Source organism: Siphonobacter sp. BAB-5385 (assembly GCF_002261125.1).
Classification (GTDB): Bacteria; Bacteroidota; Bacteroidia; order Cytophagales; family Spirosomataceae; genus Siphonobacter.
This window is the reverse complement of record NZ_NMPS01000232.1, coordinates 115,344-173,014: the sequence shown is the minus strand read 5'-3', so window position 1 is coordinate 173,014 and position 57,671 is coordinate 115,344. Positions and strand designations below refer to the sequence as shown.

The following is a 57,671-nucleotide window of genomic DNA, read 5'->3' as shown; positions in this document are numbered from 1 at the left end:
CGGCATACCGAACGCTGGGTAGCCCAGGCTGCCGGGCAAAAAGCCCAACTGTTGATATTTCCCGAATACGGGTCGATGGAACTGGTGAGTCTGTTTTCGGAAGACATTCGCCAGAACATCCGCCAGCAGGTCCGGGAAATGGACGCTTTACGGGCCGATTTCTGTACGGTTTTCGCTGAACTGGCCCGCCAATACGGCGTCAGTATCGTGGCTCCGAGTTTTCCGGTACTCCTGAAAAAAGAACTGGTCAATCGAGCCTACGTTTTCTCGCCCAAAGGCCTCGTGGGATATCAGGACAAATTTTTCATGACCCGTTTCGAAAATGAGCACTGGGGTATTTCGAGTGGTGAAAAAGAACTGACCATGTTTGAAGCGGACTGGGGCCGCTTTGGTATTCAGATTTGCTACGACGTTGAATTTTCGCTGAGTTCGCAGTTGCTCTGTAACCTGGGAGCTTCACTAGTGGTAGCCCCAAGCTGTACCGAAACCATTCGCGGAGCTACGCGGGTACACGTGGGTGCCCGGGCAAGAGCTTTGGAAAATCAGTGTTATACCGTCGTTTCGCAGACCGTGGGAAATGCCCTTTGGTCACCCGCGGTGGATATTAACTACGGATTTTCTGCTTTTTACTCGACCCCTGATACGGGTTTACCCGAAGAAGGAATCATTGCTTCGCATACGCCGCAGGCCGAAACTTGGCTGATACAGACGCTCGATTTTTCAAAAATTGAGGAAGTACGAAACAACGGAAGCGTTTTCAACTTCAAAGACCATCGGCGATTGTACGGTGGCTTTATGGAAGATCAGGTGAAACTACACCGAGCGATCCTTTAATTTTTAGTCCGTAACGGTGGTTACGGACTTTTTTATGGGTAAACGTTACGATCCGAAAAGCTCGTAAACATCTTTATTTATTCCGTTTCAGGTAACCGTAACCTACGCTTCACTGTCATTGTTAGGGAAAATAGCGTCCTTGGACGGACTGAACGGGTTCCTCAACTGAAGAATAAGGTTTACTTTGCCACTGCTAAACCTAGACTTCTTCAAGTTATGCCCTCTTTTTCCAGACCCTGGTCTCGCCAAACATCCATCCTTTCGGCTTGGATGGCCCTTAGTTTATTCTTTTGTTCAGCGATTTCTACTTCTGCTCAAAATCCTGCGATTCAAGTAGATCTTAAGCAGGAAATTGCCCCCATGAGGCCCGTATGGGCCTGGTTTGGGTACGATGAGCCCAACTATACCTACATGAAAGACGGGCAAAAGTTATTAACGGAATTAGCCCAGTTAAGCCCGGTACCGGTTTATGTCCGAACGCATAGTCTGTTAGTAACGGGGGATGGTAAAGCGGCTCTAAAATGGGGCTCCACAAATGCGTATACCGAAGATGCCAATGGACAACCCATTTATAACTGGGCTATCGTGGATAGCATTTTCGATAGTTACGTGAAGCGAGGCATGAAGCCCCTGGCTCAGATTGGCTTTATGCCGCAAGCCTTGTCCACGCATCCGGAACCGTATCGGCATTACTGGAAGCCAGGCGACCCCTACACGGATATTATTACGGGTTGGGCCTATCCACCCAAGGATTACAATAAATGGCGGGAATTGGTCTATCAGTGGGTCAAACACTCGGTCGAACGCTACGGACAGAAGGAAGTGGAAAGCTGGTATTGGGAAGTCTGGAACGAACCCAACGGGCATTACTGGAAAGGTACGCAGGAAGAATTTCTGAAGCTTTACGACTACGCCGCCGATGGTTTGAAACGGGCCTTACCCACGGCCAAAATCGGGGGTATCAATATTGCGGGGACGCGGGGCAAGGGAGCTACTGAATGGACCAACAACTTCATCAAGCACTGCATTTCAGGTACTAACTACGCTACCGGAAAGAAGGGTTCACCCGTGGATGCTATTTTATTTCACGCGAAGGGGCAGCCTAAACTAGTGGATGGCTCGGTCCGTATGGACATGTCCGCCCAGTTGAATGACATCAAGACGGGTTTCGCGATTACGGCGGCGTATCCCGAGACCAAAGATTTACCAATCATCATCGGGGAATCGGACCCGGAAGGTTGTGCGGCCTGCGGCATGGCAACGAATCCCGAAAATGCGTACCGGAACGGCACAATGTACTCCAGTTATACCGCCGCGACTTTCGCCCGAAAGTACCTGCTGGCGGATTTGGCTAAAATCAACTTTCTGGGTGCCGTATCCTGGTCCTTTGAATTTGAAGATCAGCCCTGGTTCTACGGGTTCCGGGATTTAGCTACGAATGGCGTTGACAAGCCGGTTCTGAATGTATTCCGCATGTTTGGTATGATGTCGGGAAAACGGGTCATGGCTCAAAGCAATCGCATGTATGCGTTGGCAGATGTTCTGAAATCAAGCGTCCACGGACCAACCTCCGATATTGGAGCCCTGGCGACCAGTGATCAGAAAACCGCAGCCGTGATGGTCTGGAACTACCACGATGACGACAAACCAGGCCCTATGGAAACCGTCAACCTGGAGATCGCTCACGTTCCGGCCCACAAAGCAACGTTGCGTATCTACGTGATTGACAAGGAAAATAGCAATTCCTACGAGGCCTGGAAAAAGATGGGTTCGCCGCAAAAGCCCAGTTCCCAGCAGATTGCGGCTCTGGAAAAAGCAGGAAAATTAAAATGCCTGGTTACGCGGAAAGTAAAAACCGTCGATGCGAAAGTCTCTTTGCCCATTACGCTGGAACGGCAGGCCGTAGCTCTGGTCAAGCTGGATTGGTAGGCAGGATTATACTACTCAAAAGCCATGCGGGAAGAATGGAAATGCTCTTTTCCCTTCTTCCCGCATGATTACTCACTCCGATCAGCCTACTAACCGGATTCCCGTCACCTTTTCAATCGCGTCCCAAATTACGGTAACGGCGGCGTTCCAGGCTTTTTCGATGGTCACCTGAGCAACGCCCTGTAGCGTTTTCAGAAAGTTCAGTACCATATCCTGTAAACTGTCCAGAAAAAACTCCCGGGTTTCTTCCGTGATTTCACCCGTCGCAATACCCGCCGTAATCAGGGCCGACTGCTGGGCAATGGCTTTTAGCTGCCGATCCCGAAAACCCCGAATGGTCGTCACATCTTTACCCAGTACCGCGGATACCGCCGTGCTGATGTCTTTCATGAGTTGCGTAATGTCCAGCTCCATGGGTGCGTAAGGTTAGCGTTCCAGAAAGTTTTCGTATGTAAGAGCCTGATCCAGGTAAATCTTCACCTGTCCTTCAAATGCTTGGCTTTCAGTCAGGGTTAGCCCCTGCTTTTGGTCAGTATCCCGCATTTTCACGAGCGTTTCGTAAATTTTTCGCAGGGCCGTAGCACTCGGTATTTCGCCCTCTTCAAGTACCGGAATGCCTCGTTTCTGTAGGGCTTCGTTTACTTTCGTTTTGATCTTGTTACGGGGAACGGGTCGGGCATCGGCCTGAAGGGCCAGAGCGTCGAAATTACCAATCAGGCGATTATACTCGGGCAGGCGTTCGGGAAAACTGGCCGCTTTAGTTCCCCAAGCGTAAAAGGCAAAGAATTCCATCACCGCCTTATTCTGCTCCACTAAACCCGCGACTAAGGCTTGATTATGTTGCGGAGCCAGTCGCACAGTGCACCCCGTCAAAAATCCCAAACTAATTCCGAGAATCAGCACTATTTGTACGATTGACTTCCGCCGCACGCTAGTAAGAAGTAAGGCCATAGGGGTTTGTATTGACCAGAGTTTAGATAGAATAGCATTTTCTCCGCCAGCTTGGCTTCGAAGGTTGTTTTATACGTTGCAGGACAGCTCATTCATTTCCTGATTACTAAAATAACGCATTCTGCTCCTGATCTCCATCCATGCCCCTGACATTTCCCTGCCTAAGTTGCCCGCATTACCAAATATCTTTTAACTTTCGCCGCTCTAAATCGTTTTGGATGTAATATGACTCATCAGTACGACTTCCTTGTGATCGGTTCGGGTATTGCCGGGCTAAGTTATGCGACCAAACTGGCTCGTTATTTTGAAAGCCGTCAGGAAGCGGTTTCCATTGCCATCATTACCAAAGTTCAGGCCGACGAGACCAATACCAAATACGCCCAGGGCGGCATTGCGGCAGTGTGGTCCAAAGAAGATTCCTTCGACAAACACATCGAAGATACCGTGGACGCCGGCGATGGCCTCAACAAACGCGATATTGTAGAAATTGTAGTCAAAGAAGCCCCCGCCCGTATTCAGGAACTGATTGATTACGGAACGCGGTTCGATCGCCACGGCGAAGACTATGACCTGGCCCGCGAAGGCGGCCACTCCGATCACCGGATTCTTCACTTCAAGGATATTACCGGAGCTGAAATCGAGCGGGCCTTACTGGAAGAAGTACAACGCCACAGCAGTATCCAGATTTTTACGCATTATTACGCCGTCGAACTCATCACCCAGCACCATCTGGGCGAAACCGTTTTGCGGTACCGCGAAGACATCAAGTGCTTCGGAGCGTACGTATTGAATACGCAAACGGGCGAAGTCGATAAGTTTCTGGCGAAAACGACCATGCTGGCGACGGGTGGCATCGGGAACATCTACCAGAGTACCACGAATCCAACCATCGCAACCGGCGACGGCATTGCCATGGCGTACCGGGCCAAGGGGATTTGTGATAACATGGAATTCATCCAGTTTCACCCCACCAGCCTGTACCAGCCCGGTAAGAAGCCTTCGTTCCTCATTTCGGAAGCGGTACGCGGCTTTGGCGGTATTCTGAAAAACGCGGACGGCTCGACGTTCATGGAACAGTACGACCCCCGCCTTTCCTTAGCCCCCCGCGACATTACGGCCCGGGCCATCGACTCCGAAATGAAACGGAACGGTACCGATCACGTCTATCTGGATGTGCGGGACGCTGATTACGAAAAATTTCTGGAACACTTCCCCAACATTACACAACATTGCCTGGATTTAGGCATTGATATTCGGACCGATATGATTCCGGTTGTACCCGCACAACATTATCTTTGTGGGGGGGTTCGGGTGAATGAATGGGGACAAACCAATATTCATTTCCTTTACGCCGCCGGCGAATGCTCGTGTACGGGGCTACACGGGGCTAACCGTCTGGCTTCTAATTCCTTGCTGGAAGCCGTGGTATTCAGCCACCGGGCTTTTTTGCATACAATTGAAGAGTTGTCACAGGCTCTTATTCCGGACGATGTGCCCGACTGGGATGACTCCGGCACGACGCATCCGGAAGAACAGGTACTGGTCACGGAAATGACGCGGGAGCTTAACAGCATCATGTCCAATTACGTGGGCATTGTGCGTACCAACCGACGCCTACGTCGGGCTTACGAACGGGTAGAGTTACTGTATCGCGAACACGAACAATTATATCGGGAATCAAAAGTTTCAGTACCGATTTGTGAATTACGGAACATGATTAACGTTTCGTATCTTGTGATAAAAATGGCCATGTCCCGCCGCGAAAATATCGGGCTCCATTACAATCTGGATAATCTGAAGTAAAAGCGTCTCTCTGATTTGGGCTGCATTGGCTCATCAACAACCCTGACATGAAGAATTTTCGTTTTCTGGTAAGTGTGCTGGCGAGCCTCCTGAGCCTGTCGGCCCTTGCTCAAACCAACCTGGATGTCAATGCCTTTGAAGGCAAGCTTCCCGGTGCTACGCAGATTCTGGATGTTCGTACCCCTTCGGAATACGAACGCGGCTATTTACCCAATGCCCAGAACATCGACTGGAAACAGCAGGCTTCTTTTGCCGAGCAGGTAGCGAAGCTTGACAAAAACAAGCCCGTGCTGGTGTATTGCTATTCGGGCGGTAGAAGTGGACAAGCGGCCGAGTACTTGGCGAAAGAAGGCTTCACAGAGGTTTACAACCTTGATGGCGGTTACCTGAAATGGACCACCGCCAACAAAACCGTCGTTGCTCCGAAAGAACGCCCGGCCATGGTAGCAGCTCCTACCGGAAAAGCCGTACTCGATCAGACACTGAAAGACAACAAAGTAGTACTCGTTGATTTCTACGCCGTCTGGTGCGGTCCCTGCAAACAGCAGGATCCGATTCTGCAAAAACTTAAGAAAGACTGGACCGGGAAAGTAGCCGTTTTAAAAATTGACGCCGATCGCGACCCGGACGTGGTGAAGCAATTTCGGGTGGATGCCATTCCTACGCTTATTCTCTTTAAAGACGGTAAACCCGTCAACCGCCTCGTAGGCTTCCAGGACGAAGCCCAGCTTCGTAAAAAGGTCGAAGGCGTATTATAATTTTTCTGGCCGATCGGAACCCCGCGTTTTGGTCGGCCTTCTTGTGAAGCTTCGTTTCTGCCCCCATACGGCTGGTTGTCTAATTACTTAACTTTGCGGCTATCAAGCCAACTTTTACATGGATCATAAACACCTGGACAAGGTGAGTGCTGCGGGGCTCCTGATTGCCCTGGGTATCATTTACGGAGATATTGGAACCTCTCCGCTGTACGTAATGCAGGCTGTCGTGGGTGAAAACCCCATTTCGGAACGCCTCGCTCTGGGAGCCGTTTCCTGCGTATTCTGGACGCTGACCCTGCTTACCACCATTAAGTACGTCATTCTTATTTTACGGGCCGATAACCGGGGTGAAGGCGGGGTTTTTGCCTTGTATACGCTGGTGCGGAAGCACGCCCGCTGGTTAACCATTCCCGCCATCATTGGTGGTGCGGCTTTGCTGGCCGATGGTATCATTACCCCCCCTATGTCAGTGGCTTCGGCCGTTGAAGGGCTGGAGATGCGGTATCCACACCTGGAGCAGTATATCATTTACATTATCCTGGTGATCATCACCATTTTATTCCTGATTCAGGCACTGGGTACGCAGCTGGTAGGTCGCTCGTTCGGACCATTCATGTTCATCTGGTTTAGTATGCTGGGCTTTTTCGGGGTACTCTGGATCTCTCATGACTGGACCATTTTACGGGCCATCAGTCCCTATTATGCCTACGACATGCTGGCTCACGAGTCGGGCGGTTTCTGGTTGCTGGGTTCAGTATTTCTTTGCTCGACGGGTGCGGAAGCTCTGTACTCCGATATGGGGCACTGCGGTCGGGGCAATATCCGGGTATCCTGGATTTTCGTCAAGCTTTGTTTAATGCTTCAGTACTTTGGTCAGGGAGCCTGGCTCATGGAGCATACGGGCGAGTTTCTGCGGGGTCGCAAGCCCATTTACGAAATGATGCCCGAGTGGTTCTTACTGCCCGGTATTACGATTGCAACCATGGCAGCCATCATCGCCAGTCAGGCTTTGATTACGGGATCGTTTACGCTGATTTCGGAAGCCATTCGTCTAAACTTCTGGCCTAAAGTAAAGCTTCGGTATCCTTCTAACGAGAAAGGACAATTGTACGTACCCAGCGTAAACTGGCTGCTGTGGGCGGGCTGTATGGGTGTCGTGCTTTATTTCCGTGAATCGACAAACATGGAAGCAGCTTATGGTCTGGCGATTACGCTAACGATGCTGATGACCACTATGCTGATGGCGTATTACCTGTATACGCACCGCTTTCATTTCTACGGCGTCATTCTGTTCCTGGTCGTATACCTGAGTATTGAGTTCTCCTTCCTGCTGGCCAACCTGCTGAAATTTACGCACGGTGGCTGGGTATCCCTGCTGATCGGTACCACCATTGCCGGGGTAATGATTATCTGGTTACGGGCTTTCAACATCAAAGCTCGTCTGACGGAATACGTGAAACTTTCGGATTACACGGAACCACTGAAAGAGCTCAGCCGGGATATGTCGATTCCCAAATACGCTACCCACCTGATTTTTATGTCGAATGCTTCGCGGGTCAGTGAAATCGAATCGAAAGTCATTTATTCTATTTTTCAGAAGCGTCCCAAGCGAGCTGATATTTACTGGTTCGTCCACGTAGATACGGTGGATGATCCGTATACCATGGAATACAAAGTCAACGTAATTGCTCCCGATGATGTTATTAAGGTGACGTTCCGACTGGGTTTCCGCGTAGAACAACGCATTAACCTATATTTCCGGAAAGTAATTCAGGACATGGTGAAACGGAAAGAAGTGGATATTACCAGCCGGTACGAATCCCTGAACAAGCAGAATGTAATCGGTGATTTCCGCTTCGTCGTACTGGAAAAATTCCTGTCTTTCGAAAATGATCTACCGTTCTGGGAGCGTATTACCATGCAGGCGTACTTCTACATCAAAGCGTTCACTACTTCCGAAGACCGCTGGTTCGGACTGGATAGTTCGGCCGTGAAGATTGAGAAAGTGCCTCTGATCATTCGTCCAGCTCAAAACTTTGACCTCAAGCGGGTTACGGATTAAGTTACGTACTGAATTTCTATTATTCATCTTTTCATTTTTCAACCATTCCTGTGTTTAGGCTCGAAGCTGTCAGCCGCCGCTACGTCTTCAGGCAACAGCCTACAACCTCACGTATTATGAAAATTCTTATTACTGGCGGAGCCGGGTTTGTAGGCTCAGCCCTCGCCCTTAATCTCAAGAAAAATTATCCTTCGTACGAAATTTTTGCCCTGGACAACCTGAAACGACGGGGGTCTGAGTTAAACATCAACCGCCTGAAAGCCGCTGGTATCGAGTTTGTCCACGGAGATATTCGTTCCAAAGAAGATTTTGACGTGATTCCGGCTGTCGATGCTGTAATTGAAGCCTCTGCTGAACCGTCCGTACTGGCTGGTCTCAATGGCTCGCCCGATTACCTGATCAATACCAACCTGGTTGGTACCATCAATTGCCTCAACTTTGCTCTGAAGCACAAGGCTAACTTTATTTTCCTGTCGACCAGCCGTATCTATCCGATCAAGCCGCTGGAAAAACTGACGTATCAGGAAGAAGATACCCGGTTTGCCCTGACGGAAGAACAGCCGCTTCCGGGAGCCTCTGCTGCGGGTATTGCGGAACATTTCCCCCTCGACGGAGCCCGCTCGCTGTACGGTGCCACCAAGCTGGCTTCAGAGCTGATGATTCACGAATACAATGAATTTTATGGTCTGAAAACCGTCATCAACCGTTGCGGTGTACTGACGGGCCCCTGGCAGATGGGCAAAGCCGATCAGGGCGTAATGGTCTTGTGGGTAGCCCGCCACTTCTACGAACAACAACTGGCGTACATTGGCTTCAATGGTACGGGTAAACAAACCCGTGATATGCTGCACGTAGCCGATCTGTACCGTCTGGTAGACTGGCAATTACACAACATCGATAAAGTAAACGGCGAAGTTCTGAACGTGGGCGGTGGCGTTGAAGTCAGTACATCACTGGTCGAACTGACGAAGATCTGTCAGGAAGTTACGGGCAAAACGATTCCGATCAAAGCCGTTACCGAAGGTCGTACGGCGGATATTCCGCTCTACATCACCGACAATAGCAAAGTAACCGAACTGACGGGCTGGAAACCCGAAATTTCCATTCGCCAGATCGTGGAAGAAGTACACGAATGGCTACAGGAAAATGCGGAACAACTAAGCTACGTACTCAAATAAACTTCGGCATACCGACGCCTGAGGGGTTAAAACGTTCGTGGGTCTGTATGCCCTGAATGTTTTAGCCCCTCAGGCGTTCATAAACTCTGGTACGCGTCAAACTATCTTTTCGTTTTTGCTGTTCTCTTGCCATGAAAAAATTGGTATACCTGCTGCCCCTGGTGCTTTTCTTTGCCTGCCAGTCGCCGCAACGTCCGGATGATTTTAAAGCTCCGTATTATGATTTAAAAGGATACATTGATGCCCAGATTATTGATTTAAATCGTACGAAACCGCTGGTTCGGAAAGACGCGATTGTCAACGAAGAAAACGAAACCTTAATTACACAAAAGATTGACTGGAGTAAAGAACTGGAATTGTTTGTACAAGCCGATATTAATAAACCAGCCTTTACCCAAAGTTATTTCGTGGATACTCTTTCGACGCGTACCATTTCGTATCGTTTACGAAAAGGCGAAAATTTACCCGTTCAGTATATGGAAGTAATTACGGATGCACAGGGTAAACTGGAAAAGATTAAAGCCACACTTCTGGATAAAAATTATCTTTTTGAATCGGAGCGAATTCTTACCCTGGAAAGTAAAAACGGACGTCTTTCAGCGTATCAGATTGAAGGCTTTCAGCAGTTATTTATGGGCGAACCCAAGCCTTTTAAAGTAACGGCTATTGTACAATAATATCTTTTTCTTAGACATAATTAACGGCAAGTTTCGTAACATTGAGGCATAGTTCTTATTTGCCTATGCTACCTCTTACGGAATTACCATCCCAGTTAGCTGAAGTCATTACTCAGTTTCCGCCATTTTCTGAATCGGCTCAACAGGCATTAATTCACCTATTCAAGCCGCTTACTTATCCTAAAGGTTCTCTTTTAGTAACGCCTGGTCAATCCAGTGATTACCTGTATTTTATTGAAAAAGGGTTATTGCGGGGTTATTATTTCGAGGAGGAAAAAGAGATTACGGCCTGGATTTTAGCAGAAGGTGATGTAGGTACAATTAGCCATAGTTTTTACCAGCAAATTCCTTCTAATCAATACCTGGAAACGCTCGAAGAAAGTACGCTTTTTCGTCTCCATTATCACGATTTTATTCGATTACAAAAAGAGCATTACGAATACGTTCAGGTGGTTCTTCATTTTACGCAGCAATATTTTCTGGCCTACGATGCCCGCATCCAATTACTTTGTACACGTTCGCCACTTCGCCGGTACCAGTTGTTTGAACAACAATGCCCCAACTTACGCGGGCGTTTACCACAAAGCGTACTGGCCAGCTACCTCAATATGAGTTACTATCAAATCAGCCGCATTCGTACGCAACTTTCGCGGGATAAATAAAAAAACGTGTACGTACATTCGTTGCGAAAACGCAAGCCTTTTTTTGCGTTTTCGCAATGCTTAATTCGAGGGTAATTCAGAATTTTGTCGACGGAATAGCTCGTGTGCTGCTTGCCACAAAAGCTTCTTCGTTTAGCCTTCAACTACTTATCTAGTACCCGCCTGCTGGCTCTGCTGTCCAATCCACTCGCTATGAATGCTACGGCTGGGGCCTCCCCAGCTTCATCTACGGGTCATCGCTCCTTTCGCTGGTAACTGCTGCTTCTTTCCCCGATTGATCGTATAAATGAAGTAATTCGTAACATCTCTGTACTTCAGTCGTTTGTTTTGTAGATTGGCATTCGCTCTCTAAACCTTTCGACAACCCAACGGTTGCTATGCAGTTACGCTTTACCCTGATTTTACTCTTTTTTTTCGGTATAGCTCAGGCTCAATCCAGCCGTGTCACCCTCAGTGGCTACGTACGGGAACAAGGTTCGGGTGAGCTGCTCCCGGGCGTATCGATTCGCGTAACGGAGCGGCAGGCGGGCACCACTACCAACGCTTACGGGTTTTACTCCCTAACGCTTCCTGCTTCGGATAGTCTGCACATTATCATTTCATCCGTGGGTTTTGAAACGGAAGCCCGAACCCTGGTCTTTCGAAAAAATACCGAACTGAATCTGACTTTACGGGCAGAGAACCGCCAGTTACAGGAAGTGGTCGTTTCCGCCGAGCAGGTAATCAAAGAATCGCAGACGGTTCAGATGTCTACCGTATCGGTTCCCATTCAGCAGATGAAGGCAGTACCGGCTCTATTGGGAGAAAAGGACATGCTGAAAGTACTGCAGTTGCTTCCGGGCGTACAAAAAGGCTCCGAAGGTAACTCCGGGCTGTACATTCGCGGGGGTGGTCCCGACCAGAATCTGATTATGCTCGACGATGCTCCGGTCTACAATTCGTTTCACCTGTTTGGCTTTTTTTCCCTTTTCAACGGTGATGCTCTTAAATCCGTCGAGCTGATTAAAGGCGGGTTTCCGGCCCGGTACGGGGGTCGGCTTTCTTCCGTTATTGAGATGCAAATGAAAGAAGGACATAAAGAAGCGTTTCACGGCGAAGGAGGAATTGGACTTATTTCCAGCCGTCTGGTACTGGAAGGCCCCATCAAAAAGAACCAGTCTTCTTTTATTATTTCCGGTCGGCGGACGTATGCGGACTTGCTGCTCAGGCCTCTCCTACCCCGCGAAAATCAGGCCGGTTACTACTTCTACGATCTTAATGCGAAAGTGAATTATGATTTTGGCCGACGGGACAAGCTGTACCTGAGTGGATATTTCGGTCAGGACCGGTTTTCTTTCGCTTCCCGAATTGATGCGAATAGCCAGGGGGGCGGTTTAAACTGGGGAAATGCAACGGCTAGCCTTCGCTGGAATCACCTTTTTTCCAACCAGCTTTTCGCCAATACCTCCCTGATTTACAGCTACTACCAATTTCAGATAGACGCCCGTAGTTCTCAAACCTTCAATCAGGTTACGAGTCAGTACGTTTTGCAAAATGCTTCTTCCATCCGGGATTTTTCCCTGAAAAGTAGCTTTGACTGGTCGCCTTCACCCAGGCACGCAGTCAAAGCGGGTGTAGTACTGACCTCACATCGATTTCTCCCACAAACGGTTACTCTCGAAAGTAGTATTGTATCCCAGAACGTGGCCCGTAGTCAGCCGCTGGACAGCTACGAAGGCGGCCTGTATCTGGAAGACACCTATCATCCTATAACTCCCCTGCGAATCAATGCGGGTGTTCGGTTAAGCTCGTTTACCACCGATGGCCGTACGTATGTCCGGCCCGAACCTCGGCTGGCTGTCGCCTATACCTTTCCCCACGATTGGGCCGTAAAGGCTTCGTATGCGACTATGAACCAGTACATTCACTTATTGTCAAACTCGGGGGTGGGCTTGCCGACGGACCTTTGGGTACCTACGACGCGGAATATTGCTCCGCAGCAATCGCGGCAGGTCGCTCTGGGACTGGTAAAGGATTACCATTCCTTTTCGATAACGCTGGAAGGATTTTACAAAAAAATGGACGGTATTCTTTCGTACAGGGAAGGCTCCAGCTTTCTGGTGAGTACGGGTCTGGAAAGTCTGACGGAAGCCGATAGACAGCCCCGTTCCTGGGAAGAGCAAATTACAGCGGGTCAGGGCTGGAGCTACGGAACTGAATTTTTGCTGCAAAAGAAAACGGGTCGGCTTACGGGCTGGGTAGGCTATACGCTTTCCTGGATTCAGAATCAATTTGATGAGCTCAACAGCGGCCAGAAGTTCTGGGCCCGCTACGACCGCCGACACGATGTTTCACTGGTTGGGATTTATCAGCTCAACTCCCGCGTGACGTTTTCGGGAACCTGGATTTACGGAACGGGACAGGCCCTTTCGCTCCCCCAAAGTACCTTTGAAATCAGGGGTCCAATCCAATCGGGTAATGTTTCCCTCTTCCCGGCTCAGATTTTTGATTACAATCAGCGGAATAGTTTTCGGGCAGCCCCGTACCACCGGCTGGATTTGAGCGTACAGCTTCGCAAACAAAAACGCCGTCACGAGCGTACCTGGGAATTTAGTCTGTACAATACCTACAGTCGGCGAAATCCCTTTTTCTATTACATCGATGATTCGGAAAGTACCGCTACTCAGCCGAAACGTATTCTGAAGCAGGTTTCCCTCTTCCCGATTATTCCCAGTGTTTCGTATGGATTTAAGTTTTAAGCCATGAAGATACTCGTTGCTGTATTGCTGTTCCTGAGTCTGATCGGCTGCCTGGCCTGCGAGCAGGAGGTAGACTCGGTTTTGATTCCGTACGAGCGAAAACTAGTCCTGGAATGCTATCTGAATCCCAACGATCAGGTGATTCAGGTTACGCTGCGTTCCAATCAGCCCATGCTGGGTACCGATAGTGGTGCATTTATTCGCAACGCGGTTGTACAGCTTTCCAACGGCCAACGAACCGTTACCCTACCGCCGCGATCCGATGTGTATCGCATTACGACCCGCCAAATGCCCTTAGTAGCTGGGGCCACCTACACCTTGACGGCTTCCGCTCCTGATTTTCCACGCCTCGAAGCCTCTTGCACGCTTCCGGCAGCGGCGAATGGCTTTAGCTGGCGTGACGAAGGGTTGAGTTATATCCAACGCCCCCTGAGCGTTACCGTATACCGATCCTATACGCTGCTCTGGAACGGAGCTGTTGCGGTAGAGCCGCAGTACTTTGCTATCGGGCGACAGTGGGCTTTTTCAGATAGCACAGCCGTAAGCGGACGGGATACGGTAATTAATGGCCTGGAAACGCGGTGGGATTACTTCAAAACTGGCGAAGAACTTCGGCTTAATTCCCCAACCGTACGAGCTTATCTGGGACGAGTTTCTTCCCGGGATTCAGTCTTACGCTCGCCTCGTTCGACGGATCTCCTCATCCTGCAATGCGATCGTAATGCGTATGAGTTTTTAAAAGCCAGTGCCTTACAACTCCAAAATGGAAATAATCCTTTTGCCGAACCGACCCTTATTCCCAGCTCGGTTAAAAATGGCTTAGGTGTTTTTGGAGCCATTTATCTGCGAAGACGAACGATTCCCTAAGTCCACAAAAAAGACCGATACTGACAGTATCGGTCTTTTTTTATATCGAAAATCAGTAAACACCTACGCTTCTACCGTTTCTTTACTCAGTAACTCAACGAACTGATCGAACAGATAACGGGAATCGTGAGGTCCTGGAGCCGCTTCCGGGTGATATTGTACGGAGAAGGCCGGTTTATCCGTCCGACGAATGCCTTCGATGGTTTTGTCATTCAGGTTAACGTGCGTTACTTCTACGTTCGGGTGGCTTTTGATTTCTTCCGCGTTTACGGCAAAACCGTGGTTCTGGGAAGTAATCTCACATAAACCCGTAATCAGGTTTTGAACCGGGTGATTCAATCCACGGTGACCGTGGTGCATCTTATACGTGGAAATACCACTTGCTTCAGCCAGTAACTGGTGGCCTAAACAAATACCAAACAAAGGCTTACCCGTATCAATCAGTTCTTTCACCGTTTCAACGGCATACTCCATCGCTGCCGGATCGCCCGGGCCATTCGAGATAAAGAAACCGTCCGGATTCCAGGCCAATACCTCTTCTACGGGCGTTTTTGCGGGAAAAACTTTGCTATAGCAATCACGCGTAGCGAAGTTATTGAGGATGCTTTTCTTGGTACCGTAATCCATTACCGCTACCCGATATTTCGCATCTTCATTCCCTACGAAATAAGGCTCTTTCGTACTTACTACTGAAGAAAGTTCCAGACCTTCCATAGAAGGCAGCTTTTTCAGTTCAACCATCAATTCTTCCGGATCAAGGATTTCAGAAGAGATAATGCAGTTCATCGCTCCACGCTCGCGGATGATGCGTACTAACTGACGCGTATCCACATCACTAATTCCCACGATTCCAGCCTTTTCAAAATACTCCTGCAAAGATGAATCGGCTACATTACGGGAATGAATGGGTGAGAAAGAATTACAGATCATCCCTGAAATCTTCACGCTATTCGATTCCTCTTCCGTATCCAGTAGGACGCCGTAATTTCCGATGTGTGCATTGGTATTGACAACCACCTGACCAAAATACGAGGGGTCCGTGTAGATCTCCTGGTAGCCGGTCATGCCCGTATTAAAGCAAATTTCGCCACCGTGCGTGCCAATTTTGCCTAATGCGGTACCACGAAACGTCGTGCCGTCTTCTAATAAAAGGAGGGCTTCCTGGGTTTGATTGCTCATGCCTGGTTCGTAAAGAAGCCCTTGCTAGCCGGAAAGACAGACAAGGGCATTATGTGCTATTAGTTCTTTTACTGTACAAATTGGACAAAGATACTTCTTCTAGCCGAAAAGCTTTAAAGCTAAGCTCTTTAAAAAAGAAACTTTTAAGAAAAATAGTTCAGATCCGTTTGATTTTGACACTAATTACTACTATTCAAATATGGAATTGAAGAAAACCGCTACTGCCTATTTAATCAAAATACTATTTCACCTACCCGTCGCATTTACATATAAATAGTTTTTATTTTTATTCGAAACGCCGATTCCATTCCGAGTATCTGTTAAGATAAGTACGATAGATCTTCCGGTTTTCTCTCATTCAAACTAGTAGCGTTGCTAGTAATGTGAGTAAAAGGTAAGCTGTCTTTCATTCCTCACGTATGATCTGATCTTTCCACTCCTATCGACTCAATTTCCTTTCTCCTATGAAGAAGCAATCCTTTCTTACTCTTGGCCTACTTGCCCTTAGCATAGGTATCTCTCAGGCTCAATCCGATCCGCAGAAAGTCATTTCCAGCTTGCAGGACAAAACGGATTACTACGGAGCCATTTCTAAAAAAATCTGGGATTATGCTGAAGTAGGTTACCAGGAAACGAAAAGCTCCGCCCTGTTGCAGGCTGAATTAAAGAAAGCAGGGTTTAATATTGAGTCAGGTGTGGCGGGTATTCCTACGGCTTTCATCGCTACCTACGGAAGTGGGAAGCCCGTCATTAGCATTCTGGCCGAATACGATGCTTTACCCGGTCTGGCTCAGGCAGCTACTCCCGAACGTAAAGTAATCGAAGGACAGCGAGCGGGTCATGCCTGCGGTCATCATTTGTTTGGAACGGGCTCATCGGCAGCCGCCATTGCCGTAAAAGACTGGCTGAAGCAATCCGGCAAAACGGGCACCATCAAGCTCATTGGAACGCCGGCGGAAGAAGGCGGTTCGGGTAAGGTATACATGGTTCGGGATGGCATTTTCAAGGATACGGACGTCGCCTTACACTGGCATCCGGGCGATGCCAATGCGGCCAATCCTTCGTCTTCCTTAGCCAACATCTCGGGTAAATTCAGATTTAAGGGCATCTCCGCCCACGCTGCTGCTGCTCCCGAACGCGGTCGTTCAGCCCTTGACGGTGTGGAAGCCATGAATAACATGGTCAACATGATGCGGGAACACATTCCCCAGGATACCCGTATTCATTACATCATTACCAAAGGGGGCGAAGCTCCTAACGTAGTACCCGATTTTGCGGAAGTGTACTACTACGCTCGTCACAAAGACCGTAGTATTTTACAAAACGTCTGGAAACGTATTACTAAAGCCGCCGAAGGAGCCGCGTTGGGTACGGAAACCACGATGGAACTGGAAGTGATTGGTGGCGTGTATAATCTACTTTCGGTAGAATCACTGGCTAGCCTGATGCACAAAAACCTTGAGCAGGTAGGAGGCTTCTCGTACACTGACGAAGAGAAGAAGTTTGCCGAAAAGCTTACCGAAAGCTTTGGAGCTTCCTTCGGTTCCCTACCTAAACCGGGAAGTGCTCAACAAATAGCTCCTTATTCGGCCGCCAGTTTACTAGGGTCAGCCTCGACGGACGTAGGGGATGTAAGCTGGGTCGTTCCAACGGTGGGGATGACAGCGGCCACCTGGGTACCCGGCACCGCTCCGCATAGCTGGCAGGCCGTAGCAGCGGGTGGTACCAGCATTGGTGTAAAGGGAATGATGGTCGCTGCCCAAACACTTGCCTTAACTGCAATCGATCTTTACAATGATCCCGCTTTAGTAAAAAAAGCGAAAGAGGAATGGGAAGAATTGCGGGGTAAAAACTTCAAATATGAAGCCTTGTTGGGTGATCGAAAACCCGCTCTGGATTACCGGAAGTGAGTACAAAAAAAGGGTACTCACGGAATGTGAGTACCCTTTTTAGAAGTGAGAAAAGACTATTCTTCGTCTTTCTTTTCTTCTTCAGCAGCGGGAGCTTCAGGAGCCTGTTCTTCCGTTGCAGGAGCTTCCGTAGCGGCAGCAGCTACCGGCGTCGTTTCTACTACTTCAGCAGCAGGAACATCATCCGTAGTTTTTTACCACCACGACGGCTACGACGAGTCGTTTTCTTCTCTTCTACTTCTTTCGCACTGTAAACTTCGTTGAAGTCAACCAGCTCGATCAAAGCTACTTCCGCGTTATCACCCAAACGGTTGCCCAATTTGATGATCCGCGTGTATCCACCTGGACGATCAGCAACTTTCTCAGCTACTGAACTGAACAATTCCTTAACGGCTTCTTTGCTCTGCAGGTAGCTAAATACGGTACGACGATTGTGAGTCGTATCTTCTTTCGCACGGTTGATCAGAGGCTCAGCGTATTTACGAAGTTCTTTCGCTTTCGCTAAAGTCGTTTCAATCCGCTTGTGCAGGATCAAAGAAATGGTCAGGTTAGCTAACAGTGAGCTACGATGCGAAGCCTGACGGCCTAAGTGGTTAAATTTTTTCCCGTGTCTCATGGGAGTCGTAAGTTGCGGTCAGGACACCAGTTTGCAGCGATCTACTGCCCCACCTATTACGAATTGATTGAAAAAACGATCGAGTGCTGCCAGTTCGATGGTTATAAAAAGTGCTTAGAAACTACAGCTAATGCATTCGTTTCTAAGCACTTTCAAATATACTATTCTTCTTCCAGACGATACTTAGCTACGTCCATTCCGAAGTGAAGATTTTTATCTGCTACTAGTTGTTCCAGCTCAGTAAGCGATTTCTTACCGAAGTTACGGAACTTCATCATGTCAGAAATTTCCAGTTTCACCAGATCACCCAATGAGCGAACATCTGCTGATTTCAAGCAGTTGTAGGCACGTACAGAAAGATCCAGATCCTGAAGAGGTGTTTTGAGTAATTTCCGCATGTGCAGGAATTCCTCATCCACTACGTTTTCTTCTTCAGGTTTAACCGTTTCGAAAGTCATCGTCTGATCGCTGAACAACATGAAGTGTTGGATCAGGATATAAGCGGCTCCTTTCAAAGCGTCTTCCGGGTGGATTGAGCCATCGGTCATTACTTCAATGATCAATTTCTCGTAATCCGTACGTTGTTCCACACGGAAGTTTTCAATGCTGTATTTTACGTTTTTGATAGGCGTATAAATCGCATCGATAGCAATATGACCGAAGGGCAATTCCGTCGTACGAGGTTCGTCAGCGGGAATGTAACCACGGCCTTTTTCTAGAATCAACTCAATATCCAATTCTTTGGATTCGTCGATGTGGAGAAGTTCTAATTCAGGATTAAGAATCGTGAAATAAGGGGTGAACTTTTGGATATCACCGGCCGTGAGAACCTTTTGGTTTTTAACCTTCACGTTAATCTTATTATCCAGTACTTCCGAGGCTGCTTTGAAGCGAACCTGTTTCAGATTCAGAATAATATCAGTTACATCTTCCATTACACCTTCAATGGAAGAGAACTCATGCAATACTCCTGAGAATTTTACGCTTGTGATGGCGTAACCTTCCAGAGAGGAGAGCAGGATCCGACGGAGGGCATTGCCAATCGTGACACCGTAGCCCTTTTCCAAGGGCTTAAACTCAAATACACCGTGAAAGTCGTTGGCCTTTTCCATTACGACTTTGTCGGGCATTTGGAACGCGAGTATTGACATACGGATTGGGTTTTTAGCGTAATACTTGGATGGTAAACCTTGACGACGCAAAGGATTGAAGGATGGACCAACCCATCCTCCAATCCTTACTGGGAGAATCAAGGCTCTGGAAAAATCCAGAGTAAATAAGATTTGGCTTATTACTTCGAATACAATTCGACGATTGCCTGCTCATTGAAGCTTTCCGGAATCTGATCGCGTTCAGGATAGCTAACGAATTTACCTTGTAAGTTAGATTGTTCCCATTCCAACCAATTGAAACGCTTCGTGTTCCGGCCAGCCAGACTGTTTTGTACAGCTTCCAGAGATTTTGACTTTTCACGAACCGAAATCAATTGACCAGGACGTAAAGAATAGGAAGGTACGTTCACTACTTCACCATCAACAACGATGTGTTTGTGAACGACCAACTGACGAGCTGCCCGACGCGTCGGAGCAATACCTAAACGGTACACCGTGTTGTCCAGACGAGCTTCGCACAATTTCAGCAGGTTTTCACCCGTAATACCTTCACGAACGGCAGCTTTGTGGAAAAGGTTTTCAAATTGTCTTTCCAGAATACCGTACGTATATTTTACCTTTTGCTTTTCTTGCAATTGGAGAGAATATTCAGACTTCTTACCCCGCTTGCCCTTGCCATGCTGGCCGGGACCATAGTTTTTGCGAGAAACAGCCTTACCTCCACCGAGAACGGCTGCGTCGCCAAAACGACGGGAGATTTTTGCCTTAGGACCTGTATAACGTGCCATGAAAAATGAAATTGGAGAGGTTTGAAGCGGTATATACCGTTATAACCTGTTTCCTATATCTTTTGAGTTGTCGATTAGGACAAGGTGATTGGTTGATTAATGCTTCGGCCCGATACTGGTAATCACCAACCAGGGGTGCCTATCTCACTAAAAGTTAGAATTGTGTCGGTACTAGACGCGACGACGTTTGGGAGGACGGCAGCCATTGTGGGGCAGCGGAGTGATGTCCTTGATCAACGTTACTTCAATACCTGAACCTTGAATCGTACGAATCGCTGATTCGCGGCCTGAACCGGGTCCTTTAACGAACACTTCAGCTTTACGCATTCCCGCTTCGTGAGCTACCTGAGCACAGTTAGCAGCGGCAACCTGAGCAGCATAAGGCGTGTTCTTTTTAGACCCCTTAAAGCCCATTTTACCAGCCGAAGCCCAAGAGATTACTTGACCTTGGTTATTGGTAATTGAAATAATGATGTTGTTAAACGTAGCTCGGATGTGAACCTGTCCAACTGGTTCTACCACTACGACCCGCTTTTTGGCTTTGTCTTTCCGTTTTGCCTGAGCCATTTCTGATGGAGTTTGAAACGTTCAAAGTTTAAAGTTTAAGGTTGACTTCATACCTCAAACCTTAAACTCTAAACTAATTATTTCGTTGCTTTCTTCTTGTTAGCAACCGTCTTACGCTTACCTTTCCGGGTACGAGAGTTATTCTTCGTTTTCTGACCACGGAGCGGTAGTCCTTTCCGGTGACGCAGACCTCGGTAGCAACCAATATCCATCAAGCGTTTGATGTTCAATTGGATTTCTGACCGAAGTGGTCCTTCCGTTTTGTATTCACTGCTAATGACGTTACGGATAGCCGTTGATTCTTCGTCATTCCATTCGCCAGCTTTTTTGTCTACGCTTACGCCAGCTTTAGCTAAAATGGTGCGGGACAAACTACGGCCGATGCCGAAGATGTACGTGAGAGCGATTTCGCCCCGCTTTTTGTCGGGAATGTCTACCCCTGCAATACGAGCCATATTGGTCGGATAAGTTTTGTACGCTCAAAATCGAGCGGGATTAACCTTGACGTTGTTTAAACTTAGGGTTTTTCTTGTTGATCACGAAGAGCTTTCCTTTGCGACGAATTACTTTGCAATCAGCACTACGCTTTTTGATCGAAGCTTTGACTTTCATCTTATTTCGAGTTTTCAGTTTTCAGCGGTTCAGCCGCTTCGGTTTTCAGTTACCAGTCACAGTAATTGAAAACTGTAAACTGCCAACTATCAACTTTACTTGTATCGGTAGGTAATACGAGCCTTTGATAAGTCATAAGGCGACATTTCCAAGCGAACCTTATCTCCGGGCAGAATTTTGATGTAGTGCATCCGCATTTTGCCGGAAATGTGAGCGATCACTTCATGCTTGTTTTCGAGTTGTACCCGAAACATTGCATTCGATAATGCCTCCAGAATGATACCGTCCGTGGTTATAGAGCTTTGTTTGGCCATTTGTTTAGTTTAGAATAGGACTTTTAGAATTGAGAAGTACTCGCCCTATCCTTCCTATTATGCGATGGCCATACTACGTTCGGCCAGTACTTGCTCAATGTATTCGAAAGTGGTTAAGATTTCGGCCTTTCCTTTACGAATGGCTACCGTGTGCTCGAAGTGAGCCGCCGGTTGCCGGTCCGTTGTACGAATAGTCCAGCCATCTTTTTCCTGTACCACACTCCGTTTACCCAGAGTAATCATCGGTTCTATGGCAATGGTCATCCCTTCTTTAAGTTGGGGGCCTTGTCCTCTTCTGCCGAAGTTAGGTACCTCTGGGCCTTCGTGAAGAAATTTACCTACGCCATGTCCGACTAATTCGCGAACGACACCGTAACCAAATTGCTCCACATGACTTTGTACAGCATACCCAATGTCACCAATCCGATTGCCGGCTACTGCCTTATCAATACCGAGATACAGAGAATCATACGTACGTTTCAGCAATTGTTTTACTTCGGGTTTGATTTCACCTACCGGATAGGTAAACGCACTATCCGAATGATAACCATTTAAAAAAACCCCGCAATCTACTGAAATGATATCTCCTTCTTTCAGGCGATAGGCACTTGGGAATCCGTGAACTACAACTTCGTTGACGGAAATACAAAGAGCGGCAGGAAAGTCATTATAACCTTTAAACGAAGGATGTCCTTTATGATCCCGAATAAACTCTTCTGCTACACGATCCAGTTCCTTGGTTGTTACGCCTGGATTAATCAGTTTGGCAACCTCGGCGTGAGCCTTACCCAAAACCTGAGCACTGATTTTGATTAATTCAATCTCTTCGTCAGTTTTTAGATAAACCATCTTTCTGTGTATTAAATCGCAGAAACGCTTTCAGTCGTTCTGCCTTGCACGCGTCCTGATTTCATTAAACCTTCGTAGCGACGCATCAGCAGGTAGCTTTCAATTTGCTGCAGTGTATCCAGTACTACCCCTACCAGAATCAGTAAAGAGGTTCCACCGAAAAACTGTGCAAAGCCTTGAGAAATACCAAACAGACGAGCAATCGCTGGCATTACTGCCACCAGAGCTAACATAATCGCTCCGGGTAAGGTAATACGGTCAAGAATCTGACCGATATATTCTGACGTTTCAAAACCAGGTTTAACACCGGGAATAAAACCGCCACTGCGTTTCATATCGTCAGCAATCTGTTGCGGATTTACTGAAATTGCCGTATAGAAATACGTAAATACAATAATCAGGAAACCAAACAACACGTTGTACTGCCAGTGATCATAGCTATTAAACGCTTGAGCAATCGACTGAGCCGTATCACTCTTTTCAGCAAAATAACCCGCTACTAGACCAGGTACAAACATCAACGCCTGAGCGAAAATGATAGGCATAACGCCAGCGGCATTCAGCTTCAAGGGGATATACTGGCGTTGTCCGCCTACCACCTTGTTTCCAACTACCTGTTTAGCGTACTGGACAGGAATACGGCGAGTAGCTTGTGTAATCAGAACGGCACCCATTACAACAAAATACAGGGCAACAAGTTCAATTACGAATAATAAAGCTCCACCAGTACCTCTTGAACCAGCTTCCTGCAGCAAAGCAACCGGGAAACGAGCTACGATACCAATCATAATCAGCAGAGAGATACCATTTCCAATCCCTTTATCCGTGATTCGTTCACCCATCCACATACAGAAGATTGTGCCCGAAATCAAAATAATTGTTGAGTAAATGGTAAACCAGCTCCGCTCAATCATTAAGGCTTCCGCTGGAATCTGTGATTGGGTATAGGCAATTGCCTGAGCCGTAGTAACGAAAATGGTTAGTACGCGGGTGATCTGGTTTAGCTTGCGACGACCAGACTCCCCATCTTTCTGCATTTTCTGAAAATAAGGCAGTGCAATGGTCAACAGCTGAATTGCAATAGACGCCGAGATATAGGGCATAATACCCAGAGCAAAAATGGAAGCATTTTGAAAAGCTCCTCCAGAGAAGGTGTTGATCAAATCCAGCAAACCATTTCCTTGGCCCTTAGGAAGTCGAGCCGGATCAATACCTGGCAGGACAATATATGAACCTATACGATAAACAGTAATAAACAACAGGGTGTTGAGGATCCGGCTACGGAGCTCCTCAATGGACCAAATGTTCTTGAGAGTAGTTATAAACTTGTTCATTCCAGCGAGGATTCAAATTCACCTGTCGTTCATCCGGAAACTAAACCGTAACTGCTTTACCACCGGCCTTTTCAATGGCTTCAACCGCCGTTTGTGAGAAGGCATGTACCTTCACTTCAACAGCTGATTTTACCTCACCGCGGTTCAGTACTTTTACCAGATCTTTTTTACCAACCAGACCGTTGTTGTAAAGCAATTCAATGTCTACTACAGTGGCATTAGTTTTCTCAACTAAAGACTGGATAGCGTCCAGATTAATTGCTTTGTAAGCTACGCGGCTCAGGTTGTTAAAACCGAACTTAGGTACACGACGTTGCAAAGGCATCTGACCACCTTCGAAACCTCTTTTACTGCTGTAACCCGAACGAGACTGAGCCCCTTTATGTCCGCGAGCAGAAGTTGCTCCTTTACCAGAGCCTTGTCCGCGACCGACACGCTTACCTACTTTCGTAGAACCAGCGGCGGGTTTCAAATTGCTAAGATTCATTGTCGTATTGATTCAAAGTGAAAAGCGTTACCGCTCCACACTGAGTTTCTTAGATTTCTTCCACTTGAATGAGGTGGTTCACTTTACGAATCATACCAGCGATGGCATCATTCAGCTCAACTTCCACACTCCGATTGATTTTGCCCAAACCCAGGGCTTTGATAGTACGCTTTTGGTTTTCAGGACGTTCAATCGTGCTACGAACCTGAGTAAGTTTAACCTTTGCCATTTCTTTAAAGTTCTCGGTTTTTAGTTCTTGGTTCTTAAGTTATGCTTAATTCCCCAAGAACTAAGAACACTATGACTTATCCATTGAATACGGTTGTCAGTTTCACTCCACGTTGACGAGCTACTTCATGGGGAGCACGCATTTTCAGCAGAGCATCAACCGTAGCTTTTACTACGTTGTGAGGATTGGAAGAGCCTTTTGATTTCGCTAATACATCGCGAATACCGGCACTCTCCAGAACGGCACGCATCGCACCACCAGCAATTACTCCCGTACCAGGAGCAGCAGGCTTCAGCAGTACGAAACCACCTGAAAATTTACCTTCCATATCGTGAGGTACCGTATGCTTCAACAAAGGAACTTGTACCACATTTTTCTTGGCATCTTCAATTCCTTTAGCAATCGCGTCGGTTACTTCGTTGGCTTTACCTAATCCGTAGCCTACTACGCCTTTGCCATCGCCTACTACTACGATAGCTGAAAAGCTGAAGCGACGACCGCCTTTTACTACTTTAGCTACCCGGTTAATAGCAACAACACGTTCCTTTAACTCTGACTCGTTATACTTGGTAGGTCTGTTCGTTTGCATGATTCTTTGAAATTAGAATTGAAGGCCACCTTCGCGGGCTCCGTCAGCTAGTGCTTTTACTTTCCCGTGATACAGGTAACCGTTCCGGTCAAACACCACAGCTTCAATACCAGCGGCCTTAGCTAATTCGGCTACTTTCAAGCCTACTTGCTTAGCAGCTTCAACGTTGTTACCCTGTAAGCCTAATTCGAAAGAAGAAGAAGCGGCTACTGTTTTGCCAGCTTCGTCATCGATTAGTTGGGCGTAAATACCTTTATTAGAGCGGAAAACCGTCAAACGAGGACGTACAGGCGTACCATCCACTTTACTGCGAATGCTACGTTTGATCCGAAGCCGCCGGGAATCTTTAGTAGTTGCCATTGAAATTCAAATTGATTGTGGATTACCGACCCACACGTTTGAGTATAGAAAGCTTCAAGCCATAGCCGAAGCTTTCTACTGGAAATATTATTTCTTACCAGCCGCTTTACCAGCTTTCCGACGCACGAATTCACCCGTGAAGCGAATACCTTTGCCTTTGTAAGGCTCAACCTTACGGAGAGACTTAATTTTGGCAGCGACTTGGCCGATTAGTTGCTTATCAATACCTTCCAAAACCACTTTAGGGTTTTGTCCTTTTTCCATCGCTGTCGTTACCTTCAGTTCTTCAGGAATAGCGACGAAAATGCTGTGAGAGTAACCCAAAGCTAATTCCAGGATGTTTCCTTGGTTAGAAGCTTTGTAACCTACCCCAACGATTTCCATTTCGGTACGGTAGCCCGTGCTTACGCCGACTACCATATTGTTGATCAGGGCACGGTACAGACCGTGCAGGGCCTTGTGGCGTTTTTGTTCCGTAGGGCGAACCACTTGTAACTCGCTACCTTCGATTTCTACCGTAATGTCTGGATCAATCGTTTGGCTCAACGTGCCTTTAGGTCCTTTTACAGTAACCTGGCTTTTATCAACCGATACGCTAACTCCAGCAGGCAGGGTAATGATTTTTTTACCAATGCGTGACATGGTACTGAGTGTTAAAATGAATTAGCGGAGGTTTTCAGTGGTAAGATTGACCTCCGCTATTCCATTGGTTTAATTAATAAACGTAGCAAAGTACTTCGCCACCTACATTGAGGGTACGAGCTTCTTTGTCCGTCATAACTCCTTTTGACGTCGAAACAATTGCGATACCTAAGCCGTTTAATACGCGAGGAAGTTCTTTAGAACCTGAGTATTTCCGAAGACCGGGTTTACTTACGCGGGTTAACTTAACGATAGCTGACTGTTTCGTCAGGGGATTGTATTTCAAAGCGACTTTGATGGTTCCTTGTACGGAAGCCTCTTCGTCAAATTTGTAACTTTGAATATAGCCTTTCTCAAAGAGAACTTTAGTAATCTCCTTCTTGAGATTGGAAGCCGGGATCTCGACGATTCTGTGGCGAGCCTTGATGGCATTCCGCAGACGGGTCAAGTAATCTGCAATCGGATCCATGAAAGAATATGATTTTGCTACGGGCCGCTTCAAAACGGCTCGCAAAATTAGAGAATCAAAATGGATACACCAAAAATTACCAGCTCGATTTTGTTACGCCCGGAATTTTTCCATCAGAAGCCATTTGACGGAACGTAACACGGCTGATACCGAACTTCCGCATGTACCCCCGGGGACGACCATTCAGCTTATCGCGGTTATGGAGACGTACAGGGGAAGCGTTGCGGGGAAGTTTGTCAAGTCCGATGAAGTCACCGGCCTCTTTGAGGGCTTTGCGTTTAGCAGCGTACTTGGCTACCAGACGTTCGCGTTTCCGCTCTCTTGCTTTGACTGATTCTTTTGCCATTTTGTTTGCTTATAATTGGTCCCCGTCCTTTTCAGAAATCTGAAGTGACGGGGGATCAATAATTACTTTTTTTGTCCAGCAAAGGGCATTCCTAAAGCCTTCAGCAGTTCTAAGCTTTCAGCGTCAGTTTGTGCTGTAGTAACGAACGTGATGTCCATACCTGAGATTTTTTGTACTTTCTCAATAGAGATCTCAGGGAAGATGATTTGTTCTTTTACACCTAAGGTATAGTTACCACGGCCATCAAAGCCTTTGTCACTAATTCCTTTAAAGTCACGTACGCGAGGCAGAGCGATCGACGTCAGACGGTCCAGGAATTCGTACATTTTTTCGCCACGCAGCGTTACTTTCGCTCCGATAGGCATATTTTCACGAAGCTTGAAGTTAGAAATTGCTTTCTTAGAGATCGTGGCTACCGCTTTCTGACCAGAGATCGTAGATAATTCTTCTACCCCTACGTCAACCAGCTTTTTATCTGCTACGGCAGCACCGATACCTTTGTTGATCACAATTTTTTCCAGTTTCGGTACTTGCATCACCGATTTGTACTGGAACTTCTCTTTCAAAGCAGAAACTACTTCGTCAAAGTACTTTTGTTTTAATCTGGGAGTTGCCATTGATGCGAATGGTTTGTGGATTTCCGACCCACTGTTTCGTGTTGACGGCTGCTAACCGCCAAGCTAGTTAAATAAGGTTACCGCTCTTTTTGCTGAAACGCTGAGACTTGCCCTTTTCGTTCAGTTTACGGCCGGTGCGGGAGGCTTCGTTCGTCTTCGGGTCTACCACTTTCAGGTTACTGATGTGAATGGGACTTTCGATTTCTTTGATTTCTCCCTGAGGGTTAGTCGCGGAAGGTTTCACGTGTTTCTTTACCAGATTCACACCTTCTACGATAGCCCGTTGCTTTTCGCGATCCACAGACTTGATAACGCCGGTTTTACCTTTAGCGTCACCGGCGATCACTAAAACCGTGTCACCGCTGCGAACGTGAAGCTTCACTTGCTTTTGCTTTTCCATTGTTTGATTTCGTACGATTATCCTGAGTGATTAGAGCACTTCAGGAGCCAGCGAAACAATTTTCATGAATTGCTTTTCACGCAATTCGCGAGCAACTGGTCCGAAGATCCGAGTTCCACGCGGTTCGTCCTGGTTGTTTAGAAGTACGACGGCGTTATCTTCAAAACGGATGTAAGATCCGTCTTTCCGGCGAATTTCTTTTTTCGTACGAACCACTACGGCTTTAGACACCGTTCCCTTCTTCATGTTCGAAGAGGAGAGGGCTTGTTTTACGGTTACTACGACTTTGTCGCCGATAGATGCGTAACGCTTGCCCGTACCGCCCAACACGCGGATTACGAGTACCTCTTTGGCACCACTATTATCCGCTACGCTACATCTAGATTCTTGCTGAAGCATGTCTTTGCTGAGATTTCAGTTTCGTTTTCAGTTTCCGCTTTCAGTTTAGCGATCCGCTAATCATCAAAAAACGGAAACCGATCCCTACTCCTGCCTGATTACTTGGCTTTTTCGATGATTTCAACCAAACGCCACCGTTTGTTTTTAGACAAGGGACGGGTTTCCATCACTTTGATCGTATCGCCGACGCCACACTCATTGTTTTCGTCGTGTACCATCAATTTGGTCGTTTTCTTTTGGAATTTACCGTAGATTGGGTGCTTCACCTTCCGCTCGACGGTAACTACCACCGACTTATCCATGCTGCTGGATACCACCCGACCAAATCTGACTTTTCTGAGCTTACGTTCTACTTCCATGATTCGGAATTTGCTTTGTGCCCGTATCGGGCAATGACTAGCGAGCGTTAAGTTCGGTCAACAACCGGGCGATAAGCTTACGGGAGGTCCGAATACGCAACGGATTTTCGATTGGAGAAATAGCATGAGCAAATTTGAGACGGCTCAGTGCATCTTTTTCCTGGGCAATTTGCTGACGGATTTCTTCCGTACTCAAAGCCCGAATGTCTTTGATTTTCATTACTGCTATAATTTGAAAACTTGAAAAGGGCTAATTTGAAAATCGTAGTATTCGACTAGAACCATTTCAAATTGTCGAATTATCAAATCCTCAAATTAGTTAGCTTCCTGGTAATCCCGGCGAACTACGAATTTCGTCCGCAGGGGCAGCTTTTGAGCTGCTAAACGGAGAGCTTCCTGAGCCAGTTCCAGAGGTACACCCGTTGATTCAAACAGAATTGTTCCGGGTTTCACGTTGGCTACCCAATATTCGGGAGCACCTTTCCCTTTACCCATCCGTACCTCTGCAGGTTTCTTCGTAATAGGCTTATCAGGGAAAATACGAATCCATACTTGTCCTTCCCGTTTCATTGCACGGGTAACAGCGATACGAGCCGCTTCAATCTGGCGAGCCGTAATACGGCCGGGCTCCAGCGATTTGATTGCAAATGAGCCGAAGGAAATCTCATGGCCCCGCGTTGCAAGACCCTTGATCCGACCTTTCTGCTGTTTGCGGAATTTGGTTCTTCTCGGTTGTAACATGATCGTTGAGTTCTTTAGAGTTTGAAGCCCTAGTGACTAGGGCTTGCAACCTAATTAGCGACGTCCTCCTGGTCCACCGCCACGGTTTCCACCACCTTGGCCACCACGGTTGTTGTTTCCGCCACGGTTTCCACCGCCTTGGCCACCACGGTTGTTGTTTCCGCGTCCACGGTCACCACCACCTTCACCACGACCCCGACGGTTACCACCATCGCGATCATCTCCACCACGACCGCCACGACGATCGCCGCGATCAGAACCTCCACGAGCTTCAGCACCACCGGCGTTCAAACCAGCGTTAACTACTGAAAGATCACGCTTACCGTATACTTCTCCTTTGAAGACCCAGATCTTGATACCGATCTTTCCGTATACCGTTTGAGCTTCTGAAATAGCGTAGTCGATGTCAGCACGGAGTGTATGCAGAGGGACACGTCCTTCTTTGTACTCTTCCGTACGAGCCATTTCAGCTCCACCTAAACGGCCTGACAAGCGAACTTTAATACCCTGTGCTCCTACCCGCATAGCCGAAGCAATCGCTTGCTTCATAGCACGACGGAAAGAAATACGGGCTTCCAGTTGTTGAGCGATCGTTTCACCAACGAGTTTCGCATCTACTTCCGGACGCTTGATCTCGAAGATATTGATCTGGACATCTTTGCCCGTCAATTTCTTGAGCTCTTCTTTGATTTTATCAACTTCGTTACCGCCTTTACCGATAACCACACCTGGACGAGCCGTGTTGATGGTTAGCGTTACCCGCTTCAGCGTACGCTCGATGATTACTTTCGAGATCGCACCTTTAGGAATACGAGCAGCAATATATTTACGAATCGTTTCGTCTTCTACCAGCTTTTCAGCGAAGTTCTTTCCACCGTACCAGTTGGATTCCCAACCACGTACAATACCCAGACGAAGACCTACGGGGTTTACCTTTTGTCCCATGGTGTGTTACGCTTCCGTGTTTTCGGTTTTAGTTTCTTCTGCCTTGGCTTTGCTGGCTACAACAAGCGTTACGTGATTCGAACGCTTCCGTACCCGATACGCACGGCCCTGAGGAGCCGGACGAAGACGTTTCAGGAAAGGACCGCCATCTACGAAAATAGTTTTTACGTACAGGTCAGCATCTTCCAGCTTCACTTCTTCGCCGAATTTCTCCTGCCAGTTTGCAATTGCCGACAGCAGCAACTTTTCCAGACGCGGAGAGCCCGACTTAGGCTGATATTTCAAAATCGCCAATGCCTTGTTTACTTTCTGGCCGCGAATCAGATCGGCAACCAGTCGCATTTTCTGGGGCGACGTCGGGACGTTATTAAGTTTTGCGATTGCTTCCATTACTAAGTTGTCAGTTTGTTGTTCTTAGTTTTCAGTTACCAGCGATACGCATCCGTCAACTGAAGACTGCCAACTGTAAACTGGTTTATCGTTTTCCTTTGTCCTTTTTAGCGACGTGGCCACGGAAGTTGCGGGTCGGGGCAAACTCGCCCAGTTTATGACCTACCATGTTTTCCGTCACGTACACGGGGATAAACTTGTTACCGTTATGCACGGCGAAAGTGTGACCCACGAAATCAGGAGAAATCATCGACCGACGCGACCAGGTTTTAATAACCGATTTCTTGCCTGACTCATTCATTACCTCCACTTTATTGGAGAGGCGAAAATCAATATAGGGGCCTTTTTTGAGTGAACGTGCCATTATTTCTTCCGCTTGCTAATGATTAACTTGTTGGATGCCTTCTTCTTGTCGCGAGTTTTCTTACCTTTCGCTAACAGACCCTTACGTGAGCGTGGGTGTCCTCCAGAAGCCCGGCCTTCACCACCACCCATCGGGTGATCAACTGGGTTCATTGCTACACCACGAACGCGGGGACGACGACCTAACCAACGACGGCGACCTGCTTTACCCAGGCTTTCGTTCATGTGGTCGGCATTCGATACTGAACCTACGGTTGCAATACCTGAACCCAGTACCATACGGGTTTCGCCTGAGGGAAGTCGCAGAATTACGTATTTCGATTCACGTCCTACAATTTGAGCGTACGTACCAGCACTACGGGCCATCTGACCACCTTTGCCAGGCTTCAACTCAATGTTGTGAACAATCGTACCGATGGGCAGAGCCATCAGAGGAGATGCGTTGCCTACTTCAGGAGCTACGCCTTCACCCGCTACGATCGTCTGACCTACGGTCAAACCTTGGGGAGCGATGATGTAGCGTTTTTCGCCATCTGCGTATTGAACTAACGCAATACGAGCCGAACGGTTAGGATCGTACTCGATCGTTTTTACTTCTGCTGAAACGCCTTGTTTATCGCGTTTGAAATCGATAATCCGGTATTTACGCTTGTGTCCACCACCGATGTAACGCATCGCACGGCGACCCTGATCGTTACGACCACCTGATTTTTTCAGAGGCTCTAAGAGGCTCTTCTCAGGTTTGCTAGCCGTAATTTCGTTAAACGTCGGGGCCGAACGAAAGCGGGTTCCCGGCGTAACAGGCTTCAACTTCTTGATTGCCATTGGATTAATTGCTACGGTCAGGCTATGTCCTCCACTGCCAGCCTAACCTGTTCAAAACGCATCCTGGAGGAGGGGGATGTTGAATTAAATGCCTTGATAGAAATCGATTACTTCACCTTCGGCAACAGTAACGATCGCTCTCTTTTTGGTGGAAGTAAAGCCAGCCGTGATTTTGGTACGCGTGCTACGAGATTTTTTCTTCCCGATTTGACGAACCGTATTCACTGACTCAACCTTCACACCGTACATTTTTTCGATGGCCTTCTTAATCTCGACCTTGTTGGCCGTAAGAGCCACTTCGAAGCCGTACTTTCCTTGCTCGTTCTGAGCCGTTGACTTTTCAGTCAGGAGCGGGCGAATGATGATGCTCATAATCTTTTGTCGTTAATCTCCAGGCCTTTCGGACCAACGGATTAGTTCAATAATGCTTCGATTTTCTCTAACGCTCCTTCAGCAATGATCAAACGATCAGCATTCAGTAAAGCGTAGGTAGTCAACTGATCTGCGGGCAGCACGTTGGCTTTAGGCAGATTCCGAGCTGACAGGAATACATTGTTGTCAGCCGTCGGCAGAACCAGCAGGGTTTTCGTTTCACCCGCCTGGAAGGCGTTCAGAACCGAAATGTATTGCTTGGTCTTAGGAGAATCGAAAGTGAAGTTTTCGACAACGGTTACTACGCCGTCTTTCGCTTTAGAAGCCAGAGCTGATTTACGAGCCAGGCTTTTCACTTTCTTATTCAGTTTGAAGGAGTAATCGCGGGGCTTAGGACCGAATACGCGAGCACCACCTTTGAAAATGTTAGCTTTGAAAGAACCGTGACGAGCTCCGCCGGTACCCTTCTGACGCATCAGTTTGCGGGTTGAGCGGGAAACTTCCCAACGTTCTTTAGCTTTGTGCGTACCCTGACGCTGATTAGCCAAGTATTGCTTTACGTCGAGCCACATTACGTGCTCGTTAGGCTCAATTGCAAACACGTCCTCAGACAGTGTTACTTTCTTCGCCGTTTCTTGGCCTTGAATATTAAATACGGACAGTTCCATTTCTTGTCAAGTGCTACGTTGAGTAGAAGGGCATGTGAATACTCACACGAACCTATTTCTCAAGAATTACAAATGAATTTTTGGCACCCGGAACTGAACCGCTGATCACGATCAGGTTTTGCTCAGGATACACTTTAAGTACTTGCAGGTTTTGGATTTTAACGCGGTTGTTACCCATCCGACCTGCCATGCGAAGGCCTTTGAATACCCGTGAAGGGAAAGAACAGGCACCAATCGAACCCGGGTGACGCTGACGGTTGTGCTGACCGTGCGTTTGACCGCCTACCCCACCGAAACCGTGACGTTTCACAACGCCTTGGAAACCACGACCTTTAGCCGTACCGATTGCATCGATGAATTCACCTTCAGCAAACAGCGTAGAATCGATCGTATCGCCTAAATTCAGTGATTGTTCAAAAGTTTTGAACTCTACTAACTTCCGCTTGGGAGTTGTACCGGCCTTTTTGAAGTGACCAGCCAGCGGCTTGGAAGTGTTTTTCTCTTTTTTCTCGCCGAAACCTAACTGAACAGCTTGGTAGCCATCCGTTTCGACGGTCTTTACTTGCGTCACGACGCAGGGACCGGCTTCAATCAGCGTACAAGCTACGGCAGAACCGTCAGCGTTGTAGAGGCTGGTCATGCCAATTTTCTTCCCAATAATACCAGACATCTTCTTGATTTTTAATTGGTTATCAGCTCTCCCACCTGGGGGCCTCAGAAAACGGACTGCAAAAGTAGTGCTTTTTCTGCTGTTTACCGTATCAAGACAGAAATTCCCTGAAAAATTTTGAAAACCAGTAACGTACCGAGAAGGAAAGCGGAGAGGAGACTTGCGGGGCGTACCAGATAGGCTAAAAAAGCCTGTACGCATCCAAAATCCCGAGATACGGGAAGAAGCATCCTGTCAGCTTACTACTCAACTCCATTGCACCTGGGCATTCAAGTACTGGAGCCAGTAACAGTTCTGACGTTCAAAACCGGGCAAAACCGAAATTGACGTGGCAATCGAACAAATAAACTCAATGGTCTGATAATCAGAGGTTCCTATAGTTCTGCCAACCATATGGAACAGCGACCTTTTGTTCGATCTTTAAACAGAGTTGCAAAATAAGCGGTTTTCTATTTGATAAACAAGAGTTTAGGAAAAGTTTTTGTAAATTTTTGTAAATTTTTCTTGACACTGCATGAGTCCGCCTTAATTGCTTCACAATGAGCTAGTAGCTGTTGCCGTGGAGCATTGATTAGCAGGGGCTAACCTACTGATATAGCTTGCTTCCTAAATTGTATTTTTTCCATAAAAAAGAGTCGGCAAGTTTCTTTGCCGACTCTTCTATTTATGTATCAATAGTTTATTACTGCTCAATGGCTTCGTTCGCAAACGTGATGAGTTGCTCGGGCGTTTTAGCTCCTGCTTCTTTTAGTACCACTTCTCCCTCGTAATCAATGAAAAACAGCGTTGGAAAACCTTCTACAGGATAGCGATCAATCAGCTTCAATCCTTCTCCCGCTTCCATATCCAGTTTCACGTTGATAAACTTGCTGTTATACAAATCCCCCACCTGTTTGTTCGGAAACGATTTGGTTTGCATCCACTTGCAGGGACCACACCAGGTTGTATAGGCATCGAGGAAAATCATTTTGTTTTCAGCTTTGGCTTTCGCTAAGGCCTGTTTCCACGTACCGTGAAAAAACTGGATTCCCTCTTTTTTAGGCTCATCCGAAGCATTGGTCTGAAAGGTCAGTCCAGTCAGTAGCAGGACTACTACGAGTCGAAGTGTTTTCATCGTGTTAAACAAAAAGGGATTTATCAGAATCAATAACGTGAAGTTCGTTGTGAAAAGTCTTTTATCCAACGAATTAACAAATAAAAAGAGCCTTCTTTCGAAAGGCTCCTTTTATTTCATCTTTGAAAATCTTTAAGCATACGTATTAAGCATGACCGGCATCACCAGCATCAGAATGTCTTCGTTTTCGTCCTGATCGTTGGGGACCAGAATACCCGCCCGATTAGGAGCCGATAAACGCAACTGCAATTGATTGGAGCTAAGGTTATTCAGCATTTCAATCAGGAATTTTGCATTGAAGCCAATTTCCAGATCATCGCCGCTATACTCACAAACCAAACGCTCGGATGCCTCATTGGAGTAATCCAGATCCTCCGCTGAGATCACGAGTTCGTCCTGAGAAATTCGCAGGCGAATCTGGTGAGTCGTTTTATTGGCGTAGATAGAAATTCGACGCAACGAACTCAGCAATTCGAGTCGATTGATTGTTAAGATATTTGGATTGTTAACGGGGATCGCGTTTTCATAATCCGGGAATCGCTCGTCGATCAATCGGCAAATCATCTTGATGTTACCAAAGGTGAAGAACGCGTTCGACTGACTGAAATCCGCCTTTACGGTCGTATCATCCGAAGGCAGGGAAGACTTCAGCAGGTTCAGTGCCTTGCGAGGAATAATCATGGTACTGGTATTGGCTGAACGCAAATCCTGCCGACGATACCGTACCAGCCGGTGGCCGTCCGTCGCTACGAAAGTTGCATTGCTTTCCCCCAGTTGAAGATACATCCCCGTCATATTAGGACGTAAATCATCGGTACTGGCGGCGAAGCTCGTGTTCGCGATGGCTTTGCCCAACACTTCTGCCGCTACCTCAATCGATAAGGTTTTGTTAACCGCCGGAACTTTCGGGAAGTCAATTGGATTCTCACCGGAAAGTTTGTACCGACCGTTTTCGGAGACGATTTCAGTACCGAACGTTTCGGCGTCAATTTTGAAGGTAATGGGTTGTTCGGGTAAACCCCGCAACGTATCGAGTAGCAATTTAGCCGGTACAGCGATGGAACCTTTATCTGAAGATTCGACCTCTATTTCGGTAATCATAACCGTCTGCAAATCAGAGGCCGTTACCGTAAGTAGACTCCCTTCGAGTTGGAACAGGAAGTTTTCCAGAATCGGAACAATCGGATTGGACGCTACGACTCCGTTGATAGCCGCCAGTTGTTTCAACAATGCCGAAGACGAGACGATAAATTTCATTGACTATCAGAAGTTTAAACGAGTTTAAACAATGTATTTTTCGGATACCCGAAAATATAATTTAGAGGGCGAAAGTACAACATTTTATCACAAGGTGTGAGATTTATTTACCAAGAGCTAAAACTTTACGTACGTTTCTACTTCAGCTAACTACCCTTCTTGGATATGAATCTTAGCTCTAGCTTCGTTACTTACAGAAATAGGTGATATTTGCCCACTTTTAGGGGCACTGTAGAGCTTTCTCTACTTTTATTGCCCTGATACTCAGAAACGTTTCTAAAAACCCTTAAGCATTATTATTTAGCTCTATGCCCTTTATACTTCGTTCATGTGTTCTATCTATTCTAGCAATTCCCTTGTTACTACTTGCCTGTACACCGGCCGAACTTCAGACTCCCCCGAGTCCTGATGTAGAATTTGGACAACTCTTTGTAGATGTCCAGATGAAGGAGCTATTCCCGGACTCCAAGACCTTTGCTGATGCGGAACCACTCATTCCTGCCAAGCAGATTTTAAGGGCTTATGAAGAGCAGAAGGATAAAGAAGGCTTCGACTTAAGGGCATTTGTCAACGAGTATTTCCGCTTTCCGGATGCTCCTAATAATCACTTTGTTTCGGATACGTCTTTGTCGCCTGAGGCTCATATCAACGCCTTGTGGCCGATCTTGACCCGGAAGCCTACGGGCGAAGTGAAGGGCTCTCTACTGGCACTACCCCGTAGCTACGTTGTCCCTGGGGGTCGCTTCGGAGAGATTTACTACTGGGATAGCTACTTCACGATGCTAGGGTTACAGGAAGCGGGTGAAGATTCTCTCATTGAAGGGATGGTTTCCAACTTCGCTCACCTCATTCGGTATCAGGGACACGTTCCTAACGGCAACCGGAGTTACTACCTGAGTCGTTCGCAGCCACCGTACTTTTCGCTGATGGTTCGATTGCTGGCTGAAACCCGCAATAATGATCAGATCATCGCTCAATACTTGCCCGAATTGTTGAAGGAATACTACTTCTGGATGGGGGCTACCAACGAGGATGACATGAAAAAGACGGCTGACCTGAAGCCGGGTGAAGCGTACCGACGCGTAGTTCGTCTGCCAGGTAACTATCAGTTAAATCGGTACTACGATGACAGTGATACGCCTCGTCCGGAAGCCTATAAGGAAGACGTAGCCATTGCCCAACACACGGGTCGCAAAGCCGAAGAAGTATACCGCGACATTCGGGCGGGTGCTGAATCAGGCTGGGACTTTACCGCTCGCTGGTTCCGGGACGGCAAGACAATGGGAACGATCCATACGACGGATATTATTCCGGTGGATTTGAACTGTCTGCTATACGAACTTGAAATGACGCTGGCGGAAGGCTATACGCTGATTAATGATCAGGCTCACAGCCAAAGCTTTAAAAACCTGGCTGAAAAGCGTAAGAAGGCCATTCAACAGTTTTGCTGGAATAAAGAAGACGGATTTTACCACGATTACGACTTCAAAGAAGCCAGGCAAACGCCCATTGCCTCCCTGGCGGCAGTGTATCCCCTATTTTTTAACATTGCTACGGAAGATCAGGCAAGATTAGTAGCAAAGCGATTAAAAGATGATTTCCTGAAACCGGGTGGACTTACTACTACCTTGGTTCAAACCGGACAGCAATGGGATGCTCCCAATGGCTGGGCTCCCCTGCATTGGATGGCTATTCAGGGCTTGCGGAATTATAAAGAAACGGCTCTGGCCCAAGAAATCCGGGATATTTGGGTGGAAGAAAACGTCCGGGTTTACAAAGCCACGGGCCGTATGGTAGAAAAGTATAATGTGTACGACACTTCCCTGCTCGGCGGCGGCGGTGAATATCCGCTGCAAGATGGCTTTGGCTGGACGAATGGTGTACTTCTAAAGTTACTGGCGGAAGATAAGAAAAGCGAACCTAAGCAGTAAGAAAAGCAAAAGCGAGGGCCGTATCTAATTTATAGATACGGCCCTTTTTCAATTCGTCAGCCGATGAAAGGTTTGCCAATTCATTTGCGGTTTTAGATCGGGTTCCGTTTGTAGTACGGTCAATACTTCATTGAAAAATGCGTGATGATTGGCCCGATTCGAGAACATTACCAGCAATACATCTTTTTCAGGAATACGAATGACCACGTTGCTAAAACCGCTGGTCGTGCCGCTGTGAAATAACTCGATAGGAGAGGTTTTCTGAATAAACCAGCCCAAACCGTATCCTGAGCCCGGTAATTCGGGAAAGGCGAAAGCTACTGTCTGTAATTTTTTATTCAGGTCCAAGGGCTTCCCCTGCTGTAAAGCCTGATACCAGCGAAAATAGTCGGCCAGCGAGGTATATACACAACCATCTCCCCGGGTGGCACTCGTCAGGCTCTGATCGGATTCTTGCGTATTTCCTTCGTCCGTGACGGTATGACCCAAAGCCCGATGCGGATACATTTTCCCAGCCTCGTATACAAACGTATTTTTTAGGCCCAGGGGCAGAAACAGTCGTTCGTTCATGAATACCCCATAAGCCTGACCAGACACCCGTTGAACCACCATGGCCAGTAAGCAGAACCCTGAATTACTGTACCGAAACTGGGTACCGGGTTTAAAATATGTCTGCGTTTGATCCTGTAACAATTTAACTACGTCTTCATCCAGAATCTGCCGGTGCCAGGTACTGTCCATCAACTCTTCATAATCATGAATACCCGAAGTATGCGTAAGCAAATGTTGCAGGGTAATGCGTGAAGCCAGTTCCGTACGGAATTCCGGGAAAAAGCGGTTTAGAGGATCCGTTAGTTTCAGTTTTCCTTCCTGTTCGAGCAGTAGAATGCCCATGGCTGTAAACTGTTTGGAAACAGAGGCCATGCGGAAGGTCGTTCGCAAACTGATTTTCTCCTGCGTATCAACTCGGGCCAACCCAGCCGTTCCCGCATATAAAACCTTTCCCTTACGTACTACACCAATGCTTACGCCCGGCCCCTCGCCGGAAATCCGTTGAGCCAGTAGGTGATCCAGCCGCGAAGCCATAGACTGAGCCTGTAGGGTACCACTAATCAATGTAAATAATAGGCATACTAGAGCCCGATTTTGTTTTAAACTACCCATGGTTAAGAGGACAAACACTCTTGCTTTTGAAAACCTACTTCATTACCTAAGGTTGCGTTTTCTAAATGAATAAAACTGGCAATGAACGCAAAAAAACGAAGCTTTAAAAGCTTTTTTCTGCCTTTATATTTGGCTAAACTTAAGCATTGAAAAATTAGGTTTTTTCAATAGCAATCATAAAATTGCCGTTCGTTTGCCTTTAAATTAGTTGGATTGCGAGCGTTTTTGTTTCTTTTCAGCAAAAAACGAATCTGTTTACTCTCCAACAATCGCGTCATTCCGTACCTCGATTCCTGCCTCTTGAATTCTGATTCCTGGGGGTAGGTATACACGAATTGATCAGCGGACCTTCCCGCTTTAAACTTATGAAAGTTGCTACCTCCCAACCATTCTGCCTCATTTACTCGCTCTATCAGCACGAGTACCTGGGCTATCTTTGGGAACCGTTTATTGTGCAGTTAAATGACCGTGGTGAACTTACCCTCCTGCATCAATCCATCTCCTCCAAGAATATCAATGAGTTTGCTGAACGGCTGGACGATACTGATTTTGAACTGGTAAAACTTATCGATGCCATTCAGCAGGAAGTAGTCATTAAAAAATTTAGCTCGAAGAAAACGACTCCTACTGATTTTTTTCTCAAAGTATTCGACAAAAACAAAGGCGATAAAAATCTTCAGGATTCCATCTGTAACTATATTGAAAGTCACCGGGCTAAGATTTGTCCCCTGCTGGTAGACAAACGCGTCTTCATCATGGGCAACGATGGCAATCCCATTCGCGAAGAAGTGACCATTCCGGTGGAACCCGCTTCTGTGCGTTTCCATGTCATGCGGAATGCCGACAATACGCATTACTATCCGACGATTCGGCATCAGGGAGTAAAAGTAGAGTTCCAGCACCGCGACGCGATCTTACTGGGCGAAGATCCGGCCTGGCTTTTGTTGGATGCGAAGTTGTACCATTTCAAGCCAGCCGTCGATGGCAAAAAGCTAAAGCCCTTTTTTAACAAGAAGTTTATCGTCATTCCCAAAAGCATCGAAGAGGACTATTACCGGAAATTTGTATCGTCCTTAATTACACTCTTCGATGTATACGCAAAAGGCTTTGAGATCCGTTCGGAATCGTTCCGTCCGGTGCCCCAATTAAACCTGAGCGAAAACGTTGCTGAATCGGCTACGGCGGGTTCTTCGGCGACTTCAGCTGTAGCAACTGACCCGGATGTTACGCTGACCTTATCGTTCAATTACGGCGATCATAGTTTCCGGTTCGACAGCTTCACGGCCTCAGCCAATGTGAGCATGGAAACCCGCAATGACGAGTATATTTTCCATAAAATTCAACGGGACATTCCTCGGGAAAAGGAAACCATACGGATGTTACGGGAGCGAAACCTGCATTTACGGAATGGACAGGCTGTCTTACCGAAAGCGGAAGCTTTTTCCTGGATTCAGGATCATTACGAACCGTTACTTGAACAGGGGTTTGTCATTAGTCAGAGTCCAACCGATACGAAACGTTATTTCCTGGGTTACTCCTCCCTGCAGCTTTCCATTCACGAAAACCGTGACTGGTTTGATATCTTCGCAGTTGTACGGTTTGGCGAGTATGAAATTCCGTTCCTGCAACTCAAACAGTTGATTCTCGACAAAAAACGGGAATTTACCCTGCCGAATGGCGAGGTGGCCGTAATTCCTGAATCCTGGTTTTCGCAATATTCCGAACTGTTTGCCTTTGCCAACGACCACGACGATCAGGATCATCTTGTCCTCCAGAAACACCACATTTCGCTGGTGCAGGAGTTGCAGGAAGAAAGTCTGGCCGCTACCATCATTAACCGGAAACTCGAAAAACTACGGGATTTCGAGGAAATTGAAGCATACCCTCTCCCACAGGGACTCAATGGTACCCTTCGGCCCTACCAGAAAGCCGGCTACGACTGGCTACGCTTCCTGAACCAATACCAGTTTGGGGGTTGCCTCGCCGATGATATGGGTCTGGGAAAGACTCTACAAACCTTGTCGCTGCTGCAATCGCAGTACGAAAACGGGGCGAAAGAAGCGTCACTAATTGTGATGCCTACGTCCTTGCTGTACAACTGGCAACTGGAAATTAAAAAGTTTACCCCCATGTTACGCGTACTGGTGTATACCGGCACGTACCGCGAAAAAAACATTGACCTGTTCAATCAGTACGATGTTGTCCTGACCTCTTATGGCATTGTACGGATCGATGTGGAGCTGCTCCAGCGTTATCCGTTTCACTACATCATTCTGGATGAATCGCAGGCCATTAAAAATCCCGGTTCTAATATTTCCAAGGCCTTGCTGCTCCTGCAAAGTCGGTTTCGGCTTATTTTGAGTGGTACGCCGCTGGAGAATAGTACCATGGACCTGTGGAGTCAGATGAACTTTGTTAATCCGGGCCTGCTGGGTAGTCAGTCCTTCTTTCGGAATGAATTTCAGATTCCCATTGAAAAGCGGGGGGATGAAAAGAAAACGCAGCGGCTGTACAGCATCATCAAGCCGTTTATGCTGCGACGGCATAAATCGCAGGTGGCCACGGAACTTCCCGAAAAGGTCGAATCCGTTCAGTACTGTGCCATGTCCGAAGAACAGGAGAAGGCTTACGAGGAAGCAAAGTCGTACTACCGCAATATGATTCTTCAGCATATTGAAGAAGAAGGCATCGCCAAATCGCAGATGGTCGTTTTGCAAGGTCTGACGCGTTTACGGCAGCTGGCCAATCACCCGAGAATGGTGGACTCAGGATACGAGTTCAGTTCGGGGAAACTGGAGGAAGTACTGGCGAAAATTGAAACGGTAGTCGGCGAAAAACATAAGATACTCATCTTCAGCCAATTCGTTAAACACCTTGATCTAATCAGGTCTGAACTGGAAGAACGCGGATTTCCTTATGCGTACCTCGACGGCAATACGCAGGATCGGCAGGGGCAGGTTGAACTATTCCAGACGAATGCACAGGTTCCTATTTTCTTAATTTCCCTCAAAGCAGGTGGTTTAGGTTTAAATCTTACGGCGGCCGATTATGTATTCATTCTGGACCCCTGGTGGAATCCGGCCATTGAAGCCCAGGCGGTTGACCGGGCTCACCGAATCGGGCAGGACAAGACCGTATTTACGTACAAATTCATTTCCCAGAATACGGTGGAAGAGAAGATTCTGGCTCTTCAACATTCCAAACAGCGGCTGGCCAGCGAGCTGATTACGACCGAAGATACCTTTGTAAAATCGCTGTCGAAGGAAGATGTACTGTCGCTACTGGAGTAAGCAGTAACTCCCTCTGATTGAATATTTTTCGTTCTAATTTTCTGGTAATCTCTACCTTTGTAAGGTTAAACTTACAGGTAGTCGTGTCACGTCAAAAACTCCATTTTTTTGCTCATAACGCCCAGACCGATAACGTGCTGGAGCCACCCAAGCCCTTATTTTACGCCATCAAAGGCCACTGGCATGACCAGTTTTTCAAGAATGAAAATCCACTGATTGTAGAGATTGGATGCGGTAAGGGTGAATATACAGTAGGACTGGGAAAGGTATTCCCGGACAAGAATTTCGTTGGTGTGGATATGAAAGGCGACCGCATGGCCCGCGGCAGTAAGCAGGCCATTAATGCAGGGCTTACCAACATTGGTTTCCTCCGCACCATCGTACAGGATGTAGAACTATACTTTGCTCCTGACGAGGTGGATGAACTCTGGGTTACGTTTCCGGACCCACGGCCCCGTAATCGGGATATTAAACGTCGGCTCACGCATCCACGTTTTCTACGTATGTACGCCAGTATGCTCAAGCAAGGCGGTATCTTCCACTTGAAAACGGATAGCGATAGTCTGTTTGATTATACTCTTGAGACACTCCAAGCCTTTGGTTGTGAAAACCTGATCTACACTCGGGATTTATATCAATCCGAACTCAACATGCGGCACTTTGGTATTAAAACCAGGTACGAAACTCTATTTTACGAGCAAGGATACAGCATTAAATACCTCAGTTGCAATCTGACGCCCAAACTTACCGAAGCCGAAGAACAGGCCTTGATGATCAATGAACCCGAGGCAATCGTTAGTATTTCAGAATAAGAAACCATCTTAAAACAGAAGAGCGACGAGCAATGTACTCGCCGCTCTTCTGTTTTAACGCTATATTTATACGCCCTGCATCATACTGAGACGACGGTACATGCCTTCTTTCTGCTCCAGCAATTCAAGGTGCGTTCCCTGCTCAATGATCTCCCCGTGCTGTAATACCAAAATCTGATCAGCGTGCTGAATAGTACTCAGGCGGTGGGCAATGACCAAGGTAGTCCGGTTTTTCATCAGTCGGGTCAAGGCCTCCTGTACCAGTTTTTCTGATTCCGTATCCAGTGCAGACGTTGCTTCATCCAGAATCAGGATTGGTGGGTTTTTCAAGATAGCCCGGGCAATGGAAATACGTTGCCGCTGACCACCCGAAAGCTTACTTCCCCGATCACCAATCGTGGTTTGATAGCCCTCGGGCGTTTGAATGATAAACTCATGGGCGTTGGCAATGCGAGCGGCTTCTTCTACCTGCTCGGGCGTAGCGTTAATGCCAAAGGAGATATTATTAAAAATCGTATCGTTGAAGAGAATGGATTCCTGCGTTACGATTCCCATCAGATTTCGTAACGATTGCTGCGTTACCTGCCGAATATCCATACCATCGATCAGAATCTGACCGCCCGTTACATCAAAAAACCGGGGAATCAGGTCAGCAATCGTCGATTTCCCACTGCCTGATGAACCGACTAAAGCCACCGTTTGACCTTTCGGAATGGAGAAGGAAATGTTTTTTATTACGTTACGATCTTCCTGATACGCGAAGGTGATGTTTTGTACCTCGATGCCCTGCTGAAAATCTTTCAGTACAGTCGCGTTAGGTTGGTCCTCGATCAGTCGCGGCGTATCCATCAACCGGAAAATGCGATCCGCTGAAGCTTTTCCACGTTGCATCCCCGAAATGGAATTAGAAATTTCCTTGGCCGGCCGGGTAACCTGCGAAAACAGGACAATGTAGGCAATGAAATCTTTGGCATCCATACCCGACTGTCCGGAAAGTACTAACCCCCCACCATACAGCAGAATTCCCGCTACGACGCATACGCCCAGTAACTCCGAAAGCGGTGAAGCCATTTCCTGTCGATAGATCATATTCCGCCAGACGCGGTAATACTTCCGGTTTTCCCGGTCGAATTTCTCTCCAATAAACCGCTCGGCGTTAAAGCCCTTCACGACCCGAACACCGCCGAAAGTTTCCTCGATTACGCTCAGAATATTAGCCATAGTCAACTGGACTTCGATGGCGTGTTCTTTCAGGCGTTTACTCAGTAGACCAATGATGGCTCCGGACAAAGGAATGACCACCAGGGAGAACAAGGTCAATTCTACTGACAGATAGAATAGTGTAATGAAGTAGCCAATCAGTAAGATGATTTCTTTGAAAATAGCCCCAAACGCTCGTCCAATCGAACCTTCTACTTCCAGAATGTCCGTCGTAAGGCGAGCCATCAAATCTCCTTTGCGTTCATTGTTGAAAAAACCCAAGTGCAGACTGATGATTCGTTCAAACACGGCCGAACGGAGATTCGTAATGGTAGAACCCCGCATCTTTTCAATGACCCGACTCGACAGATAACGAAAGATATTTGAAAGTAAAACCGAACTGATAATTACTACGCAGACAAATCGCAGGGCGGCCAGTTTACCATGATTGGTAGTTGCATCGTAGAGGTAGTATTTGAATAAATCAATGAAGTACTGAGGCTCCCATTCAAAGGTGGGCCGGGTCACAACCGCTGCGGGTTGTACATCAAAGAGTACGCCTAGCAAAGGGCCGATCAGGGCGAAATTGAGGATTCCAAAGAGACTACCCAGCAGCGAACAGATCAGATAGGGAATCACAAACCGCCCTAAGGGCTGTGCGTACTGTAAAAGGCGTAAATATGTTTTCATGTATCTTAACCAAAAATAACCTGCCCGGAAGAATAAGCAACGTTATGATTATACGGCGGCGGAACTTGTTTTACGAATCAATTCTATTTTCACAAAAGTAGGGGGCGTTCGCTTTTAGGGATACGTAAAGCCAGATAAAGATGAAATAATTTTCTGGATGTCTCTTCAAAAGCCGTACTTCAGGAAAGCGAATGGAACCCGCGTTAAGCCGCTAAACATGAAGCAAATGCCCTTTTTTCATTAAATACCTCGTACTTTCTTCTTGCTTTGCTAGGCCTTTAAACGCAGTAGATACTAGATACCATGGCGACTCAACGGACGCTTTTGGCTAACTTCGAATTTCATTTTGATCCATTCACTGATTGATCATTGACCAGTCATGCCTATCATAAAAGCCCTGAAAACGTCAGTATACCTTCTGTTCGTAGCAATAGCGGGATTAACCGCCTGCCAGTCAGAAGCGGAAATCAAGCGGCAACAATACGTAGCCGAAGGGTTTGATCTTTACAAGAAAAGCTGTATGAATTGCCATCAGGCTCAGGGCGAAGGAATGGCCAATCTGTATCCACCGCTGGCTGGCTCCGATTTTCTTACGGCCTCCAACAAAGCTCTCGTCATCTGTGGCATGCGAAACGGTTTTCAACATCCGCTACGCGTAAACGGAAAGCTGTACCGGCAGCCCATGCCCGGCAACACGGCCTTAAAAGCCCTTGATCTGGCCGTGCTAACCACTTTCCTGTACAATGAATGGGGAAATGAAAAGAAGATTACGGATGTAACCGAGGTTGAAAAAGCGTTGGCTCAGTGCCCTTAGCCTTATTCAGGAAGATCATTCACCTGCATCTGGCTATTACGTACTTTTCCCAGACCGTATTGCTTAAAGTCCTGCGTAGCCACCAGCCCCGTCCCATTAGTAACACCGGTGGGGGTGCGGCTCGTTACGGGTCGATCTGTATAGATGCGTTTTTGGTCGGGGCTCCAGAATAGTTCGTCCGTTTCGAGGGTTTCCTGCTTGATCCGGTTTTCAATTTTTACGTGTCCGATCATACGGTACAGGTTTTGCATCCGAATGTACCGCCCGGAATCTGCCCGTAGCCAGGTGTGTTCGGTACCGGCTTTATCGTAAAAATACAGTCGGATCTCTTTGGGAAAAATCCGATCGCCTGTCAGCAAATCCAACTGAACGGGCGTTACCATACGGATCACTTTATGGCCCGAATCGCTGTATACAACCTGCACATCGTAGGTTTCCTGCTGAGGCCCGGTATAGGGTTTCGAATTAACAACCTGTTTTTCTTCACAGGCCATTAATCCAAAGGCACTCAACAAAATACAGGAAAGAAAAAACGTTACTTGTCTCATGGCTTCAATCAACTAATCGACCACCTGACGGTAGAACCACTGGTCGCTGATGGTGAAACCAAGATTAATCCGAAAGAATTGTTCCTTAATGATGCCCGTGCCTTCTTTTCCCCGCTGACCTACTGTAAGGCCAAGGTTTGCATCCGAAAGACCTACTTTCGTTAGCGGTAAGCCCATACCAATGGATAAGCTGGCCTCATTGATGCGTTGCCCACGAACGCTGTAGGGCAATTGCGAGAAATTCACGCCGAAGCGGTACGGAATCCGGTTCCAGTAGGTAGAGGATACAATGTTAGGCGTGTACTCCAGTCCTGCACTGACCTGGTAGCTATCCTGCATATTCTGATTGCTCCGGTTGAAATCCCGGAACTGCGACCATTGCTGCATGGAAAAATCGGCCGTAACGGCCAGGCGATAGGGGTTTTCGTACGATAGTCCGATGCGGTAGCTGCCCGGTAAGTTCACCCGACCACTCCCATTGTAACTTAAGGTATCGTTACTGCCCGCAACGGGAATCTCGCCCACAAGAGCCGATTGCGTACTTACCCGCGATGTACGCAGCTGGGTAGGCAACTCATAGGTACCCCCAACGTTCAGGTAGCGTTTGTCGCTGAATTTAAAGCGGTAAGCCAGACCTCCTTTAAAAAGGAAATTCCGGTTTTGATCCGTATCGGTAAAGAGCAGCGTATAATCGTTGCCATCGCCTCGGAGGGTTTGCGTCGATACTTCCCGGGTGAGGGTTCCGAAAAGATACGAAGCCGAAATACCGGCGTACAGGTTTTTATAAACGCGAACACCGTTCACGAACGAAACCTTGTTCATGCCTCCTGACCCCCGGTATTCGGTCAGCGAAGAGAACATATCACCGGGGATTGTACTCACTCTACGATTGTTGTAATCGAGGTAACTGTACGGGGTATAGTTCAGGCTGGAAGTCCAGCGGCTATTTATCGGAAAAGCCATCGCCAGATAATTCAGATTCCCCCCCACCACATTTTGCTGCAGATTTCCTTCTTTCAACTGTTTGGACTGAATCAGCGTACCTACTTCAAGCGTCGTAATGCGGTTACGGGCAATCAGAGCGGGGTTTATGTTATTAATGAACAGACCGTTGGCGTAACTCACCCCTGATCCACCCATCATTTGCTGAGCTGCAAAAGCATCACTAAATCTTTCCCCGATACCGTAGGTAGAATATGGTGTATTACCCAAGCCCTGACCCACTGCCTGTAATGAACAGAGTCCTGAAAAAACCAACACTGCCCCAAACGAGCGGCTAACGGATGACTGAAGGCGGGTAATGATTGACTTTTTAGACATTATAGTTTAAAATTCGGTGTAGGCCCAGGAGGACCAGTTCGGGGGCTGCAAATATCGGTTCTTTCAGTCGAGATTCAAACAGAGGAGCATCCCCTCCACACAAAATGACTTGAAAATCAGGATAAATACTACGGTATTGTTCGATGAGGCCCTGTACTTCGGCGATTAGTCCGTATAAAACACCGCTTTGCATGGCGTGAATGGTACTCTTGCCTACCAGGGGCGGAAAAGTCTCGGGCACTTCCACAAGGGGTAATCGTTGGGTAAACGAATGCATGGCTTTAAATCGCATACGAAGCCCGGGAGAAATCAGACCGCCGTGAAAATTATTTTCCGTATCCACATAATCATACGTGATACAGGTACCCATGTCAATGACCAGTGCGTTGCGGTCGGGAAACAACTGACGGGCTCCAATGGCCGCAGCTACGCGGTCGGCTCCCAGGGTATGCGGCGTATCGTAACATTTGGTTAGCGGCACGGGCGTTTGCGGGGTAAGCCAGAGGATGGGCGAAGGCAGAAAGGCAAACCAGCTACGTATTTTTTCTTCTGCATGCCCCGTGGAAGACAGCACCACCCGAGCGGGCTTGCGTTCGCGAACATATTCCAGCAATTCCGGTATGGTAAAATTCCAGTGCGTTTCCTGTAAATGTCCATCCGCCGTAAAAAGGCCGGTTTTGGCGTAAGTATTGCCCAGATCAATGGCCAGAGCGTACGTTTCTGATTTCAAGTTTCAAGCTTTGTTAGGCATCTTTGCGAATCGCAACGCGAACTTCAAACCAGAATCCCGAAACTCAAAATAATCCGGTGTCTTCTCATCATATCATCCGCGAAAAACAGGAACCAGCCCTGGTCATTGCCAATGGCGAAGCCTGTAGCTGGGATTTACTGGCTCAGTTGCTGGAATGGTCCCCTTTGGTAGTCGTACTCGACGGAGCCATCAAGCGTGTACTGGAGCTGGGCATCAAGGTAGATGTACTGCTGGGAGATTTTGACCGGGACATTAACCTCGACGAAATTCGCCAGGCTCAATATCCCATTGAGTTCGTCCATACACCCGACCAGAACAAAACCGATCTGGAAAAAGCTTTTGATTTTCTCATCGAACGCGGCCACGAAGCCGTAAACGTGGTCTGGGCGACGGGTCGCCGGGCCGATCATACGATCACCAACATTACCAACATCGTCCGGGTACGCGATCAGATCAAAGTGGTTTTACTGGATGATCATTCCCGTATTTTCCTGCTTGCTTACCATTACGAAAAATGGTACACGGCCCGTACGCCACTTTCGCTCATTCCGGTAGGTACCGTAGCGGGCATTCGTACGGAAGGATTAACGTATAACCTGTTTAACGAATCGCTGCAAATAGGTTACCGTACGGGCAGCAGCAACGAAGCCGCTCAGGACGGACTAGTGAAGATTGCATACGAATCGGGGGATTTATTGTTAATGGAATGTTGGGATTGACCCGTAAAGACGTCTATCGGAGGCGTCTTTACGGAAAACCTTACTGCACTCGGTAACTCACCTTTACCGTCCCGATCCGACCATCGGAGCAAGCTCCTTCCAATTGAGCCTGAATCTGGGTGGCATGATCGGTATTATAAAACGTGATTCGGGCCTTACCATTTTCGTCCGTTTGGACATGCGGATTCCAGTATAGGGTCGAACGGTAATCAGGTCGCCGGTTTTCGGGTGCATCCACACTATAATCCGGCGAATAGAACTCCCGAACTTTGGCGTATCCATCCAGCACCCGTATCAACTGTCCAGGTATCGTTTCTTTGGACCAGTCGTAAGAGGTGTTGCCGCGTTTGGTTAAAATCGAAATTACTCCTCCCGCACCCCGCGAGCCATAAATGGCCGCCGAACTTCCCTTGAGTACATCCACGTAATCCACATCCGTAGGCGGAATGGTAGCCACCGTTTGCTTGTCTACCGGTATTCCATCCAGTACGAACAGGGGTTCAACCACGCCCGAAAAATTCATAGCCCCGCGAATCTGCACCGTATATTCCATCCCCCCACCCGAGATAGTCAAGCCAGCCACCCGTCCCTGCAGAACCTGAAATATTGAAGTAGCTCCAGACGCATTCATCTGGTCGAATTTCACTGTTGCGTCGGACCGACCGTAGATCTTACGGCTATCCGTCTCTTCCGTTCGTCGGGCTTTTACCGTTATTTCCTTTAGTAAGCGTGCTTTGTCGAGCCGAAATCTCCGCTCGATTTCCAGGTTTTCGTTCGCCCGGCTCAAGTAGTTGGCAAACGCCTCTGCCTGAATATCTACGGGTTGAAAAGGCGTTTTTATTAATCGGACGGTGGGTGCGGGAAATCCATGTAGCGTAACACTCAGATTCCGGTCATTCTTACCGGCAACGGCCTGCATCATTACTTTCACCGAATCGCCGAAGTATAAGTTGTGAAAGGCATACGAGCCATCCGCTTCGGCAGGAACGACTTCCAGCATGGGAGCCTGGCGGGGCGGTGTCATGAACATGGTTACATTAATGCCTTTCTTCTCCAGAATTTTGCCGTTAGGCCGGGTAACTTTGCCCGTCAGTGACAGCCCCTGTTCTACCCAGTACGCTGGCCTTTTGGACTCCTCGGTTAGAATCTGTTTCCAGTTAAAACGTCGCCAACCCTGCGTCATCATCAGAAAATCCAGGTACAACACCGCATTTGTATTTTGTGAATCAAAGTAATAACCGGGTTCTTCGATAAATCCTTTCAAATCGGAACTCATGAGCAAATAGGAAACCAGGGTTTGCGGGTACCGTTCCGGCGTTACCTGACCAGCGTCCGTTACTGCCAGTGAAAAATCGCCCAATACGGGTTTGCCCGCGGCATCTTTGGCTTCAAAATCCAGGGTTACTTTTTCGCGGGGCTTGTACGCAGCTTTATCCGTTTTTAATTCAAGACTGAGTATACTATTGGGCTGACGAACGTAGGCCAGACGCTCGGCAAGCGGTTCGGCATTCGCTCCAAAAAGTGTAAACTGGACAATCCCTTCTTCCGTAAATTTGGCTCTCGGTACATTGGCAACAAAAGTTTTCTTACCCGTCGAACCCTTGGCAACAAAGAGTACTTCGCCCCGCATCTGAGCTACGATAAACAGTTCTTTATTTGCTTCAGTAGCGGGTAACTGATTGAATATAAACACCCGAATCAGGTCTTTATTCGATAGATTATCAACAATCAGTACGTGGCCTTGCGGTTTGGCTTCGGGTAAAGTCAGGCGTTGGGTAGTGGTACCATGGTTGAATACCGCCGTATATGTCTTTCCGGCCCTGGGAGTCATCATCAATCGGCCCATCCCCAGGTGTTCGGATTGAAAGGCGGTAACCGTATCCTTGTTATCTTCCAGAATTACGCCCTGTATCGCCACTCCTCGTCCAGACTGATTAATCGCTTTAAATCCAACCCGGCATTCAATGTCCTGAACCAGATCGCCGCCTTCCGGAAAAAACTGCACGGAGCACTCTTCTTTGGCCTGAACCAGGTTTCGTTCGGTTACAGCGGGCTGGTATACCTGAAATTCTTTGGTAAAAAAGAAGTCGTCATCAAAATTTCGCATCCAGTTTGTGTAGGCCCGGATCTGATATAAGCCTTCCTGAAGCGTATCAGCCAGATAGAAGTCACCCGTCGCCATGCCTTCGCTGGGAAGTACCCGTTTTTGCAACAGCGTTTTTCCATTACTAATTAGATCCACATACAATACCCGACTTACTGTATCCGCCCGATGACTGGCTGCATCGAAAAGATAACCTTTAAACCAAATGGTTTCGCCCAGAGCATAATAAGGTCGGTCGCAGTGGAGGTATACTTTTTCCTGAGGAAACTCCTGATGATAAGCATTGAATCGATTGACGATGCGGGTCAGTACATCATCAGCAGTAAAGGCCAGTAGTAGCCCCAGACCCGCAAATACGGGAAGCAGGTATCGCATGGAAGTAAGGTTAGGATAGGTCGAAAATGGGACAAAGGATAATTTTGTATTACAAAAAGAATATTAAATGGAATATTTTCATAAAAGTTGAAAATTTCTAATTTTTTTAATTAAAAAAAGAGTATAAATCAGGCAAATGCTACTCTTGTATATAGAAGTAATTGTATTAGGTTTGTTCAAAAATCCCTTTTTCTCTGAGGAAGGGATTTTTTATGTTTCTACCCCACTTTTACTGCCTATCGACTACGTAATGAACTGGCTTCCTTTCAATCTATTTTCAGACGTAGATTATCATCCAAGACACATTCCCTTTCCAACTGTTTTTGTTGCTTAACGTCGTCCCTGGATACTTTCGATGCTTGTGCATACGTACACGTTTCGGATAGGCCAGGAACGTTACCCGGAATGCTGACCCTCGCCGGGAAAAGCAACGATTCCTGGAGTGAGCGAGTCCTCCAGCACCGCCTGTCCGTTTTGACCGCACACACGGCGGGCGAAACAAGACAAATTTTATTAGTCATGCATCCGTAAAAACCCCTATTTTACAGCCGTTTGCTCAACTACGTGGCCGAAAGACGCCCAAAAGGCTTCTTTAATACCCGGCAATGTATACGAGTGAGCCTCTACCCAGCGTTGAACCTTGCAAGACATCCTTGGTCTTCCGCTGGTTCCTTTGCACCTTTGTAATTATACACCTTTCTCATTGCTATGTTTAAGTTGCTTCCGGGTCCTTATAAGCAAATGATCCGTCAGGTCTGGCGGTTTACGCTTTTTGCTTTGGGATCCTTCTTTTTGTATATCCTGGCCGTGTACTTCAACTTGTTCAATCTGTTCGGCGGTATGCCCAGCCTGAAGCAGTTGGACAACCCGCGTAATGAACTGGCTTCAGAAATTATATCGTCTGACGGTGTTGTGCTGGGTAGTTACTTTCTGGAAAACCGTAGTCCGGTCGAATTACAGGACATTTCTCCCAATGTTATTAATGCCCTTATTGCTACGGAGGACGTTCGTTTTGTTAAGCACTCGGGGATTGATCCGCGAGGAATTGGTCGATCGGTAGCCGGTATGGGGAAAGCCGGAGGCGGTAGTACGCTGACGCAACAGTTGGTGAAAAACCTGTTTGAAGCCCGTAGTGAACGCTACAAAGGGATTTTGGGCGATGTACCGCTGGTCAAGCTTTTGATTATTAAAACGAAGGAATGGATTACGGCCATTCAGCTGGAACGCCGGTACACGAAGCAGGAAATCATGCAGATGTACCTCAATACGGTGGAGTTTAGTGACAATGCTTACGGAATTCGTACGGCTTCCCTGCACTATTTCAGTAAAGAACCCTCACAGTTATCGGTAGAAGAAGCTGCTGTACTGGTAGGGATGTGCCAGAACCCGGATCGCTTTAATCCGCGGATGCACCCGGAGGCTTCCAAAACCCGTCGCAATATTGTAATGCAACAAATGGTGCATTACAACTTTCTAAGCCAGTCGCAGTACGAAGGTTATCAGGCCGATCCTATTGCCTTGCGGTTAAAATCCCTCAACCATAACAGCAATCAGGCTCCGTACTTCATTGCGGTCATGCGGGATCGACTGTTACAGGAAATTGAAGAACTCAACCGGCAGCGTTCCAGTGATGATCCATTAGATCTGTACACGAGCGGACTCAAAATTCACGTTACAATTGATTCGCGGATGCAACGCCACGCGGAAGATGCCTGTATGGAACACATTCAGGAACAACAGCGGCTCTTCAACGCTCACTGGAAAGGTCGTAACCCCTGGGTAGATGAAGGCGGACGCGAGTTGAAAGGCTTTATCGAGAATCGTATTGCTCCCCGTACGGAACGCTACCGTACCCTGAAACAGAGCTTCGGCGACGACAAGGAAAAAATCTGGAAAGGGTTGAATACGCCCGTTCGGATGCGAATTTTCTCGTACCGCGGCGAACGCGACACGACCATGACCCCCCTGGATTCCATTCGGTACTACAAGCGGTTTATGCACATCGGAATGATGTCGGAGGATCCGAATACGGGTCATGTAAAAGCCTGGGTAGGCGGTATCAACTTTAAGTACTTCAAGTTCGATCACGTGAAGCAATCGCGTCGCCAGCCGGGTTCTTCGTTTAAACCTTTCGTATACGCTACGGCTATCGACAAAGGATATACCCCCTGCGATATGGTGGAAGACGTTGCCACCTGTATTGGTAACTGGTGTCCTAAAAACTACGACGGGGGTGCTTCAGGCCGCAGTATGACCCTGCGACAAGCTATTGCGAAGTCGGTCAACACGATTTCGGTTCAGTTAATGAAGAAATTCGGAGCCGAAACGATTATTGAATACGCCCATCGACTCGGTGTAAAATCACCGGTTCCGAAGGATGTAACCATTTGTTTAGGTACATCCGACGTGAACCTATTCGAAATGGTGAACGCCTATTCAACGTTCGTGAATGGTGGCGTAGCCTGGGATGAACCCCAGACGGTTTTGCGAATTGAAGACCGCTACGGCAACGTACTGCGAAAGTTTGAAGCTACTACGCACGACGCCCTGAGCCCCGAAACGGCCTGGCGAATGGTATACATGCTTCAGGGAGCCACGCAGGAGCCCGGTGGTACTTCCGCCCGCCTCAATCGGGAGCCTTGTGGCCAGAATAATCAGATTGGTGGAAAGACGGGTACTACGTCAAACTACTCCGATGGTTGGTTCATGGGCGTAACGCAGGGACTAGTGACGGGCGTATGGGTAGGCGGCGACGAACGCTCCATTCACTTCCGGACGGGTGCTTTAGGCCAGGGGGGTCGAATGGCTTTGCCCGCCTGGGCCAAGTACATGAACCGCGTGTATGCCGATCGTTCGATTGGTCTTCAGAAAATTCCGTTCAAGAAGCCCGCGAATGACAAAGTTTGTGACAATCCTTTCGGTGACCGTTCGTACGGCGATTCGACCATTGTGATCCCTAACGAAAAGCGGCCTGCGGATGGCGAACTTCTGTAAGAAATCAGTAAAACAAAAGAAGCGGCCCTGAAAGAGCCGCTTCTTTTGTTTGTTCGCAGGTGTCGTTTGGGGTAGACCCTAAATATATCAGTAGGTTTTGTTCAAAAATCCTACAATTTTATCCAGTTAACTTTCCATTTCAAAATAAAAGCCAACTTTTTATATACTTTTTCAAATAAGCCCTCCACGTTTTGCGACTTACCTAGTACTTTTTATCGACTAATGCCCTGAGTTTAAAGTAAAAGTTCTCGATTAAAAGGCAAAAGCCTGTAGTTTCCCCTTGTTTCGTCCGACGAACAAACGGTACTTCTGCTGTACACGTACCAGAGTAAAGCCGCGGACCTGTCCGTTGAAAAAGCTTTTACCCGCGTGATGTTCCCTGAAAATCAGGGAAGATTCTTGGACCAGTAGGGTTCCTCGACTTGCGTCCAGGCGGCCTTTGGAAGGAGGCATCCCCCAAAGATTTCCACCCAGCAGAATATCAGGTTTGCCGTCTTTAGTAAAATCGTGAATGGCAATGGTAAATACGGGACTTTGTTGAGCCACCGGCGGCAGTGGTCGTAAGGTGAAATTACCTCGCCCTTCATTGATAAGCACCGACGAGCGGAATTCGACCGCTTTTTTCTCCAGCGTACCTCGCCGTTGGGCATTAGTAATGAGCTGATGGAAAGACTTTTCGGCAAATCCACTATTCGAAGGAAAGGGCGAATTCCAACCGGGTAGCTGTTGTTTCCATTCATCTTTCGTATCCAGCGGGTATTGTTCGCCATCCCTTTCAGCCAATGTCAGTAAGGCATCGATGCTATTATTACGGTCAAAATCGTTGATTTGCAGGTATAAGGGTCGGTCGTGAGACGCTTTGTATTCCGAATTCAGCCCCCAGTTCCCCACCACAAAATCCATATCCCCATCGCCGTCCAGATCGGCCTTTTGCAGAGCCGTCCACCAGCCTTCCGAGTTTGGAATGGTCTGGTTATGGGAATACGTAAACTTGCCACTTCGATTATAAAAAATCGTGATCGGCATCCACTCGCCTACAACCAACAGATCGGGCATTCCATCCGAATCCAAATCCTGCCAGGTGGCATCCGTTACCAGTCCAATTCGGCTGAGTACTTCGGGTGTATCTTCTTTAAACACCCCTTTTTCATTCCGGAACAGATAACTTTTGGGCGTGACGCCGTACGATCCGGGTACACTCCGGGCACCAACGAACAGGTCCAGATCGCCATCTTTATCAAAATCCGCTGCGGCCAGACATGAAGCATTCAGTGATACCGTGGGCATCTGGTCAGTAGCCAGGGTAAAGTTTCCTTTTCCATCATTCAGGTACAATCGAACCCAGGAACTATCGGCAGACTGGTTGCCACCCGAGGCTACCACCAAATCCAGATCCTTGTCGCCTTCCACGTCAAGAAAGAGGGCCGCTACTTCTTCCCGGTACTGATTTTCCAGAAAAGCGGGCTGATTACTAGGAAGAAACGTACCCTTTGGGGTTTGCAAAAGTAATTGTCCAGTCTGTCCCTGCACACCCGTTAAAAAAACGTCAACGAGTCCGTCTCCATTCACATCGCCCTGGGCTAGTTTAGGACCTTCTTTTGACAAGGTACGGGGCAGGTACGGCTGGCTCAGCAGATCATCAAAGGAGTCTTCCTGATGGCGGACTTCCTTCGGGAAGAGTTCCCCAGTAACGTCCGTTAGCACCCGGTTCGTTTTCAGCATGGTTGAGCCCACTCTATCCCGAGCTTCACTGGCATCCATAACCAGCGTCTGATTCGCCGTTACGGCCCGTAGTACCTGCATTTTAAAACCTGGCCAATAGACTACGATGGAATCGGCCTGTTGGGCCGAGCCTAATCCCACCTGCAAAATAGGCTCCTGACTCGACTGGTATCCCTGATTGGGTTGTAAAATGATTTTTTGCTGTAACTCACCCGTAAATACCCGGATTTCGGCTCCGTATCCAAATGGATTACCCGCAGGGCCTTTAAACTTGATTTTCAGCGACTGTATTTTTTGTGCTTCGTCGAAATCGTTGCGGTACAGACTAGCGGGTTTGCCCATCTGATTAATGATCAAATCCAGATCACCGTCGTTATCTAAATCGGCGTAAGCGGCTCCGTTTGAGAAACTGGGTTCACCCAAACCCAGTCGAACGGCCTGATTTTCGAAAGCAAAGTCCTTCTGATTCAGGAAAGCGAAACTCGACTGCGTTACAGAAGGCATCATCCGAAGCAGTGTTTTCAGAGAAAGCCGACCGCCTGCTTTGGAAAGTTTTTCGAGAAAATCCAGATTACGCGTATCCCGCATCAGGCCGTTCGGTACGAAGAGATCTTTCCAGCCATCCGTATCCAAATCCAGAATCAACCCACTATGACTGACATCGGTAGCCGCCACGCCTGCCAGCCAGGCCCGTTCGGAAAATTGCCCTTCATTGCGTTGCAGCGTATTGTGACCTACCGTCGGCAAAACCTGCTGATTATTGCCAAATCGTGCCTGCGTACGGCGACGGATGGCATCATCCGAGAGTACGGACGCGGTAAAGAGATCGGTATAGGCATCGTTATCCAGATCGGCGGCGGCTAGCCCCAGACTTCGCTCAGGCGTGTGAGCAAAGGGATACGTTTCCGCAAATGCTCCTTTCTGCTGGTTAATATACACAACGTCGTTTTCGGGAAAATCCCGCGAAAGAGCGACATCCGGCCACTGATCCCCGTTGAAATCAGCGACGGCGATGCCCGTACTGAAGCGTGCGGAGCGAAACCCAGCTTTCTCGGAAACGTCTATGAAAACGCCTTTTTCGTTCTGATACAGTCGATCCGGGCCATTCCGCCATTCCTTCGTAGATCCGGACTCGCCTGAAAATTATTCGCGACCAGACAATCGAGATCACCATCCAGATCATAATCGAAGAAAACGGCCTGTACGGCCTGCCGTTCGTTTTGTAAGCCTAGCTGCTGAGCCTGTTCCGTAAAAA

General features: G+C 47.6%; 59 protein-coding genes (2 of these 59 cut by a window edge). 17 read left to right on the top strand and 42 right to left on the bottom strand.

What is annotated here, in order from left to right:
* A protein-coding gene (locus BWI93_RS24830) for a carbon-nitrogen hydrolase family protein (protein WP_094816413.1) crosses the window boundary here: on the top strand, positions 1–834 show its 3' portion. It extends 66 nt beyond the left edge of the window; 834 of the gene's 900 nt are visible here — the last part of the coding sequence; its start codon lies beyond the left edge, outside the window; its stop codon occupies positions 832–834.
* Positions 835–1,104: 270 nt separating this feature from the next.
* On the top strand, positions 1,105–2,763 hold the full coding sequence (locus BWI93_RS24825) for a beta-xylosidase (RefSeq protein WP_094816411.1): 1,659 nt from the start codon (positions 1,105–1,107) through the stop codon (positions 2,761–2,763).
* A gap of 81 nt (positions 2,764–2,844) precedes the next feature.
* Here the strand turns inward: BWI93_RS24825 and BWI93_RS24820 are convergent, their stop codons facing one another.
* Both BWI93_RS24820 and BWI93_RS24815 read right to left on the bottom strand, forming a co-directional pair.
* Entirely contained in the window at positions 2,845–3,177 is a 333-nt protein-coding gene (locus BWI93_RS24820) for a hypothetical protein (protein ID WP_094816409.1), read from the bottom strand.
* Between the two features lie 12 nt (positions 3,178–3,189).
* Complete coding sequence (locus BWI93_RS24815) at positions 3,190–3,714, bottom strand: hypothetical protein (protein ID WP_141217592.1); 525 nt, start codon at positions 3,712–3,714, stop codon at positions 3,190–3,192.
* A 225-nt stretch (positions 3,715–3,939) separates the two neighbouring features.
* Here BWI93_RS24815 and nadB point away from each other — a divergent pair, with 225 nt between their 5' ends.
* From nadB to BWI93_RS24775, 8 genes are all read left to right on the top strand, one after another.
* Positions 3,940–5,517, top strand: a complete 1,578-nt coding sequence (nadB, locus tag BWI93_RS24810; protein WP_094816405.1) for an L-aspartate oxidase — start codon at positions 3,940–3,942, stop codon at positions 5,515–5,517.
* Positions 5,518–5,564: 47 nt separating this feature from the next.
* Positions 5,565–6,275 carry a thioredoxin gene (gene trxA / locus BWI93_RS24805; protein WP_094816403.1) on the top strand — a complete coding sequence of 237 codons (711 nt, stop codon included), beginning with the start codon at positions 5,565–5,567 and terminating at the stop codon, positions 6,273–6,275.
* A gap of 118 nt (positions 6,276–6,393) precedes the next feature.
* A complete protein-coding gene (locus tag BWI93_RS24800) occupies positions 6,394–8,337 on the top strand; it encodes a KUP/HAK/KT family potassium transporter (protein WP_094816401.1) in 1,944 nt (647 codons plus the stop codon).
* Between the two features lie 116 nt (positions 8,338–8,453).
* Complete coding sequence (locus BWI93_RS24795) at positions 8,454–9,515, top strand: NAD-dependent epimerase/dehydratase family protein (RefSeq protein WP_094816399.1); 1,062 nt, start codon at positions 8,454–8,456, stop codon at positions 9,513–9,515.
* Positions 9,516–9,646: 131 nt separating this feature from the next.
* Positions 9,647–10,192, top strand: coding sequence for a hypothetical protein (locus BWI93_RS24790; RefSeq protein ID WP_094816397.1), 546 nt, complete (start codon positions 9,647–9,649; stop codon positions 10,190–10,192).
* A gap of 65 nt (positions 10,193–10,257) precedes the next feature.
* Positions 10,258–10,854: a Crp/Fnr family transcriptional regulator gene (locus BWI93_RS24785; protein ID WP_094816395.1), complete on the top strand. Its 597-nt coding sequence runs from the start codon at positions 10,258–10,260 to the stop codon at positions 10,852–10,854.
* A gap of 377 nt (positions 10,855–11,231) precedes the next feature.
* Positions 11,232–13,592, top strand: coding sequence for a TonB-dependent receptor (locus tag BWI93_RS24780; protein ID WP_094816393.1), 2,361 nt, complete (start codon positions 11,232–11,234; stop codon positions 13,590–13,592).
* Positions 13,593–13,595: 3 nt separating this feature from the next.
* Positions 13,596–14,459, top strand: coding sequence for a DUF4249 domain-containing protein (locus BWI93_RS24775; protein WP_094816391.1), 864 nt, complete (start codon positions 13,596–13,598; stop codon positions 14,457–14,459).
* A 63-nt stretch (positions 14,460–14,522) separates the two neighbouring features.
* Here BWI93_RS24775 and carA read toward each other — a convergent pair whose 3' ends face one another.
* Positions 14,523–15,638, bottom strand: a complete 1,116-nt coding sequence (gene carA / locus BWI93_RS24770; protein ID WP_094816389.1) for a glutamine-hydrolyzing carbamoyl-phosphate synthase small subunit — start codon at positions 15,636–15,638, stop codon at positions 14,523–14,525.
* A 464-nt stretch (positions 15,639–16,102) separates the two neighbouring features.
* On the opposite strand from carA, the gene BWI93_RS24765 reads away from it, so the two are divergent.
* Entirely contained in the window at positions 16,103–17,548 is a 1,446-nt protein-coding gene (locus tag BWI93_RS24765; RefSeq protein ID WP_094816387.1) for an amidohydrolase, read from the top strand.
* A gap of 160 nt (positions 17,549–17,708) precedes the next feature.
* Here the strand turns inward: BWI93_RS24765 and rplQ are convergent, their stop codons facing one another.
* The 31 genes from rplQ to dnaN form a co-directional block, all read right to left on the bottom strand.
* Positions 17,709–18,164: a 50S ribosomal protein L17 gene (rplQ, locus tag BWI93_RS24760; RefSeq protein WP_094816385.1), complete on the bottom strand. Its 456-nt coding sequence runs from the start codon at positions 18,162–18,164 to the stop codon at positions 17,709–17,711.
* A gap of 161 nt (positions 18,165–18,325) precedes the next feature.
* Positions 18,326–19,315, bottom strand: a complete 990-nt coding sequence (locus BWI93_RS24755) for a DNA-directed RNA polymerase subunit alpha (RefSeq protein WP_094816383.1) — start codon at positions 19,313–19,315, stop codon at positions 18,326–18,328.
* 140 nt (positions 19,316–19,455) lie between these two features.
* Positions 19,456–20,064 (bottom strand): 30S ribosomal protein S4, encoded by a 609-nt coding sequence (gene rpsD, locus BWI93_RS24750; RefSeq protein ID WP_094816381.1) that lies wholly within the window; start codon positions 20,062–20,064, stop codon positions 19,456–19,458.
* Positions 20,065–20,235: 171 nt separating this feature from the next.
* Complete coding sequence (gene rpsK / locus BWI93_RS24745; RefSeq protein ID WP_094816379.1) at positions 20,236–20,631, bottom strand: 30S ribosomal protein S11; 396 nt, start codon at positions 20,629–20,631, stop codon at positions 20,236–20,238.
* A gap of 77 nt (positions 20,632–20,708) precedes the next feature.
* The gene (rpsM, locus tag BWI93_RS24740) at positions 20,709–21,086 is read right to left on the bottom strand and encodes a 30S ribosomal protein S13 (RefSeq protein WP_094816377.1); all 378 of its coding nucleotides are present in this window, start codon (positions 21,084–21,086) and stop codon (positions 20,709–20,711) included.
* 40 nt (positions 21,087–21,126) lie between these two features.
* Positions 21,127–21,243 carry a type B 50S ribosomal protein L36 gene (gene ykgO / locus BWI93_RS24735; protein WP_094816375.1) on the bottom strand — a complete coding sequence of 39 codons (117 nt, stop codon included), beginning with the start codon at positions 21,241–21,243 and terminating at the stop codon, positions 21,127–21,129.
* Between the two features lie 95 nt (positions 21,244–21,338).
* Entirely contained in the window at positions 21,339–21,557 is a 219-nt protein-coding gene (gene infA / locus BWI93_RS24730; RefSeq protein WP_093200805.1) for a translation initiation factor IF-1, read from the bottom strand.
* Between the two features lie 57 nt (positions 21,558–21,614).
* Positions 21,615–22,406 carry a type I methionyl aminopeptidase gene (gene map, locus BWI93_RS24725; RefSeq protein ID WP_094816373.1) on the bottom strand — a complete coding sequence of 264 codons (792 nt, stop codon included), beginning with the start codon at positions 22,404–22,406 and terminating at the stop codon, positions 21,615–21,617.
* Positions 22,407–22,417: 11 nt separating this feature from the next.
* On the bottom strand, positions 22,418–23,740 hold the full coding sequence (gene secY / locus BWI93_RS24720) for a preprotein translocase subunit SecY (RefSeq protein WP_094816371.1): 1,323 nt from the start codon (positions 23,738–23,740) through the stop codon (positions 22,418–22,420).
* A 40-nt stretch (positions 23,741–23,780) separates the two neighbouring features.
* Entirely contained in the window at positions 23,781–24,227 is a 447-nt protein-coding gene (gene rplO / locus BWI93_RS24715; protein ID WP_094816369.1) for a 50S ribosomal protein L15, read from the bottom strand.
* A 49-nt stretch (positions 24,228–24,276) separates the two neighbouring features.
* Positions 24,277–24,456 carry a 50S ribosomal protein L30 gene (gene rpmD, locus BWI93_RS24710; RefSeq protein WP_094816367.1) on the bottom strand — a complete coding sequence of 60 codons (180 nt, stop codon included), beginning with the start codon at positions 24,454–24,456 and terminating at the stop codon, positions 24,277–24,279.
* 76 nt (positions 24,457–24,532) lie between these two features.
* A complete protein-coding gene (rpsE, locus tag BWI93_RS24705) occupies positions 24,533–25,045 on the bottom strand; it encodes a 30S ribosomal protein S5 (protein WP_094816365.1) in 513 nt (170 codons plus the stop codon).
* A 12-nt stretch (positions 25,046–25,057) separates the two neighbouring features.
* Complete coding sequence (gene rplR / locus BWI93_RS24700) at positions 25,058–25,405, bottom strand: 50S ribosomal protein L18 (protein WP_094816363.1); 348 nt, start codon at positions 25,403–25,405, stop codon at positions 25,058–25,060.
* Between the two features lie 87 nt (positions 25,406–25,492).
* The gene (rplF, locus tag BWI93_RS24695) at positions 25,493–26,047 is read right to left on the bottom strand and encodes a 50S ribosomal protein L6 (protein ID WP_094816361.1); all 555 of its coding nucleotides are present in this window, start codon (positions 26,045–26,047) and stop codon (positions 25,493–25,495) included.
* Positions 26,048–26,120: 73 nt separating this feature from the next.
* Positions 26,121–26,516: a 30S ribosomal protein S8 gene (rpsH, locus tag BWI93_RS24690; protein ID WP_094816359.1), complete on the bottom strand. Its 396-nt coding sequence runs from the start codon at positions 26,514–26,516 to the stop codon at positions 26,121–26,123.
* A gap of 76 nt (positions 26,517–26,592) precedes the next feature.
* Complete coding sequence (gene rpsN / locus BWI93_RS24685; RefSeq protein WP_094816357.1) at positions 26,593–26,862, bottom strand: 30S ribosomal protein S14; 270 nt, start codon at positions 26,860–26,862, stop codon at positions 26,593–26,595.
* A 62-nt stretch (positions 26,863–26,924) separates the two neighbouring features.
* Positions 26,925–27,479: a 50S ribosomal protein L5 gene (rplE, locus tag BWI93_RS24680; protein ID WP_094816355.1), complete on the bottom strand. Its 555-nt coding sequence runs from the start codon at positions 27,477–27,479 to the stop codon at positions 26,925–26,927.
* A gap of 67 nt (positions 27,480–27,546) precedes the next feature.
* Positions 27,547–27,879 (bottom strand): 50S ribosomal protein L24, encoded by a 333-nt coding sequence (gene rplX / locus BWI93_RS24675; protein ID WP_094816353.1) that lies wholly within the window; start codon positions 27,877–27,879, stop codon positions 27,547–27,549.
* A 30-nt stretch (positions 27,880–27,909) separates the two neighbouring features.
* Positions 27,910–28,278, bottom strand: a complete 369-nt coding sequence (gene rplN, locus BWI93_RS24670; protein WP_094816351.1) for a 50S ribosomal protein L14 — start codon at positions 28,276–28,278, stop codon at positions 27,910–27,912.
* Between the two features lie 98 nt (positions 28,279–28,376).
* On the bottom strand, positions 28,377–28,637 hold the full coding sequence (gene rpsQ / locus BWI93_RS24665) for a 30S ribosomal protein S17 (protein WP_094816349.1): 261 nt from the start codon (positions 28,635–28,637) through the stop codon (positions 28,377–28,379).
* A gap of 37 nt (positions 28,638–28,674) precedes the next feature.
* On the bottom strand, positions 28,675–28,857 hold the full coding sequence (rpmC, locus tag BWI93_RS24660; RefSeq protein WP_094816347.1) for a 50S ribosomal protein L29: 183 nt from the start codon (positions 28,855–28,857) through the stop codon (positions 28,675–28,677).
* Between the two features lie 95 nt (positions 28,858–28,952).
* Positions 28,953–29,378, bottom strand: coding sequence for a 50S ribosomal protein L16 (rplP, locus tag BWI93_RS24655; protein WP_094816345.1), 426 nt, complete (start codon positions 29,376–29,378; stop codon positions 28,953–28,955).
* A gap of 54 nt (positions 29,379–29,432) precedes the next feature.
* The gene (gene rpsC, locus BWI93_RS24650) at positions 29,433–30,323 is read right to left on the bottom strand and encodes a 30S ribosomal protein S3 (protein WP_094816343.1); all 891 of its coding nucleotides are present in this window, start codon (positions 30,321–30,323) and stop codon (positions 29,433–29,435) included.
* 6 nt (positions 30,324–30,329) lie between these two features.
* Positions 30,330–30,713 (bottom strand): 50S ribosomal protein L22, encoded by a 384-nt coding sequence (gene rplV / locus BWI93_RS24645; protein WP_094816341.1) that lies wholly within the window; start codon positions 30,711–30,713, stop codon positions 30,330–30,332.
* An 85-nt stretch (positions 30,714–30,798) separates the two neighbouring features.
* A complete protein-coding gene (rpsS, locus tag BWI93_RS24640) occupies positions 30,799–31,077 on the bottom strand; it encodes a 30S ribosomal protein S19 (protein WP_094816339.1) in 279 nt (92 codons plus the stop codon).
* A complete protein-coding gene (gene rplB / locus BWI93_RS24635) occupies positions 31,077–31,901 on the bottom strand; it encodes a 50S ribosomal protein L2 (RefSeq protein WP_094816337.1) in 825 nt (274 codons plus the stop codon). Before rplB ends, rpsS begins: the two co-directional genes overlap by 1 nt.
* An 84-nt stretch (positions 31,902–31,985) precedes the next feature.
* Positions 31,986–32,273 carry a 50S ribosomal protein L23 gene (rplW, locus tag BWI93_RS24630; RefSeq protein ID WP_094816335.1) on the bottom strand — a complete coding sequence of 96 codons (288 nt, stop codon included), beginning with the start codon at positions 32,271–32,273 and terminating at the stop codon, positions 31,986–31,988.
* Positions 32,274–32,314: 41 nt separating this feature from the next.
* A complete protein-coding gene (rplD, locus tag BWI93_RS24625) occupies positions 32,315–32,941 on the bottom strand; it encodes a 50S ribosomal protein L4 (protein ID WP_094816333.1) in 627 nt (208 codons plus the stop codon).
* Between the two features lie 52 nt (positions 32,942–32,993).
* On the bottom strand, positions 32,994–33,611 hold the full coding sequence (rplC, locus tag BWI93_RS24620) for a 50S ribosomal protein L3 (protein ID WP_094816331.1): 618 nt from the start codon (positions 33,609–33,611) through the stop codon (positions 32,994–32,996).
* 682 nt (positions 33,612–34,293) lie between these two features.
* Positions 34,294–34,725, bottom strand: a complete 432-nt coding sequence (locus BWI93_RS24615) for a DUF255 domain-containing protein (RefSeq protein ID WP_094816329.1) — start codon at positions 34,723–34,725, stop codon at positions 34,294–34,296.
* Positions 34,726–34,857: 132 nt separating this feature from the next.
* A complete protein-coding gene (gene dnaN / locus BWI93_RS24610) occupies positions 34,858–35,982 on the bottom strand; it encodes a DNA polymerase III subunit beta (protein ID WP_094816327.1) in 1,125 nt (374 codons plus the stop codon).
* Positions 35,983–36,290: 308 nt separating this feature from the next.
* On the opposite strand from dnaN, the gene treF reads away from it, so the two are divergent.
* On the top strand, positions 36,291–37,913 hold the full coding sequence (gene treF / locus BWI93_RS24605) for an alpha,alpha-trehalase TreF (RefSeq protein WP_094816325.1): 1,623 nt from the start codon (positions 36,291–36,293) through the stop codon (positions 37,911–37,913).
* Between the two features lie 48 nt (positions 37,914–37,961).
* On the opposite strand, the gene BWI93_RS24600 is transcribed toward treF, so the two are convergent.
* Positions 37,962–39,077, bottom strand: coding sequence for a serine hydrolase (locus BWI93_RS24600; RefSeq protein WP_094816323.1), 1,116 nt, complete (start codon positions 39,075–39,077; stop codon positions 37,962–37,964).
* A gap of 365 nt (positions 39,078–39,442) precedes the next feature.
* Here BWI93_RS24600 and BWI93_RS24595 point away from each other — a divergent pair, with 365 nt between their 5' ends.
* Both BWI93_RS24595 and trmB read left to right on the top strand, forming a co-directional pair.
* Positions 39,443–42,367, top strand: coding sequence for a DEAD/DEAH box helicase (locus tag BWI93_RS24595; RefSeq protein ID WP_094816321.1), 2,925 nt, complete (start codon positions 39,443–39,445; stop codon positions 42,365–42,367).
* Positions 42,368–42,450: 83 nt separating this feature from the next.
* Positions 42,451–43,179: a tRNA (guanosine(46)-N7)-methyltransferase TrmB gene (gene trmB, locus BWI93_RS24590; protein ID WP_094816319.1), complete on the top strand. Its 729-nt coding sequence runs from the start codon at positions 42,451–42,453 to the stop codon at positions 43,177–43,179.
* A 66-nt stretch (positions 43,180–43,245) separates the two neighbouring features.
* Here the strand turns inward: trmB and BWI93_RS24585 are convergent, their stop codons facing one another.
* Positions 43,246–45,069: an ABC transporter ATP-binding protein gene (locus tag BWI93_RS24585; RefSeq protein ID WP_094816317.1), complete on the bottom strand. Its 1,824-nt coding sequence runs from the start codon at positions 45,067–45,069 to the stop codon at positions 43,246–43,248.
* Between the two features lie 379 nt (positions 45,070–45,448).
* On the opposite strand from BWI93_RS24585, the gene BWI93_RS24580 reads away from it, so the two are divergent.
* Positions 45,449–45,883 carry a cytochrome c gene (locus BWI93_RS24580; protein WP_094816315.1) on the top strand — a complete coding sequence of 145 codons (435 nt, stop codon included), beginning with the start codon at positions 45,449–45,451 and terminating at the stop codon, positions 45,881–45,883.
* A gap of 2 nt (positions 45,884–45,885) precedes the next feature.
* Here BWI93_RS24580 and lptC read toward each other — a convergent pair whose 3' ends face one another.
* The 3 genes from lptC to BWI93_RS24565 are packed head-to-tail and all read right to left on the bottom strand — an operon-like array spanning position 45,886 to position 48,481.
* Positions 45,886–46,431, bottom strand: a complete 546-nt coding sequence (gene lptC / locus BWI93_RS24575; RefSeq protein WP_141217591.1) for an LPS export ABC transporter periplasmic protein LptC — start codon at positions 46,429–46,431, stop codon at positions 45,886–45,888.
* A 12-nt stretch (positions 46,432–46,443) separates the two neighbouring features.
* A complete protein-coding gene (locus BWI93_RS24570; protein ID WP_094816311.1) occupies positions 46,444–47,751 on the bottom strand; it encodes a hypothetical protein in 1,308 nt (435 codons plus the stop codon).
* Entirely contained in the window at positions 47,744–48,481 is a 738-nt protein-coding gene (locus BWI93_RS24565; protein ID WP_233207756.1) for a type III pantothenate kinase, read from the bottom strand. The genes BWI93_RS24570 and BWI93_RS24565 overlap by 8 nt, the downstream gene beginning before the upstream one ends.
* A gap of 77 nt (positions 48,482–48,558) precedes the next feature.
* On the opposite strand from BWI93_RS24565, the gene BWI93_RS24560 reads away from it, so the two are divergent.
* The gene (locus BWI93_RS24560; RefSeq protein WP_094816309.1) at positions 48,559–49,221 is read left to right on the top strand and encodes a thiamine diphosphokinase; all 663 of its coding nucleotides are present in this window, start codon (positions 48,559–48,561) and stop codon (positions 49,219–49,221) included.
* Between the two features lie 40 nt (positions 49,222–49,261).
* On the opposite strand, the gene BWI93_RS24555 is transcribed toward BWI93_RS24560, so the two are convergent.
* Positions 49,262–51,700, bottom strand: coding sequence for a TonB-dependent receptor (locus BWI93_RS24555; RefSeq protein ID WP_094816307.1), 2,439 nt, complete (start codon positions 51,698–51,700; stop codon positions 49,262–49,264).
* Between the two features lie 708 nt (positions 51,701–52,408).
* On the opposite strand from BWI93_RS24555, the gene BWI93_RS24550 reads away from it, so the two are divergent.
* The gene (locus BWI93_RS24550; protein ID WP_094816306.1) at positions 52,409–54,694 is read left to right on the top strand and encodes a penicillin-binding protein 1A; all 2,286 of its coding nucleotides are present in this window, start codon (positions 52,409–52,411) and stop codon (positions 54,692–54,694) included.
* Positions 54,695–54,946: 252 nt separating this feature from the next.
* Here the strand turns inward: BWI93_RS24550 and BWI93_RS28375 are convergent, their stop codons facing one another.
* Positions 54,947–57,430: a VCBS repeat-containing protein gene (locus BWI93_RS28375; RefSeq protein ID WP_255158057.1), complete on the bottom strand. Its 2,484-nt coding sequence runs from the start codon at positions 57,428–57,430 to the stop codon at positions 54,947–54,949.
* Positions 57,431–57,477: 47 nt separating this feature from the next.
* A protein-coding gene (locus BWI93_RS24540; RefSeq protein ID WP_094816304.1) for a VCBS repeat-containing protein crosses the window boundary here: on the bottom strand, positions 57,478–57,671 show its 3' portion. 520 nt of this gene lie beyond the right edge of the window; 194 of the gene's 714 nt are visible here — the last part of the coding sequence; its start codon lies beyond the right edge, outside the window; the stop codon is at positions 57,478–57,480.

Coding starts and splice junctions, on each gene's coding strand:
- rplW (WP_094816335.1), bottom strand. CDS start 32,273: ATGAGCATCATCATTCGCCCGCTCCTGACTGAAAAGTCAACGGCTCAG.
- rpsD (WP_094816381.1), bottom strand. CDS start 20,064: ATGGCACGTTATACAGGTCCTAAGGCAAAAATCTCCCGTCGTTTTGGC.
- BWI93_RS24585 (WP_094816317.1), bottom strand. CDS start 45,069: ATGAAAACATATTTACGCCTTTTACAGTACGCACAGCCCTTAGGGCGG.
- rplR (WP_094816363.1), bottom strand. CDS start 25,405: ATGGCAACTACTAAAGATTCCCGGCGGCTTCGGATCAAACGTAGCATT.
- BWI93_RS24570 (WP_094816311.1), bottom strand. CDS start 47,751: ATGTCTAAAAAGTCAATCATTACCCGCCTTCAGTCATCCGTTAGCCGC.
- dnaN (WP_094816327.1), bottom strand. CDS start 35,982: ATGAAATTTATCGTCTCGTCTTCGGCATTGTTGAAACAACTGGCGGCT.
- BWI93_RS24580 (WP_094816315.1), top strand. CDS start 45,449: ATGCCTATCATAAAAGCCCTGAAAACGTCAGTATACCTTCTGTTCGTA.
- rplX (WP_094816353.1), bottom strand. CDS start 27,879: ATGGAAAAGCAAAAGCAAGTGAAGCTTCACGTTCGCAGCGGTGACACG.
- rplP (WP_094816345.1), bottom strand. CDS start 29,378: ATGTTACAACCGAGAAGAACCAAATTCCGCAAACAGCAGAAAGGTCGG.
- BWI93_RS24790 (WP_094816397.1), top strand. CDS start 9,647: ATGAAAAAATTGGTATACCTGCTGCCCCTGGTGCTTTTCTTTGCCTGC.
- rpmC (WP_094816347.1), bottom strand. CDS start 28,857: ATGAAAATCAAAGACATTCGGGCTTTGAGTACGGAAGAAATCCGTCAG.
- nadB (WP_094816405.1), top strand. CDS start 3,940: ATGACTCATCAGTACGACTTCCTTGTGATCGGTTCGGGTATTGCCGGG.
- lptC (WP_141217591.1), bottom strand. CDS start 46,431: ATGAGACAAGTAACGTTTTTTCTTTCCTGTATTTTGTTGAGTGCCTTT.
- treF (WP_094816325.1), top strand. CDS start 36,291: ATGCCCTTTATACTTCGTTCATGTGTTCTATCTATTCTAGCAATTCCC.
- BWI93_RS24555 (WP_094816307.1), bottom strand. CDS start 51,700: ATGCGATACCTGCTTCCCGTATTTGCGGGTCTGGGGCTACTACTGGCC.
- BWI93_RS24550 (WP_094816306.1), top strand. CDS start 52,409: ATGTTTAAGTTGCTTCCGGGTCCTTATAAGCAAATGATCCGTCAGGTC.
- BWI93_RS24795 (WP_094816399.1), top strand. CDS start 8,454: ATGAAAATTCTTATTACTGGCGGAGCCGGGTTTGTAGGCTCAGCCCTC.
- rplB (WP_094816337.1), bottom strand. CDS start 31,901: ATGGCAATCAAGAAGTTGAAGCCTGTTACGCCGGGAACCCGCTTTCGT.
- rpmD (WP_094816367.1), bottom strand. CDS start 24,456: ATGGCAAAGGTTAAACTTACTCAGGTTCGTAGCACGATTGAACGTCCT.
- rplD (WP_094816333.1), bottom strand. CDS start 32,941: ATGGAACTGTCCGTATTTAATATTCAAGGCCAAGAAACGGCGAAGAAA.
- rplO (WP_094816369.1), bottom strand. CDS start 24,227: ATGAATCTTAGCAATTTGAAACCCGCCGCTGGTTCTACGAAAGTAGGT.
- rplE (WP_094816355.1), bottom strand. CDS start 27,479: ATGGCAACTCCCAGATTAAAACAAAAGTACTTTGACGAAGTAGTTTCT.
- rpsC (WP_094816343.1), bottom strand. CDS start 30,323: ATGGGACAAAAGGTAAACCCCGTAGGTCTTCGTCTGGGTATTGTACGT.
- rpsK (WP_094816379.1), bottom strand. CDS start 20,631: ATGGCTCAGGCAAAACGGAAAGACAAAGCCAAAAAGCGGGTCGTAGTG.
- infA (WP_093200805.1), bottom strand. CDS start 21,557: ATGGCCAAACAAAGCTCTATAACCACGGACGGTATCATTCTGGAGGCA.
- BWI93_RS24595 (WP_094816321.1), top strand. CDS start 39,443: ATGAAAGTTGCTACCTCCCAACCATTCTGCCTCATTTACTCGCTCTAT.
- rplN (WP_094816351.1), bottom strand. CDS start 28,278: ATGCTTCAGCAAGAATCTAGATGTAGCGTAGCGGATAATAGTGGTGCC.
- BWI93_RS24800 (WP_094816401.1), top strand. CDS start 6,394: ATGGATCATAAACACCTGGACAAGGTGAGTGCTGCGGGGCTCCTGATT.
- BWI93_RS24815 (WP_141217592.1), bottom strand. CDS start 3,714: ATGGCCTTACTTCTTACTAGCGTGCGGCGGAAGTCAATCGTACAAATA.
- trxA (WP_094816403.1), top strand. CDS start 5,565: ATGAAGAATTTTCGTTTTCTGGTAAGTGTGCTGGCGAGCCTCCTGAGC.
- carA (WP_094816389.1), bottom strand. CDS start 15,638: ATGAGCAATCAAACCCAGGAAGCCCTCCTTTTATTAGAAGACGGCACG.
- secY (WP_094816371.1), bottom strand. CDS start 23,740: ATGAACAAGTTTATAACTACTCTCAAGAACATTTGGTCCATTGAGGAG.
- rpsH (WP_094816359.1), bottom strand. CDS start 26,516: ATGGATCCGATTGCAGATTACTTGACCCGTCTGCGGAATGCCATCAAG.
- BWI93_RS24765 (WP_094816387.1), top strand. CDS start 16,103: ATGAAGAAGCAATCCTTTCTTACTCTTGGCCTACTTGCCCTTAGCATA.
- BWI93_RS24785 (WP_094816395.1), top strand. CDS start 10,258: ATGCTACCTCTTACGGAATTACCATCCCAGTTAGCTGAAGTCATTACT.
- map (WP_094816373.1), bottom strand. CDS start 22,406: ATGGTTTATCTAAAAACTGACGAAGAGATTGAATTAATCAAAATCAGT.
- rpsS (WP_094816339.1), bottom strand. CDS start 31,077: ATGGCACGTTCACTCAAAAAAGGCCCCTATATTGATTTTCGCCTCTCC.
- BWI93_RS24755 (WP_094816383.1), bottom strand. CDS start 19,315: ATGTCAATACTCGCGTTCCAAATGCCCGACAAAGTCGTAATGGAAAAG.
- BWI93_RS24600 (WP_094816323.1), bottom strand. CDS start 39,077: ATGGGTAGTTTAAAACAAAATCGGGCTCTAGTATGCCTATTATTTACA.
- rplQ (WP_094816385.1), bottom strand. CDS start 18,164: ATGAGACACGGGAAAAAATTTAACCACTTAGGCCGTCAGGCTTCGCAT.
- ykgO (WP_094816375.1), bottom strand. CDS start 21,243: ATGAAAGTCAAAGCTTCGATCAAAAAGCGTAGTGCTGATTGCAAAGTA.
- rpsM (WP_094816377.1), bottom strand. CDS start 21,086: ATGGCTCGTATTGCAGGGGTAGACATTCCCGACAAAAAGCGGGGCGAA.
- rplC (WP_094816331.1), bottom strand. CDS start 33,611: ATGTCTGGTATTATTGGGAAGAAAATTGGCATGACCAGCCTCTACAAC.
- rpsN (WP_094816357.1), bottom strand. CDS start 26,862: ATGGCAAAAGAATCAGTCAAAGCAAGAGAGCGGAAACGCGAACGTCTG.
- BWI93_RS24780 (WP_094816393.1), top strand. CDS start 11,232: ATGCAGTTACGCTTTACCCTGATTTTACTCTTTTTTTTCGGTATAGCT.
- rpsE (WP_094816365.1), bottom strand. CDS start 25,045: ATGCAAACGAACAGACCTACCAAGTATAACGAGTCAGAGTTAAAGGAA.
- rplV (WP_094816341.1), bottom strand. CDS start 30,713: ATGGAAGCAATCGCAAAACTTAATAACGTCCCGACGTCGCCCCAGAAA.
- BWI93_RS24820 (WP_094816409.1), bottom strand. CDS start 3,177: ATGGAGCTGGACATTACGCAACTCATGAAAGACATCAGCACGGCGGTA.
- BWI93_RS24615 (WP_094816329.1), bottom strand. CDS start 34,725: ATGAAAACACTTCGACTCGTAGTAGTCCTGCTACTGACTGGACTGACC.
- rplF (WP_094816361.1), bottom strand. CDS start 26,047: ATGTCACGCATTGGTAAAAAAATCATTACCCTGCCTGCTGGAGTTAGC.
- BWI93_RS24775 (WP_094816391.1), top strand. CDS start 13,596: ATGAAGATACTCGTTGCTGTATTGCTGTTCCTGAGTCTGATCGGCTGC.
- rpsQ (WP_094816349.1), bottom strand. CDS start 28,637: ATGGAAGTAGAACGTAAGCTCAGAAAAGTCAGATTTGGTCGGGTGGTA.
- BWI93_RS24825 (WP_094816411.1), top strand. CDS start 1,105: ATGGCCCTTAGTTTATTCTTTTGTTCAGCGATTTCTACTTCTGCTCAA.